Annotated in this window: 57 protein-coding genes (2 of these 57 cut by a window edge); 38 read left to right on the top strand and 19 right to left on the bottom strand. The window is 33.5% G+C overall.

What is annotated here, in order from left to right:
- From J2W95_RS12720 to priA, 10 genes are all read left to right on the top strand, one after another.
- Positions 1 to 860, top strand: the 3' portion of a protein-coding gene (locus J2W95_RS12720; RefSeq protein ID WP_310007562.1) for a glucoamylase family protein. The gene continues 511 nt to the left of window position 1, outside the view; the window shows 860 of its 1,371 coding nt (coding positions 512-1,371); the start codon falls outside the window, past its left edge; it ends in the stop codon at positions 858 to 860.
- A 67-nt stretch (positions 861 to 927) separates the two neighbouring features.
- Positions 928 to 3,222 carry a beta-glucosidase BglX gene (gene bglX, locus J2W95_RS12715; protein WP_310007560.1) on the top strand — a complete coding sequence of 765 codons (2,295 nt, stop codon included), beginning with the start codon at positions 928 to 930 and terminating at the stop codon, positions 3,220 to 3,222.
- Between the two features lie 117 nt (positions 3,223 to 3,339).
- On the top strand, positions 3,340 to 5,256 hold the full coding sequence (locus J2W95_RS12710) for a family 43 glycosylhydrolase (protein WP_310007558.1): 1,917 nt from the start codon (positions 3,340 to 3,342) through the stop codon (positions 5,254 to 5,256).
- A gap of 214 nt (positions 5,257 to 5,470) precedes the next feature.
- Positions 5,471 to 7,567 carry a glycoside hydrolase family 97 protein gene (locus J2W95_RS12705; RefSeq protein WP_310007556.1) on the top strand — a complete coding sequence of 699 codons (2,097 nt, stop codon included), beginning with the start codon at positions 5,471 to 5,473 and terminating at the stop codon, positions 7,565 to 7,567.
- Positions 7,568 to 7,710: 143 nt separating this feature from the next.
- Complete coding sequence (locus tag J2W95_RS12700; protein WP_310007554.1) at positions 7,711 to 9,087, top strand: M28 family peptidase; 1,377 nt, start codon at positions 7,711 to 7,713, stop codon at positions 9,085 to 9,087.
- Positions 9,088 to 9,312: 225 nt separating this feature from the next.
- Positions 9,313 to 10,170 carry a carboxylating nicotinate-nucleotide diphosphorylase gene (gene nadC / locus J2W95_RS12695; RefSeq protein WP_310007552.1) on the top strand — a complete coding sequence of 286 codons (858 nt, stop codon included), beginning with the start codon at positions 9,313 to 9,315 and terminating at the stop codon, positions 10,168 to 10,170.
- Positions 10,171 to 10,174: 4 nt separating this feature from the next.
- Positions 10,175 to 11,107, top strand: coding sequence for a YihY/virulence factor BrkB family protein (locus tag J2W95_RS12690; protein WP_310007551.1), 933 nt, complete (start codon positions 10,175 to 10,177; stop codon positions 11,105 to 11,107).
- A gap of 112 nt (positions 11,108 to 11,219) precedes the next feature.
- Positions 11,220 to 11,654: a DUF2147 domain-containing protein gene (locus tag J2W95_RS12685; RefSeq protein ID WP_310007549.1), complete on the top strand. Its 435-nt coding sequence runs from the start codon at positions 11,220 to 11,222 to the stop codon at positions 11,652 to 11,654.
- A 16-nt stretch (positions 11,655 to 11,670) separates the two neighbouring features.
- A complete protein-coding gene (bla-B1-FLAV, locus tag J2W95_RS12680) occupies positions 11,671 to 12,429 on the top strand; it encodes a subclass B1 metallo-beta-lactamase (RefSeq protein ID WP_310007547.1) in 759 nt (252 codons plus the stop codon).
- 24 nt (positions 12,430 to 12,453) lie between these two features.
- Positions 12,454 to 14,904, top strand: a complete 2,451-nt coding sequence (gene priA / locus J2W95_RS12675) for a replication restart helicase PriA (protein ID WP_310007545.1) — start codon at positions 12,454 to 12,456, stop codon at positions 14,902 to 14,904.
- 10 nt (positions 14,905 to 14,914) lie between these two features.
- On the opposite strand, the gene J2W95_RS12670 is transcribed toward priA, so the two are convergent.
- Complete coding sequence (locus tag J2W95_RS12670; protein WP_310007543.1) at positions 14,915 to 15,610, bottom strand: LytR/AlgR family response regulator transcription factor; 696 nt, start codon at positions 15,608 to 15,610, stop codon at positions 14,915 to 14,917.
- Positions 15,611 to 15,775: 165 nt separating this feature from the next.
- On the opposite strand from J2W95_RS12670, the gene rpsF reads away from it, so the two are divergent.
- The 19 genes from rpsF to J2W95_RS12575 all read left to right on the top strand — a co-directional run bounded on the left by rpsF (position 15,776) and on the right by J2W95_RS12575 (position 33,359).
- The gene (gene rpsF, locus J2W95_RS12665) at positions 15,776 to 16,117 is read left to right on the top strand and encodes a 30S ribosomal protein S6 (protein WP_077370382.1); all 342 of its coding nucleotides are present in this window, start codon (positions 15,776 to 15,778) and stop codon (positions 16,115 to 16,117) included.
- 5 nt (positions 16,118 to 16,122) lie between these two features.
- Positions 16,123 to 16,419 carry a 30S ribosomal protein S18 gene (rpsR, locus tag J2W95_RS12660; RefSeq protein ID WP_007138295.1) on the top strand — a complete coding sequence of 99 codons (297 nt, stop codon included), beginning with the start codon at positions 16,123 to 16,125 and terminating at the stop codon, positions 16,417 to 16,419.
- Between the two features lie 66 nt (positions 16,420 to 16,485).
- On the top strand, positions 16,486 to 16,929 hold the full coding sequence (gene rplI, locus J2W95_RS12655; protein WP_310007515.1) for a 50S ribosomal protein L9: 444 nt from the start codon (positions 16,486 to 16,488) through the stop codon (positions 16,927 to 16,929).
- A gap of 136 nt (positions 16,930 to 17,065) precedes the next feature.
- A complete protein-coding gene (locus J2W95_RS12650) occupies positions 17,066 to 17,539 on the top strand; it encodes a DUF6495 family protein (RefSeq protein ID WP_310007513.1) in 474 nt (157 codons plus the stop codon).
- Between the two features lie 74 nt (positions 17,540 to 17,613).
- Positions 17,614 to 19,617, top strand: coding sequence for an NAD-dependent DNA ligase LigA (gene ligA, locus J2W95_RS12645; protein WP_310007512.1), 2,004 nt, complete (start codon positions 17,614 to 17,616; stop codon positions 19,615 to 19,617).
- Complete coding sequence (locus J2W95_RS12640) at positions 19,607 to 20,305, top strand: hypothetical protein (RefSeq protein WP_310007510.1); 699 nt, start codon at positions 19,607 to 19,609, stop codon at positions 20,303 to 20,305. The genes ligA and J2W95_RS12640 overlap by 11 nt, the downstream gene beginning before the upstream one ends.
- A 129-nt stretch (positions 20,306 to 20,434) precedes the next feature.
- Positions 20,435 to 20,953, top strand: coding sequence for a DUF6913 domain-containing protein (locus J2W95_RS12635; protein ID WP_310007508.1), 519 nt, complete (start codon positions 20,435 to 20,437; stop codon positions 20,951 to 20,953).
- Positions 20,954 to 20,961: 8 nt separating this feature from the next.
- A complete protein-coding gene (gene dapA / locus J2W95_RS12630; RefSeq protein ID WP_310007506.1) occupies positions 20,962 to 21,849 on the top strand; it encodes a 4-hydroxy-tetrahydrodipicolinate synthase in 888 nt (295 codons plus the stop codon).
- A gap of 129 nt (positions 21,850 to 21,978) precedes the next feature.
- Positions 21,979 to 22,773 (top strand): outer membrane protein assembly factor BamD, encoded by a 795-nt coding sequence (locus tag J2W95_RS12625; protein WP_310007505.1) that lies wholly within the window; start codon positions 21,979 to 21,981, stop codon positions 22,771 to 22,773.
- A gap of 8 nt (positions 22,774 to 22,781) precedes the next feature.
- Positions 22,782 to 23,099 carry a DNA-directed RNA polymerase subunit omega gene (locus J2W95_RS12620; RefSeq protein WP_035634966.1) on the top strand — a complete coding sequence of 106 codons (318 nt, stop codon included), beginning with the start codon at positions 22,782 to 22,784 and terminating at the stop codon, positions 23,097 to 23,099.
- Positions 23,100 to 23,108: 9 nt separating this feature from the next.
- A complete protein-coding gene (gene coaBC / locus J2W95_RS12615) occupies positions 23,109 to 24,320 on the top strand; it encodes a bifunctional phosphopantothenoylcysteine decarboxylase/phosphopantothenate--cysteine ligase CoaBC (protein ID WP_310007501.1) in 1,212 nt (403 codons plus the stop codon).
- Entirely contained in the window at positions 24,313 to 25,194 is an 882-nt protein-coding gene (gene porD, locus J2W95_RS12610) for a type IX secretion system protein PorD (RefSeq protein ID WP_310007498.1), read from the top strand. Before coaBC ends, porD begins: the two co-directional genes overlap by 8 nt.
- A 51-nt stretch (positions 25,195 to 25,245) precedes the next feature.
- Entirely contained in the window at positions 25,246 to 26,898 is a 1,653-nt protein-coding gene (gene recN, locus J2W95_RS12605) for a DNA repair protein RecN (protein ID WP_310007496.1), read from the top strand.
- A 91-nt stretch (positions 26,899 to 26,989) separates the two neighbouring features.
- On the top strand, positions 26,990 to 28,180 hold the full coding sequence (gene fabV, locus J2W95_RS12600; protein ID WP_310007494.1) for an enoyl-ACP reductase FabV: 1,191 nt from the start codon (positions 26,990 to 26,992) through the stop codon (positions 28,178 to 28,180).
- 294 nt (positions 28,181 to 28,474) lie between these two features.
- Positions 28,475 to 29,281 carry an enoyl-ACP reductase FabI gene (locus J2W95_RS12595; RefSeq protein ID WP_310007492.1) on the top strand — a complete coding sequence of 269 codons (807 nt, stop codon included), beginning with the start codon at positions 28,475 to 28,477 and terminating at the stop codon, positions 29,279 to 29,281.
- Positions 29,282 to 29,408: 127 nt separating this feature from the next.
- The gene (locus J2W95_RS12590; protein WP_310007490.1) at positions 29,409 to 30,407 is read left to right on the top strand and encodes a glycosyltransferase family 2 protein; all 999 of its coding nucleotides are present in this window, start codon (positions 29,409 to 29,411) and stop codon (positions 30,405 to 30,407) included.
- A 1-nt stretch (position 30,408) separates the two neighbouring features.
- The gene (gene coaE, locus J2W95_RS12585; RefSeq protein WP_310007488.1) at positions 30,409 to 31,005 is read left to right on the top strand and encodes a dephospho-CoA kinase; all 597 of its coding nucleotides are present in this window, start codon (positions 30,409 to 30,411) and stop codon (positions 31,003 to 31,005) included.
- A 59-nt stretch (positions 31,006 to 31,064) separates the two neighbouring features.
- A complete protein-coding gene (locus tag J2W95_RS12580) occupies positions 31,065 to 32,648 on the top strand; it encodes a sensor histidine kinase (protein WP_310007486.1) in 1,584 nt (527 codons plus the stop codon).
- A 3-nt stretch (positions 32,649 to 32,651) separates the two neighbouring features.
- Positions 32,652 to 33,359 (top strand): response regulator transcription factor, encoded by a 708-nt coding sequence (locus J2W95_RS12575; protein ID WP_077373802.1) that lies wholly within the window; start codon positions 32,652 to 32,654, stop codon positions 33,357 to 33,359.
- Between the two features lie 55 nt (positions 33,360 to 33,414).
- Here J2W95_RS12575 and J2W95_RS12570 read toward each other — a convergent pair whose 3' ends face one another.
- The 7 genes from J2W95_RS12570 to J2W95_RS12540 all read right to left on the bottom strand — a co-directional run bounded on the left by J2W95_RS12570 (position 33,415) and on the right by J2W95_RS12540 (position 40,183).
- Positions 33,415 to 34,155 carry an acyl-[acyl-carrier-protein] thioesterase gene (locus J2W95_RS12570; protein WP_310007482.1) on the bottom strand — a complete coding sequence of 247 codons (741 nt, stop codon included), beginning with the start codon at positions 34,153 to 34,155 and terminating at the stop codon, positions 33,415 to 33,417.
- A gap of 35 nt (positions 34,156 to 34,190) precedes the next feature.
- On the bottom strand, positions 34,191 to 35,114 hold the full coding sequence (gene miaA, locus J2W95_RS12565; RefSeq protein ID WP_310007480.1) for a tRNA (adenosine(37)-N6)-dimethylallyltransferase MiaA: 924 nt from the start codon (positions 35,112 to 35,114) through the stop codon (positions 34,191 to 34,193).
- 186 nt (positions 35,115 to 35,300) lie between these two features.
- On the bottom strand, positions 35,301 to 36,158 hold the full coding sequence (locus J2W95_RS12560) for an ion transporter (protein WP_310007478.1): 858 nt from the start codon (positions 36,156 to 36,158) through the stop codon (positions 35,301 to 35,303).
- 9 nt (positions 36,159 to 36,167) lie between these two features.
- Positions 36,168 to 37,529 carry an exonuclease domain-containing protein gene (locus J2W95_RS12555; RefSeq protein ID WP_310007476.1) on the bottom strand — a complete coding sequence of 454 codons (1,362 nt, stop codon included), beginning with the start codon at positions 37,527 to 37,529 and terminating at the stop codon, positions 36,168 to 36,170.
- Between the two features lie 54 nt (positions 37,530 to 37,583).
- Positions 37,584 to 38,222, bottom strand: a complete 639-nt coding sequence (locus J2W95_RS12550) for a YggS family pyridoxal phosphate-dependent enzyme (protein ID WP_310007475.1) — start codon at positions 38,220 to 38,222, stop codon at positions 37,584 to 37,586.
- A gap of 18 nt (positions 38,223 to 38,240) precedes the next feature.
- Entirely contained in the window at positions 38,241 to 39,128 is an 888-nt protein-coding gene (locus J2W95_RS12545) for a 3-hydroxyacyl-CoA dehydrogenase family protein (protein WP_310007473.1), read from the bottom strand.
- An 89-nt stretch (positions 39,129 to 39,217) separates the two neighbouring features.
- A complete protein-coding gene (locus J2W95_RS12540; protein ID WP_310007471.1) occupies positions 39,218 to 40,183 on the bottom strand; it encodes a Gfo/Idh/MocA family protein in 966 nt (321 codons plus the stop codon).
- Positions 40,184 to 40,349: 166 nt separating this feature from the next.
- On the opposite strand from J2W95_RS12540, the gene J2W95_RS12535 reads away from it, so the two are divergent.
- On the top strand, positions 40,350 to 40,991 hold the full coding sequence (locus J2W95_RS12535; protein WP_310007469.1) for a protein-L-isoaspartate(D-aspartate) O-methyltransferase: 642 nt from the start codon (positions 40,350 to 40,352) through the stop codon (positions 40,989 to 40,991).
- Between the two features lie 91 nt (positions 40,992 to 41,082).
- Here the strand turns inward: J2W95_RS12535 and J2W95_RS12530 are convergent, their stop codons facing one another.
- Together J2W95_RS12530 and smpB are read right to left on the bottom strand one after the other, a co-directional pair.
- Positions 41,083 to 41,745 (bottom strand): DUF4136 domain-containing protein, encoded by a 663-nt coding sequence (locus J2W95_RS12530; RefSeq protein ID WP_310007467.1) that lies wholly within the window; start codon positions 41,743 to 41,745, stop codon positions 41,083 to 41,085.
- A 93-nt stretch (positions 41,746 to 41,838) separates the two neighbouring features.
- Positions 41,839 to 42,291: an SsrA-binding protein SmpB gene (smpB, locus tag J2W95_RS12525; protein ID WP_310007464.1), complete on the bottom strand. Its 453-nt coding sequence runs from the start codon at positions 42,289 to 42,291 to the stop codon at positions 41,839 to 41,841.
- A 70-nt stretch (positions 42,292 to 42,361) separates the two neighbouring features.
- Between smpB and J2W95_RS12520 the strand changes: the two genes are divergently transcribed.
- Complete coding sequence (locus J2W95_RS12520; protein ID WP_310007462.1) at positions 42,362 to 42,595, top strand: VF530 family protein; 234 nt, start codon at positions 42,362 to 42,364, stop codon at positions 42,593 to 42,595.
- Positions 42,596 to 42,719: 124 nt separating this feature from the next.
- On the opposite strand, the gene J2W95_RS12515 is transcribed toward J2W95_RS12520, so the two are convergent.
- Genes J2W95_RS12515 through J2W95_RS12500 form a run of 4 tightly spaced genes read right to left on the bottom strand, consistent with a single transcriptional unit; the run spans position 42,720 to position 45,286 of the window.
- Positions 42,720 to 43,358 (bottom strand): class I SAM-dependent methyltransferase, encoded by a 639-nt coding sequence (locus J2W95_RS12515; RefSeq protein ID WP_310007460.1) that lies wholly within the window; start codon positions 43,356 to 43,358, stop codon positions 42,720 to 42,722.
- 12 nt (positions 43,359 to 43,370) lie between these two features.
- A complete protein-coding gene (locus J2W95_RS12510; RefSeq protein ID WP_310007458.1) occupies positions 43,371 to 43,820 on the bottom strand; it encodes a GNAT family N-acetyltransferase in 450 nt (149 codons plus the stop codon).
- 42 nt (positions 43,821 to 43,862) lie between these two features.
- The gene (locus J2W95_RS12505; protein ID WP_310007457.1) at positions 43,863 to 44,414 is read right to left on the bottom strand and encodes a GNAT family N-acetyltransferase; all 552 of its coding nucleotides are present in this window, start codon (positions 44,412 to 44,414) and stop codon (positions 43,863 to 43,865) included.
- A gap of 20 nt (positions 44,415 to 44,434) precedes the next feature.
- The gene (locus tag J2W95_RS12500; RefSeq protein WP_310007455.1) at positions 44,435 to 45,286 is read right to left on the bottom strand and encodes an aldose 1-epimerase family protein; all 852 of its coding nucleotides are present in this window, start codon (positions 45,284 to 45,286) and stop codon (positions 44,435 to 44,437) included.
- 262 nt (positions 45,287 to 45,548) lie between these two features.
- Here J2W95_RS12500 and J2W95_RS12495 point away from each other — a divergent pair, with 262 nt between their 5' ends.
- Entirely contained in the window at positions 45,549 to 47,822 is a 2,274-nt protein-coding gene (locus tag J2W95_RS12495) for a M1 family metallopeptidase (protein ID WP_310007453.1), read from the top strand.
- 96 nt (positions 47,823 to 47,918) lie between these two features.
- Here J2W95_RS12495 and J2W95_RS12490 read toward each other — a convergent pair whose 3' ends face one another.
- A complete protein-coding gene (locus J2W95_RS12490) occupies positions 47,919 to 48,959 on the bottom strand; it encodes an agmatine deiminase family protein (protein WP_310007452.1) in 1,041 nt (346 codons plus the stop codon).
- Positions 48,960 to 49,151: 192 nt separating this feature from the next.
- Here J2W95_RS12490 and J2W95_RS12485 point away from each other — a divergent pair, with 192 nt between their 5' ends.
- The gene (locus J2W95_RS12485; RefSeq protein ID WP_310007450.1) at positions 49,152 to 50,678 is read left to right on the top strand and encodes a choice-of-anchor I family protein; all 1,527 of its coding nucleotides are present in this window, start codon (positions 49,152 to 49,154) and stop codon (positions 50,676 to 50,678) included.
- 95 nt (positions 50,679 to 50,773) lie between these two features.
- On the opposite strand, the gene J2W95_RS12480 is transcribed toward J2W95_RS12485, so the two are convergent.
- Complete coding sequence (locus tag J2W95_RS12480; protein WP_310007448.1) at positions 50,774 to 51,661, bottom strand: carbon-nitrogen hydrolase; 888 nt, start codon at positions 51,659 to 51,661, stop codon at positions 50,774 to 50,776.
- Between the two features lie 188 nt (positions 51,662 to 51,849).
- Positions 51,850 to 52,503, bottom strand: a complete 654-nt coding sequence (locus J2W95_RS12475) for an NADPH-dependent F420 reductase (protein WP_310007446.1) — start codon at positions 52,501 to 52,503, stop codon at positions 51,850 to 51,852.
- Positions 52,504 to 53,036: 533 nt separating this feature from the next.
- On the opposite strand from J2W95_RS12475, the gene J2W95_RS12470 reads away from it, so the two are divergent.
- From J2W95_RS12470 to J2W95_RS12460, 3 genes are read left to right on the top strand one after another with little or no spacing between them, the layout of a single operon-like run.
- Positions 53,037 to 53,321, top strand: a complete 285-nt coding sequence (locus J2W95_RS12470; protein ID WP_310007445.1) for a YtxH domain-containing protein — start codon at positions 53,037 to 53,039, stop codon at positions 53,319 to 53,321.
- Between the two features lie 17 nt (positions 53,322 to 53,338).
- Positions 53,339 to 53,692 carry a hypothetical protein gene (locus J2W95_RS12465; protein ID WP_310007443.1) on the top strand — a complete coding sequence of 118 codons (354 nt, stop codon included), beginning with the start codon at positions 53,339 to 53,341 and terminating at the stop codon, positions 53,690 to 53,692.
- On the top strand, positions 53,689 to 54,069 hold the full coding sequence (locus tag J2W95_RS12460; protein ID WP_310007441.1) for a hypothetical protein: 381 nt from the start codon (positions 53,689 to 53,691) through the stop codon (positions 54,067 to 54,069). Before J2W95_RS12465 ends, J2W95_RS12460 begins: the two co-directional genes overlap by 4 nt.
- A 69-nt stretch (positions 54,070 to 54,138) precedes the next feature.
- Here J2W95_RS12460 and J2W95_RS12455 read toward each other — a convergent pair whose 3' ends face one another.
- Positions 54,139 to 54,558 carry a hypothetical protein gene (locus J2W95_RS12455; RefSeq protein ID WP_310007439.1) on the bottom strand — a complete coding sequence of 140 codons (420 nt, stop codon included), beginning with the start codon at positions 54,556 to 54,558 and terminating at the stop codon, positions 54,139 to 54,141.
- 276 nt (positions 54,559 to 54,834) lie between these two features.
- Between J2W95_RS12455 and J2W95_RS12450 the strand changes: the two genes are divergently transcribed.
- Together J2W95_RS12450 and J2W95_RS12445 are read left to right on the top strand one after the other, a co-directional pair.
- Positions 54,835 to 55,875 carry a GMP reductase gene (locus tag J2W95_RS12450; protein ID WP_310007437.1) on the top strand — a complete coding sequence of 347 codons (1,041 nt, stop codon included), beginning with the start codon at positions 54,835 to 54,837 and terminating at the stop codon, positions 55,873 to 55,875.
- A gap of 260 nt (positions 55,876 to 56,135) precedes the next feature.
- Positions 56,136 to 57,005 carry a DUF808 domain-containing protein gene (locus J2W95_RS12445; RefSeq protein WP_310007435.1) on the top strand — a complete coding sequence of 290 codons (870 nt, stop codon included), beginning with the start codon at positions 56,136 to 56,138 and terminating at the stop codon, positions 57,003 to 57,005.
- Between the two features lie 63 nt (positions 57,006 to 57,068).
- Here J2W95_RS12445 and J2W95_RS12440 read toward each other — a convergent pair whose 3' ends face one another.
- On the bottom strand, positions 57,069 to 57,671 hold the end of the coding sequence (locus J2W95_RS12440) for an ABC transporter ATP-binding protein (RefSeq protein ID WP_310007433.1). The gene runs 1,158 nt beyond the window's last position; the window shows 603 of its 1,761 coding nt (coding positions 1,159-1,761); its start codon lies off the right edge, out of view; it ends in the stop codon at positions 57,069 to 57,071.

Genomic DNA, 57,671 nt, shown 5'->3' with positions numbered 1-57,671 from the left:
GAAATGTTCAGGAAAAAGAATTGTCTGCCAAAGCAGATAAACTTTGGAAAGGGGTAGAATGGAGCTGGTACACCAACGGTGAAAATGCGATGTATTGGCATTGGTCTCCAGACTACCAATGGGAGATGAAATTCAAATTGGAAGGTTACAATGAGTGTTTGATAGCATATATAATGGGAGCAGCATCTCCAACTCATGCTATTCCTGCTGCTGCTTATCATCAAGGATGGACTCGTAACGGAACTATTACAACTGATAAAAAGCAATATGGAATTCCATTAGTTTTCAAGTACAATACAGGTTCTGGAAATGCCGGACCTTTGTTTTGGGCGCAATATTCTTACTTAGGATTGGATCCTACCAAACTTACCGATAAGTACGCTAATTATTGGGAATTGACCCAGAATCAAACAAAAATCATATACAGCTATTGTGTTGATAATCCAAAAAAATGGAATGGATATTCTGAAAAATGCTGGGGGCTTACTGCCAGTTACACTCGAAATAAAGATGGATCTACAGGCTATTCTGCTCACGACACCGACAATGATTTAGGAGTTATAACACCAACTGCGGCTTTATCTTCTTTTCCATATACTCCAAAAGAAAGTATGAAGTTTTTACATTATTTATATGATGAAAAGAAAAGTACTTATGTAGGAATTGCGGGGCCTTATGACGCTTTTTCACCGCATTATAATTGGGTTACACCACGTTATTTGGCAATCGACCAAGGAACCATAGCACCAATGATTGAAAATTATCGAACCGGTTTGATATGGAAGTTGTTTATGAACGCACCAGAAGTAAAACAAGGTTTATTGAATTTAGGTTTTCATTCAGCCAAATACGGATTTTAAAGTTGTGTTGAATATGATAATCCAAAAATCTATGGTTTGGATGTTTAAACAAATAAAAAAATAAAATATGAATCCGAAATTAATAATAGTACTGCTTGTTTTTTCAGTCTTTGGCTATAGCCAAAAGAAGAATCCCAAAACAACAATTAAACCGAAAGCTGAATTTGTAGCCGAGTTATTGTCAAAAATGACTTTGGAGGAAAAATTGGGGCAATTGAATTTACCAACTTCTGGAGATATTACCACCGGTCAAGCCAATAGTTCCAATGTTGCTAAGAATATTGAAGAAGGCAAGGTAGGTGGTTTGTTTAATATTAAATCAGTTAAGAAAATTAAAGAGGTACAGCGAATTGCAGTTGAAAAAAGCCGATTGAAAATCCCTTTAATTTTTGGAATGGATGTGATTCACGGGTACGAAACTACATTTCCAATTCCTCTTGGGTTGTCGTGTACTTGGGACATGAAATTGATTGAAAGAAGCGCTCAAATAGCTGCCCAAGAAGCTAGTGCCGATGGAATCAATTGGACTTTTTCACCTATGGTTGATGTTTCCCGTGATCCGCGATGGGGAAGAGTTTCCGAAGGGTCTGGAGAAGATCCATATTTAGGAAGCCAAATTGCAATAGCCATGGTAAATGGTTACCAACAACACGATCTTTCGAAAAATAATTCCATCCTAGCCTGTGTTAAACATTTTGCATTATATGGGGCTCCCGAAGGTGGTCGTGATTACAACACTGTAGATATGAGTCACATCAGAATGTACAATGAGTATTTCCCACCTTACAAAGCGGCTGTTGATGCAGGTGCTGGTACGGTTATGGCTTCTTTCAATGAAGTGGATGGAGTTCCAGCCACCGGAAATAAATGGCTAATGACTGATGTTCTAAGAAAACAATGGGGATTCAAAGGTTTTGTGGTTACTGATTTTACTGGAATTCCAGAAATGATTGACCACGGAATGGGGGATTTGCAGGCAGTATCGGCTTTAGCTCTAAATGCAGGAATTGATATGGATATGGTGGGCGAAGGCCTTTTGACCACTTTAAAAAAATCATTAGAAGAAAAGAAAGTTACCATTGAGCAAATCGACAAAGCAGTAACACTTATTCTGAATGCAAAATATGATCTGGGATTATTTTCAGATCCTTATAAATATTGTGACGAAAATAGAGCCAAAACTGAAATTTTCACAACAGCCAGTCGAAATGAAGCTAGAAGTATTTCAGCTCAATCATTGGTTTTGCTAAAAAACGACAAACAGTTACTGCCTTTGAAAAAATCGGGGACAATTGCTCTTATAGGTCCATTGGCGGATGCCAAAAACAATATGTCGGGAACTTGGAGTGTGGCAACGAAAGGTGAAAATTGTATTTCATTGTTGGAAGGAATAAAAGCGGTAGCAGGTAATTCTACCAAAGTGCTTTACGCCAAAGGAAGCAATCTTGACTACGATGAAACTTTTGAGACCAATGCCACTATGTTTGGAAAAACCTTGAATAGAGATAATCGTTCCAAAGAAGAAATATTGGACGAAGCTCTGAAAATTGCCAATCAAGCCGATGTTATCGTGGCAGCACTAGGAGAATCTGCCGAAATGAGCGGAGAGAGTAGCAGTCGTGTAAATTTGGAAATTCCACAAGCGCAAAAAGATTTATTGAATGCATTATTAAAAACAGGGAAGCCGGTAGTTTTAGTTCTATTTGATGGTCGTCCATTGGTGATAACTGATGAAAACACAACAGTTCCTGCCATATTGAACGTTTGGTTTGCCGGTAGTGAAGCTGGTTATGCTATTGCCGATGTTTTGTTTGGAGATGTAAATCCTTCTGGGAAATTGACAGCCACTTTTCCAAGAAGCGTGGGGCAAGTACCAATTTATTATAACTCTAAAAATACAGGAAGGCCTCTCATTAACAAAGAAGGGAAATTTGAAAAGTTCAGATCCAATTATATAGACGAGAGAAACGAACCATTATTTCCTTTTGGCTACGGATTGAGTTACACCAAGTTTGATTACTCCAACCTGAAAATTTCATCGGATAAAATGAATTCCGGTGAAAAAGTAACTGTAAGTATTGATGTAGCAAATACTGGGAATTATGACGGAAAAGAAACTGTTCAGCTGTATATAAGAGATGTGGTTGGTTCTGTAACAAGACCCGTTAGAGAACTTAAAGGTTTTCAAAAAATAACCATCAAAAAAGGAGAAAAACAAACTTTGACATTCAATATCAGCGCAGAGGATTTGAAATTTTATAATTCTGATTTGAAATTTGTTGCTGAGCCTGGATTGTTTGAAGTTTTCGTTGGCGAAAACTCAAACACAAGCAATAAGGTTAGTTTTAATTTAGTAAATTAAGTTTGGTTAGTTTGGTTAGTTTGCCCTTCGTTTTTGGTTAGACGGGGGGCTTTTTTGTTTTTTTTCATTATCTGTAAAGGCAAATTTAAAATGTAGTAATTTTTAAAAGTATTGAAAATGAAAAATCTGTATTTAATAGTCGTATTGCTATTGATTTGCCGAATCGGTATGGCACAATCAAAAAACAATCTTCATGGAAAAACGGAATGGTTTGACCCGAATAAACCAGCTTCTACCTATTGTAATCCCATAAATATCGGTTACAATTATACCACAGAAAACCACAATAGAATTCCTATTTCCCGTCGATCCAGTGCCGATCCAGTAATTATTCCTTATAAAGGTGATTATTATCTGTTTGCCACCAATCAGGCCGGTTTCTTTTGGAGCAAAGATATGTCAGATTGGAATTTTGTTTATGGCAGTTTTCAGCGTCTTCCGGGAGACGACGACCAATGTGCTCCTTCGGCTTGGGTTGTAAATGATACTTTGTTTTATGTGGGGTCAACTTGGAAAAAAGACCACCCAATTTGGAAAACAGCCAATCCGAAATCCGGTCGTTGGGTTCGTCATATTGATGTTGCTATGTTGCCTACTTGGGATCCTGCCATTTTTCAGGATGACGACAAAAAAGTGTATATGTACTACGGTTCAAGCGGTAAATTGCCACTTTGTGGAGTTGAGGTCGATTATAAAACATGGCTGCCAAAAGGGAATCAGGAAGACTACAAAAAATTGTACGCATCGACCGAAGTTGAGGATATTCAGTATCCTTATGGCGAAATAAAACCAGTTGTTAATTTAGACCCAGCAGCTCATGGTTGGGAACGCTTTGGTCCCAATAATGATATGGAACCAGCGCCTTGGGGTAATTTTATCGAAGGAGCTTGGATGACCAAACACAACGGAAAATATTACATGCAATATGGAGCTCCGGCTACGGAATTCAAAGGTTATGCTAATGGCGTCCATGTAGGCAACAGTCCTCTTGGCCCATTCACTTATCAAAAACACAACCCGATGTCGTATAAGCCTGGAGGATTTGTAATTGGAGCTGGTCACGGAAACACATTTGTCGATAACTACGGTAATTACTGGAATACCGGAACCTGCAAGATTTCGATAAAAGACCGTTTTGAACGCCGCATTGATATGTTTCCGTCTGGATTCGACAAAGACGACATTATGTATTCAATCACGGCCTATGGAGATTATCCAACTTTACTACCAACTCAAAAAAGGGATCAAACACAAGGAGCTTTCTCAGGATGGATGTTGCTTTCGTACAAAAAAACAGCAACAGTATCTTCTTTTGAAGATTGTATGGAGGTAGAAACCCACAGAGTGGACACAGGCGGAAAGAAAGTGTTCGAAAAAATTTGTTACAATGCCCAGAATTTAACCGATGAAGACATTCAATCCTATTGGTCTGCCAAAACGGATAAACCTGGCGAATGGTTAAAGCTTGATTTGGGCAAAAAAATGAGAATTAATGCTTTACAGATTAATTATGCGGATCATAAAGCAACGCAACATAACAAGGCGATGGATATTTATTATCAATATCAAATATTTATGTCGGATGATAATCAAAATTGGACTTTGGTAGTTGATAAATCCAAAAGCGACAAAGATGCTCCTCATGATTATTTGGAATTGACAAAACCAATTGAAGCTCGTTATCTAAAAATGGTGAACATCCACAACGCATCAGGGTTATTTGCTGTTTCGGATTTTCGTGTTTTTGGAAATGGATTGGGGGAGAAACCAAAAGCGGTTACAGGATTTAAAGTAGATAGAAGTCTTTCGGATTCCCGTAATGCAATGATTCATTGGAATATGCAGCCTAGAGCAGTTGGCTACACTATTTACTACGGAATAGCCCCTGATAAATTGTATAATAATATAATGGTTTATGAGGGCAACTCGTATGATTTCAGAGGACTTGACAAAGGGACAGATTATCATTTTGCTATTGAAGCTTTTAATGAAAATGGGATTGGTTCCAAAACCACTCGCTCTGTTCCTAATTAAATTTGATTTTGAAATAAAAAAGAAGTGTCTCTTTGGAAAATTGTGACTAAAAATGATAAATCTTTAGGCATTTTGGAAAAAGGAATTTTTATAATCAATTTATTAGCAAAAACGAAAACGTTTTCGTCTTTACTACAAGGTTGTAGTTTGATTTTAGTTAGAATTTTATAATGTAAATAGGTATTTTTACTATCTATTATTAATACATAAACAAATGAAATATTTATTTTCAATGATTTTCGTTTTTGCCTTGAGTTTGCTTCATGCACAAAGCGTAAAATCCCCATCGAGCGCCCTTGAGGTCAATTTCAAATTAGTAAATAATGGGCAACCATCATATACTGTGAATTACAATGGTAAACCCGTAATTGTAGAAAGTACTTTAGGGATAAAACTCAAAGACAAACCTGCTCTTGATTCTAATTTTGAAATTCAATCTTCAAAAGCGAGTACTTTCAATGAATCTTGGAAACCTGTTTTAGGTCAAAAAGCATCAATTGTAAATCATTATAATGAACTTACCATTGCTTTGGTTCAAAAAGAAACCAATGTGAAAATGAATATAGTATTCAAAGCATATGATGAGGGAGTGGCTTTTAGATATGAGTTTCCTAAACAAGAGAAACTAAATTATTTTATTATTTCAGATGAGTTATCGCAATTTAATTTAACTGAAGATTACAAAACGTTTTGGATTCCTGGTGATTTTGATAGCAATGAATATGTGTATAATGAGACAAAACTTTCTGAAATTGACAATTCTAAATTGGACTTAAATAATGGAATTGGAGTTAAAACCATTCCAGGTAAATATGCAGTGCAGTCTCCATTGATGATGAAATCTTCAACAGGTTTGTATGTGAATATTTTTGAAGCAGCAGTTGTTAATTATCCTGTAATGCATTTGAATGTGAATGGTTCTAATTTTAAACTTACTTCACTGTTGGTTCCCAATGCAATCGGCGATAAAGCATACTTGCAAGCGTCTTGTGTGTCGCCATGGAGAACTATTATGATTAGCAAAGATGCTCGTGATATTGTGGGCTCACAAATGATTTTAAACTTAAATGAACCTTGCAAACTGGACGATGTTTCATATATAAAACCAATGCGATATGTTGGGATTTGGTGGGAAATGCACGTAGGAAAATCAACTTGGGATTATGCAGGTTCTCAAAATGCTACAAATTTTGCTGAAAAACCGGTTGCTTCAGGAAAACACGGCGCAACTACCGAAAACACAAAAAGGTATATCGATTTTGCTGCCAAAAATGGTTTTGACGGCGTTTTAGTAGAAGGTTGGAATGTAGGTTGGGAAGATTGGGCAGGTAACTGGAAAGAAGAAGTTTTTGACTTTACCACTCCATATCCTGATTTTAATTTGGCTGAAATTTCGGCTTACGCCAAAGAAAAAAACGTGAAAATGATTATGCATCACGAGACCTCCGGATCAGTTGCCAATTATGAACGTCATTTGGATCGCGCTTTCGATTTGATGAAAAAATATGATTATCCAGGAGTGAAAACAGGCTATGTGGGTAAAATAATTCCCCGCGGCGAGTTTCATGATGGACAAACGATGGTGAATCATTTCAATTTTGTTGCAAGACGTGCAGCGGATTATAAAATAATGCTAAATTCTCATGAATCTTCACGTCCTACTGGTTACAGTAGAACATATCCAAACTACATTGCTGCTGAAGCGGCTCGTGGTAATGAATTTAATGCGTGGAGTAGTGGTAATCCACCAAGTCATGAAACTATTTTGCCATTTACAAGATTACTTGGCGGACCAATGGATTACACGCCTGGGATTTTCGAAATCAAAATGAGTTTTTATGATAAAAATAAAACCGAACAGGTACATACTACATTGGCTAAACAATTGGCATTGTATGTAACGATGTATTCGCCTTTGCAAATGGCAGCCGATTTACTAGAAAGCTATGAAAAGCGTATGGATGCTTTTCAATTTATCAAAGATGTTGCTTTGGATTGGGATGATACGAAAATTCTGGAAGCAGAACCAGGAGATTACTTAACCATTGTAAGAAAAACCAAAGGAAAGGAAACTTGGTTCTTGGGAGCAATCACAGATGAAAATTCCAGAAAATCTGAAATTGCATTAGACTTTTTAACTAAAGGGCAAAAATACAAAGCCATTATTTATGAAGATGCCAAAGATGCTGATTGGAAAAATAATCCAATGGCTTACAAAATAAGAACTGTTGAGGTTACGAATAAATCTAAATTAAATTTGGTCTTGGCTCCAGGAGGAGGAACTGCCGTTAGTTTTGAACCAATTAAGTAAAAGAAACTGAACTATGATTTCATTAAATCCTGTGAACTTTTAAAGTGAGCAGGATTTTTTTTTTGATTTTAACATCAATTTTATTTTAGAATTTCGAAATTGCACAACAATTAACTAAAACTAATAAATTAAGAATAACCAAAATGAAAAAAAGCCTACTTCTTTCTTTACTTTTTGTAAATAGTGTTGCTTTGTTTGCTCAAAACAAAGACGAACAGTTTTTTAAAGAAATTTACAATTCAGCATTAACAAAATCACAATGCTATTCTTGGTTGGATCATTTGTCAAATAATGTAGGATCTCGCTTATCGGGTTCTGAGGGAGCCGAAAAAGGGGTTCAATACACCAAAAGTCAAATGGAAAAATTAGGTTTTGACAAAGTGTATTTGCAAGAAGTAATGGTGCCACATTGGGTTCGTGGAGAAAAAGAAACAGCCTATATTCAAGACAATAAAACTAAAATCAAAGTGCCAATTTGCGCTTTGGGAGGTTCAATTGCAACTCCAAAAAATGGTGTAACTGCTCAAGTGGTTGAAGTTCATAATTTTGATGAATTGAAAGCTTTGGGGGAAGATAAAATAAAAGGAAAAATTGTATTCTATAACAGACCTATGAATAATGGAGTTATTGATGCTTTTGATGCCTATTCTGGAGCTGGAGACCAAAGATATAATGGGGCAAAAGAAGCCTCTAAGTATGGGGCTGTAGGGACAATTGTTCGTTCTTTAAATTTGCGTTTAGATGATTTTCCACACGCAGGAGGGCAAAGTTATGGTGATATCCCGAAAGAAAAATACATTCCAACGGCTGCTATTAGTACCAATGGGGCTGAATTGTTAAGCAAGAGTTTAAAAAGCAACCCTAATTTAAAATTCTATTTTAAACAATCTTGTCAGCAATTTGAAGATGTACTTTCTTATAATGTAGTTGGAGAAATCAGAGGAACAGAACATCCAGAAAACATTATGGTTGTAGGTGGTCACCTTGATTCATGGGATTTGGCCGATGGTTCACATGATGATGGAGCAGGAGTAGTACAAAGTATGGAAGTGATGAATATTTTTAAAAATTTAAATTATAAACCTAAAAATACACTTCGAGTTGTTCTTTTTATGAATGAAGAAAATGGATTAAGAGGGGGAAGGAAGTACCAAGAATTGTCATTAGCTAACAAAGAAAACCACATTTTTGCTTTAGAAAGTGACGAAGGAGGTTTTACTCCAAGAGGTTTTTCATTAGAATGTGATGATGCTAATTTATCGAAGATTACAAAATGGAAACCATTATTCGAACCATATCTAATTCATAGTTTTGAAAAAGGACATGCAGGATCAGATATAGGCCCATTAACGGGAAAAACAATTGTGAAAGCAGGATTGAAGCCTGATTCTCAACGTTATTTTGATTACCATCACGCAGCAAACGATAAATTTGATGCAATCAATAAAAGAGAATTAGAACTTGGAGCAGGAACTATGGCTGCTTTGATCTATATGATTGATCAAAATGGGGTTGAATAATTAGCTGTCAAAACCAAAATAAAGGAAATCGAAAACCTGTAAGTAATATAGATACTTACAGGTTTTCTTTTGAAAAATAGTCTTATTTATAATTCTTTTGACGATTTAGTAATTGGAAGAATGAATAGTTATAAATAAATGTGAAATTCCAAATTTTTAAAACGGACTTACTTTTTAATGCACAAAATAAATCCTACTTTAGCACTCTATTAAAAGGATGAAAAAATGATTAGTGAAGCGCAGTTTCAAAACGAATTAAAGGTCTTAATTGCTAATGCCATTAGAGAGGATGTAGGATCTGGAGATTATAGCTCATTGGCCTGTATTCCTGCAGATGCTCAAGGAAAAGCTAAATTATTGGTAAAAGAAGATGGTGTAATTGCTGGAGTTGCATTTGCCAAAATGGTATTTGATTATGTTGATCCTAAAATGCAAATAGAAACTTTTATCGAAGATGGATCTCCAGTAAAAAAAGGGGATATTGTTTTTCATGTTTCGGGTAGTTCTCAATCAATTTTAAAATCCGAAAGAGTAGTTTTGAATACAATGCAGCGCATGAGTGCAATTGCAACCAAAACGAATAGTTTTGTACAATTATTAAAAGGTACGAATACAAAAATATTGGATACACGAAAAACGACGCCAGGATTTCGTGTGGCTGAAAAATGGGCAGTTAAAATTGGTGGTGGAGAAAATCACCGTTTTGCATTGTATGATATGGTAATGCTAAAAGATAATCATATTGATTTTGCGGGTGGTATTACATTGGCAATAGCCAAAACAAAAGCCTATTTACAGGAAAATAATTTAGATCTTAAAATAATTGTTGAAGCCAGAGACCTCGATGAAATTGAAGAAATTTTAAAAAGCGAAGGAGTACATAGAATTTTAATTGATAATTTTAATTATGAAGATACTCGCACTGCAGTGGCATTAATAGGTGACAAATGCCAAACAGAATCTTCGGGTAATATCAATGAAGATACCATGAGGTTTTATGCTGAATGCGGCGTCAATTATATTTCATCGGGAGCGTTAACTCATTCTGTTTATAATATGGATTTAAGTCTAAAAGCAATTTAGAATTATGAGCTTAATAATTGAAGCTAAACTCGAAAAAATCCCTGTAGTAAGAAACTTGATGCATGTCTTGAAAAGGATAAAAGTTCCTGGATTGAGAGGTTTTTCATTATATGATTTATTAGAATTGTATTTTGAAGGAATCATCGATGGAGCATTTTCCTATCATGCCAGTGCCGTTGCATTTAGTTTTTTTATGGCACTTTTTCCTTTTGCATTATTTATTCTAAACTTAATTCCCTACATACCAATAGAAGGATTTCAGGACGATTTTCTTCAATTTGTTAAGGAAGGTGTGCCGCCTAACACTTATGATGCAATTGCTAATATCATAAACGATATTCTTAATAATAGTCATTCTGGGTTAGTATCTTCTGGATTTTTACTCTCGATTTTCTTGATGGCAAATGGTATAAATGGGATTCTTGGCGGATTTGAATCTTCTCGGCATGTTTTGGAAAAAAGGGGGTTTTTGAATCAATATTTTGTTGCCTTAGGGATTTCATTACTGCTATCCATTATTCTACTTATGACTGTTGCAATTATTGTCGTTTTTGAGGTTGTGATTCAGAGTACGGCAATTCAGGATGTTTTAAATGACCAAATCCCGTTGATTATTGTTGGAAGATATCTTTTTGTTATTCTGATGATGTTAATCACTACTTCTATTTTATTGAGATTTGGCACAAAACAATCACATACACCACCATTTATAAGTGTTGGATCCGTTTTTACTACGGTGCTTATAATTATTTCATCCTATTTTTTTGGAATCTGGGTGATACGATTTTCAAAATACAACGAATTATATGGTTCAATAGGAACATTGTTAATTATGATGTTCTATATCTGGATTAACTGTATGATTTTGTTACTGGGTTTCGAATTGAATGCTACAATTCGTAAGTTAAAAAAGACAGAAAAGGAGATTAAAGTTTAAGAATATAATAAGATTGTTAAATGAAATTTTGTATACTTGTCAAAAGAAACCCATGGACTGTTTGTTGCAGTGATTTGGTATTATAAAACAGTGAGACAATAATTTAAGAAAAATGAAAAAAAGTATCGTATTTAGTTTAGTAGTGTTTTTTGCAATGATTTTTAATGTTCAAGGACAAACTGTTCTTGGAAAATGGAAAACAATTGATGATGAAACTGGAGAAACTAAATCAATTGTTGAAGTTTACGAAAAATCAGGAAAAGTATACGGCAAAGTTGTCGAAATACTTCGTGCAGATCACAAAAAAGATGTTTGTTCGAAATGTGAAGGTGCCGATAAAAACAAGCCAATTTTAGGAATGGTTATAATTAATGGACTTAAAAAAGACGGTTCAGAATACAACGGAGGAACAATTTTAGATCCTGAAAACGGTAAAAAATATAAATGTTATATTACATTAGAATCACCAGATAAATTAAAACTTCGCGGTTATATTGGGCTTTCAATTATGGGAAGAACCCAATACTGGTCAAGAGTGAAAAATTAATTTTTTAGTATATAAAATGCGAAGAGCAGTAGCGATAATTTTATTTTTCATAATACTGTCAAATAGTTTTGGACAATCTAAAAATTCGCCATTGCAAATAAGTCATCTTATGGGAGATTTTTATATTTATAAAACGTTTAATAAATATAAAGAAACTCTAATCTCTGCAAACGCAATGTATTTGGTTACAGATCAAGGAGTAGTTTTGTTTGATGCTCCTTGGGATAAATCTCAATTTCAGCCTTTACTGGATAGTATAAAATCAAAACACAAAAAGAATGTGGTGATGTATTTTGCAACGCATTCTCATGACGATCGTTCAGGAGGTTTGAAATTTTATAGACAAAAAGGAATTAAAACGTATACTACAAAATTAACGGATCAGATTCTAAAAAATAAAAATGAAAATAGAGCCGAATTTATAATTTCGAATGATACTGTTTTTAAAGTAGGGAAATATAAATTTGAAGTTTATTATCCTGGAAAAGGACATGCGTTAGATAATATTGTAGTTTGGTTTGATAATGAAAAAGTACTCTATGGAGGATGTTTTGTTAAAAGTGCTGACGCTAAAGATTTGGGTTATCTAGACGATGCTGATGTTGATGAGTGGGAGGAATCTATTGAAAAAGTTCAGACAAAATTTAAAAAGCCAAAATATATTATTCCAGGTCATGAAAATTGGACTGATACAGAATCTTTGAATCATACTTTGAAATTGGTTCAGGAATATAAAACTAAAAAAGCGTCTGATAATAAATTAAATAAAAAGTAATTTTACAGACCATAAATTCTTTACATGCATTTCGTCGAAGTTGTTTTACCGCTTTCTCTTGCCAAAACTTTTACATACAGAGTTTCGGAAGCTGAGTTTCTTTTTATAAAAAAAGGGATGAGGGTGACGGTGCCTTTTGGGAAAAGTAAAATTTACACGGCTTTGGTGATTGAAATTCACAATAACAAACCGATTTTGTACGAAGCTAAAGAAATTCATCAAATTTTAGACAATATTCCATTAGTAACCGAATTTCAAATCAATCATTGGATTTGGATTGCAGATTATTATATGTGTGCTATAGGTGATGTGTATCGCGGCGCTATGCCTAGCGCATTGTTATTGGAAAGTGAAACACTTATAACAAAAAAAAATGATGTATTTGTTGATGAAAGTTTGCTTTCGGATGATGAATATTTAGTTTATGAAGCGCTTCAGCAACAGAGTTCTTTGAAAGTGCAGGATATTATTTCAATTTTGAATAAGAAGAGCATTTTTCCTGTTATTCAAAAATTGATTGATAAAAATATTCTGGTACTACATGAAGAAGTTCAAGAAAGTTACAAGCCAAAGTTGGTACGATACGTTCGATTGCATTCAAAATACAATACTGATGATGGTTTAAAAGAATTACTTGAAATTCTAAAAAATGCCAACAAACAAAAAGAGATTGTTTTAAATTTTTTCCAATTAAGTGCAGTTGAGAAAAAACCGATTACAGTAAAAAAATTAGTTGAAACTGCCCAGTCTTCTCCTTCTATTGTTAAAGCATTAGTCGAAAAAGAAATTTTTGAAGAGTATCATTTGCAGGAAGATCGAATCAATTTTTCAGGAAGTGGAAGAGAGGGAGAATTGCAGTTGAGTGTTGCTCAACAAAAAGTTTTTGAATCAATAAAAGAAAGTTTTGAGCAAAAACCAGTATGTCTTTTACATGGTATAACTTCAAGTGGGAAGACCGAAATTTACATCAAACTTATTGAAGAATATTTGGCAACAGGGAAACAAGTTTTGTATTTGTTGCCCGAAATTGCTTTGACTGCTCAATTGGTTTCTAGACTGCGAGCTCATTTCGGAAACAAAGTAGCTGTTTTTCATTCGAAATATAATAATAATGAAAGAGTAGAAGTTTGGAATCAGGTTCTGTTAAATGCTGAGAAAGCCCAAATAGTGATTGGAGCCAGATCGGCTTTGTTTTTGCCTTTTCATGATTTGGGATTTGTGGTTATTGATGAAGAGCACGAACAAACTTTTAAGCAATCAGATCCTGCGCCTCGTTATCATGCCCGTGATGCTGCTATAGTTTTGGCAAATGCACATCAGGCCAAAGTGCTTTTGGGTTCTGCAACTCCAAGTATTGAAACATATTATAATGCAGTATCCGGAAAATTTGGTTTCGTCGAAATCTCAGAACGTTTTGGTAAAGTCAGTTTGCCTGAAGTTGAATTGGTTGATTTGAAAGACAAATACTTCCGAAAAAAAATGAATGGTCATTTTAGTGATGTTTTAATTGATGAAATCACGACTGCTTTGTCTTTGGATGAACAAGTGATTTTGTTTCAAAACAGAAGAGGATATTCGCCAATTATCGAATGTATTACTTGTGGGCATGTTCCACATTGTCAGGAGTGTGATGTAAGTTTGACGTATCATAAACATAAAAATCAATTACGTTGTCATTATTGTGGTTATGCTATTGCAAATCCTACTCATTGTCATGCTTGTCATAGTGTTGATTTAACAACTAAAGGTTTGGGTACTGAACAAATAGAGCAGGAGTTATTGACGATTTTTCCTAGTGCAAAAATTGGCAGAATGGATCAGGATACGACTCGAGGGAAATTTGGGTTTGATAAAATTATTGATAGTTTCAAGAATAGGGAATTTGATGTTTTGGTAGGAACTCAAATGCTTGCCAAAGGATTGGATTTTGATAATGTTAATTTGGTTGGTATTATGAATGCTGATACCATGTTGTATCATCCCGATTTTAGAGCTTTCGAAAGAAGTTTTCAAATGATGACTCAAGTCGCGGGACGTGCTGGCCGATCTGAAAAGAAAGGGAAAGTAATTATCCAGACTTATAATGTGAATCATAATACCATACAACAGGTTACTAATAACGATTATATTGGAATGTATAAGGAACAGTTGTATGACAGGCAAATCTATAAATATCCGCCCTATTTTAGGATTGTGAAATTGACTTTAAAACAACGTGATTTTGATAAGCTCAAGGAAGGGGCAATGTGGTTATATCAAGTGTTGAGTCAAAATTTGACTATGCCAGTTTTAGGTCCTGAAGAGCCAGCAATCAGTAGAATCCGAAATGAGTATATTAGAACAATAATTATTAAGATACCTCAAAATGCGTCAATTGTAAGCACAAAAAAAACTATTCAGAAGATACTGAATAGTTTTGAAGCTGTGTCGCAATACAGAGCTATAAAAGTTACTGTAAATGTTGATTTTTATTAAAGGGTAAATTTTATGAATAGGCTAGTGCTTTTACTAAGTCTTCTTTTTTGTTCCTACTTAAAGGGATTTTCGTTACTCCGATTTCTGCAAACTTACTGTTGAAACGATCAATCTTGTCAATATTTACGATGTAAGATTTGTGAACCCTTATAAATTTATCTTTAGATAAATCATTTTCAAAAGATTTCATCGTCGAAAGTACAAGATTACTGTCGTCTTCTGTAACTACTTTTACATAATCACCAAAAGCTTCAATCCATTTAATCTTAGAAGTAAAAACTTTTAATTTTTTCAGATTACTTTTTATAAATATATGTTCGCCTTCGTCTTCTTTATTTTCTTTCTTAAGAAGGAAATGATCGATAGCTCTACGAACAGATGCATTAAAACGCTCAATAGAAATTGGCTTTTGTAGATAATCTGTGGCATCATAATCAAAAGCTTTCATTGCGTATTCGGCTTTTGAAGTAATGAAGATAATCTGGGGCTTGGTTTTTAAACCGTCAAGGAAATCAAAACCACTAATAACAGGCATCTCAATATCAAGAAATATTAAGTCTACCGTATGAACAGTCATACAACTTTTGGCTTCTATTGCATTAGAAAAATCGCCAATTAAATTTAAGTTAGTGTGATTATTAACTAATTTTGCAATAATCATTCTTTGTATTGAACTATCATCTACGACTACACAGTTTAGTTTCATAATATCAAATTTTTGATTTGGTCAAGTAAAAATAGTTTTTTTTTTTTATAAATCTAAAAAAATCCAATCTTTTTTCGTCATACGTCGATTATAGTGTTTTTGTGTTTGCATGTTCAAAAAAAAAGATTACTTTTGCACCCAATTTAACAAATAAATAAATTTTTTATGAATCATTATGAAACTGTTTTCATTTTAAATCCCGTTTTATCTGAAGTTCAGGTAAAGGAAACAGTAAGCAAATTTGAAGATTTTCTTACTAGTAGAGGAGCAGAAATGGTATCTAAAGAAGACTGGGGTCTTAAAAAGATGGCTTACGAAATCCAAAACAAGAAAAGTGGTTTTTACCATTTGTTCGAATTTAAAGTGTCAGGAGAAGTTCTTATTGCTTTTGAAACTGAATTCAGACGAGACGAAAGAGTTATGCGTTTCTTAACTGTAAGTCTTGACAAACATGCTATTTCTTGGGCTGAAAGAAGAAGAGCAAAACTTAAATCTCAAAAAGCTTAATTATCATGGCAACATTACAACAATCTGCTTCAGGAAAAAAAGACGGGGATATCAGATATCTTACGCCTTTGAACATAGAAACTAACAAAACTAAAAAGTACTGTCGTTTCAAAAAATCAGGTATCAAATATATCGATTATAAAGATGCTGATTTCTTATTGAAATTCGTTAATGAGCAAGGAAAAATTCTTCCTCGTCGTTTAACAGGAACTTCATTAAAATACCAAAGAAAAGTTTCTGTAGCTGTGAAAAGAGCTCGTCACTTAGCTTTAATGCCATACGTGGCCGATTTATTGAAATAATTAAAAATTAACAGTTGTTGGTTTTCTGAGATATGAAACCTAACTTCTATAAAAAAGGACAACAACATGGAACTTATTTTAAGAAAAGATGTTCAAAATTTAGGATTTAAAGATGATGTAGTAACTGTGAAAAACGGATACGGTCGTAACTTTTTAATCCCACAAGGATTTGCTCATTTAGCTACTTCTTCTGCAAAGAAAGTATTAGCTGAAAACCTAAAACAAAGAGCTCACAAAGAAGCTAAAGTTGTAGCAGATGCTAAAGCATTGGCTGAAACTTTGAAAGCTATCGAAATTAAAATTTCTGCAAAAGCAGGTGGTGAAAAATTATTTGGTTCAATTACAAACATTGATATCGCTGAAGCTTTAGCTAAAGGTGGTCAAGAAATTGATAGAAAATTTATCACTTCTGGTATCGTTAAGCGTACTGGTAAATACAGTGCTTCTGTAAGATTACACAGAGATGTAATTGTAGAATTAGCTTATGAAATCGTTGCTGAAAAAGCATAATTTCTAAATCTATATATCAAAATCCCGATGCAAATCGGGATTTTTTTTGTTTAGTGTCATTGCGAGGAACGAAGCAATCACATCATTATTAACTTTTAATTATTAGGAACGAGATTGCTTCGTTCCTTGCAATGACATGAAATACACCAGACTAACAAAAGAACAATTTGAGGAGTTAACGCAAGAATTTACTAATTTTTTGGCCACCCAAACAATTGATAAAGCAGAATGGGATCAAATCAAAAGCGAAAAACCTGAAGTTGCCGAACAGGAATTGGATGTTTTCTCGGATTTAATTTGGGAAGGTGTGCTTTCGAAAGCAACCTATCTAGAGTTTTTCTCCAAAAAGCATATTTTTCTTTTTCAATGTTTTGATACTCATATAAAATCGATTGTCTTGAAATCATTAGTTCCAGAAACTGATTTTTTAAGTAAAGAAGGTTTGGAATGGCTTAGTGATAATATGTTTACCGATACGATTGAAATGAAAGTAGGAAAAAAAGAATTTACAGAAGAACGTAATCTTTCCATTTTTCAACTAATTCAACAAGGATCCTTCTTGAGCGATGGTCAATTATACAATCAAATTAATTCGATTATCGAGGCTTAAATTTGATTTTTAAACTTTAAATTGGTTATTTTAGTGGATTATTTGATACACTAAAATAGCCAATTTTTTGTTTTATGAATATACAGCAAACCATTCAAACACTTAGGGAAGAACTCAATCTTCACAATCATAATTATTATGTGTTGGATAAACCAACATTGTCTGATTATGAGTTTGATATGAAATTAAAGGAGCTTCAAGACTTAGAAAATAAACATCCCGAATTTTTTGATACCAATTCGCCAACGCAAAGAGTAGGAGGAACGGTGACTAAAAACTTTGAAACAATTCCCCATGAATACCGCATGTATTCTTTAGACAATTCTTATTCCAAAGAAGATTTAATCGATTGGGAAAATCGAATTCAGAAGGTTTTAGGTAATGTACCATTAGAATATACTTGCGAATTAAAGTATGATGGAGCTTCAATCAGTATCACTTATGAAAATGGAATATTGAAACGGGCGGTGACTCGTGGAGATGGTTTTCAGGGAGATGATGTGACCAATAATATAAAGACAATAAAGTCTATTCCTTTACAGTTGAAAGGGGATTATCCGGAACAGTTTGCTATTCGTGGTGAAATTATTTTGCCTTTTGCCGGATTCGAAAAAATGAACCAGGAATTAATCGAAATTGGAGAAACTCCTTATTCCAATCCAAGAAACACTGCTTCTGGGAGTTTAAAATTGCAAGATAGTTCCGAAGTTGCCAAACGACCTTTGGATTGTTTGCTTTATTTTTTGATTGGTCCTAATTTACCTTTTAATTCACAATTTGAAGGACTTGAAGTTGCAAGGGAATGGGGATTCAAAGCTCCGGTTGAAACTAAATTGGCAAAAAATCTAGAAGAAGTATTTCAGTTTATAGAGTATTGGGATGTTCATCGCCATGAGTTACCGTATGAAACAGATGGTGTTGTTGTGAAAGTTAATAATTTACACTATCAAGATGAATTAGGCTATACAGCAAAATCACCTCGTTGGGCAATTGCTTATAAATTTAAGTCGGAACAGGTTTTTACTAAATTGAACTCGATTTCGTATCAGGTTGGAAGAACTGGTTCTATTACGCCGGTTGCTAATCTTGAGCCGGTACAATTGGCAGGAACTATTGTCAAAAGGGCATCTTTGCATAATGCAGATCAAATTGAAAAGTTAGATATCCGAATTAATGATATCGTTTTTGTTGAAAAAGGAGGGGAGATCATTCCTAAAATTATAGCTGTTGATTTGAGCAAGCGTCTAGATAATTCTGAGCCTACAAAATACATAAATCATTGTCCTGAGTGCAATACTGAATTAATACGCGGGGAAGGAGAAGCAAATCATTATTGCCCGAATTTTTATGGATGTCCTCCACAAATTATAGGAAGAATTCAGCATTATATTTCGAGGAAAGCAATGGATATTGAGGGACTTGGTGGTGAAACGGTTGCATTACTTTTCAAAAATGATTTAGTTCATAACTATGCCGATTTGTATGAATTAAAAGTAGAAGATATTTTGCACTTAGAAAGAATGGCCCAAAAATCAGCTGAAAATCTGGTAAATGGTGTTGAGAAATCAAAACAAATCCCGTTTGAAAGTGTTTTGTTTGCACTCGGAATACGTTTTGTTGGAGAAACTGTAGCCAAGAAATTAGCGAAACATTACAAAAATATTGATGCTTTAAATCATGCATCTTTGATGGATTTAATTTTAGTTGATGAAATTGGCGAAAGAATTGCAAAAAGTGTAATTGAATTTTTTGAGAATGAAGAAAATAAGAGAATAATTGAACGATTAAAAAGTTACGGCGTACAATTTGAAATTGTCGAAAAAATAAATCCAAATGCAACTGAGAAATTTTTAGGGAAAACATTTGTCGTTTCTGGTGTTTTCTCTACATTTTCTAGGGATGAATTAAAAAAAGCGATCGAAGATAACGGCGGGAAAGTAGGGAGTTCTATATCGGCCAAAACTGATTTTGTTGTGGCTGGTGAGAATATGGGACCTGCTAAATTAGAAAAAGCAAGCAAACTCAACGTGACTATAATTTCTGAAGATCAATTTATAACAATGTTAAATGAAAGCTAGTACTCCGTCACTTATAATTTTTTTTATTACTTCTGTTTTGGCTATTATATTCAAATTAATGGAATTTGAAAATTTGGTACTTTGTACTAAGTCAATTATAATTCCCTCTTTGTTTATCTATTATTTGGTGTCAAATAATTATAAAGTGTCAGGTTTGAAAGCGATTATTTTCTTTTTGTTTTTTGTACGGGATATTTTTAATACCTTGAAGATTAGTGAATCTGCAATGGGGTCTTTTTTATGTGTATTGGCAGTTTATGTTTTGCTAATATTTATGGCAAAAAAAGATTTTAAACAGTTGAAATTTAGTTTTAGAGACAGTCTTTCTATTTTTATTTTAATTTTTGGAATTGCAGCTATCTGTTACTCTGTTTTGAATTTAAAACTGGAAAACTTAGAGTTGGATTTTTCATTGTATGTAGCTTTTGGAATAATTTTGAGTGTTTTGAGTGTTATTTCAATTCTAAACTATATTAAAAATGGCAGTTATGCTTTTTTTAATGCCATGTTGATGTGTATTTGTTTTATAATTACAGATATCTTTTTTGTGCTATATAAGTTTTATTTCTATAACTATGTTTTTACTTTAATTAGTATTATTACTCAATTTTCATCTTATTTCTTTATGGTTAATTATTTTTTGGAGAAAAATAAAGTGTCTGATGAATTAAAAGAAAGTAGCTTTTGATTTCCTTAAATCAAAATACAAAAAGTGTTAAGAATATAACAAAAAGTTTTAAAACTCCGTTTTAGTTTTTTAGATTTACCATCTCAAATGTAACTTAAATAATTAAATTTGTAATCTTTTAAAAGTGCTATGTTTTTAAATTATATAAAGAGCTTTATCTTAAAAAAAACTTTAAAAAAGAGCCTGCGTAATGTAAAGGATGAGTCGTTAAGCTCTCCTATTATTGGGGTTGGTTTGATTGTTGATGAAAGCAACTTTTTGAAAACAGCAGCTTTGAAACAGGAAATTATTTCCAATGGAATTTCTGAAAACAATATCAAAGTTATTGTTTTTAGAGATGTTTTGAAAAGCAAAGAAGTTTATTTAGAGCCTGCATTTGGATTAAAGGATTTGAATTTCACTGGAGGATTTAAGGAACAATCCATAAATGAGTTTATTTCAGAAGAATTTGATTTATTGATTAACTATTATGATGAGGAAAGGCCTTTTTTATTGCTTTTAACAAATAGTTCCAAAGCAAAATTTAAAGTTGGTTTTTCAACAGTTGATAAAAGATTAAATCACTTTTTGATAACCATTGAACCCGAGAATTACAAGGGGTTTACAAGTGAGTTATTTCGATACTTAAAAATATTAAACAAAATATAATTTAAATTATGCAATCATTAATAGGAACAGGTGTTGCCCTAATCACACCGTTTAAAGAGGATTTTACAATTGATATTGATGCTTTAAGAAGAGTCGTAAATTTTTCAATAGACGGAGGAATCGAATATCTTGTTGTTTTGGGTACAACTGCTGAAAATGCGACATTGTCAGAATTAGAAAAAGAGCTTGTAATTGCAACAGTAATTGAAGTTAATGCAGGTAGATTGCCATTAGTTCTTGGTGTTGGCGGGAATAATACTTTGAATGTTGTTGAAGAATTACGTACAAGAGATTTATCTGCGTTTGTTGCTATTCTGTCTGTTTCTCCATATTACAATAAACCAAGTCAGGAAGGAATATACCAGCATTTTAAGGCAGTTTCTGAAGCATCGCCTATTCCAGTGATTTTATATAATGTTCCAGGAAGAACATCCAGTAATATGTTGCCATCGACAGTTATTAGATTGGCAAATGATTTTGAAAACATTGTGGCGATAAAAGAAGCAGCTGGAGATTTGGTTCAAGCAATGGAGTTGTTGAAAAATAAGCCTAAAGATTTCCTAGTTATTTCGGGTGATGATATGATTGCTTTACCAGTTGTTTTAGCTGGAGGAGCAGGGGTGATTTCGGTAATTGGACAAGGTTTTCCAAAAGAGTTTTCTGAGATGATTCGCTTGGGATTAAATAGAAAGGTAGATGATGCCTTTAAATTACATTATTTATTGGCTGATTGTATTGATATGATTTTTGAGCAAGGTAATCCAGCGGGTATCAAAGAAGTGTTTAGTATTCTTGGTATTACTGAGAATGTTGTTCGTTTACCATTGGTTTCTGTAGATGAATCGTTAGCAACTCGATTGGATTCTTTTGTAAAGAAAATGGTTAAAAACACATAAAAAGCTATAAATATTTTTAAATAAAGAAATATTTTGTAATAGCTAAATTAATAACTAAATTTGCCAGCTAACTTTGGTGGCTTTTATTGCATGTAATATTTGTGATAAAAATTATAATCAGTGAATAAAATGAAGAAAATAATATCTGTATTGCTTGTTGCTCTCTTTTTGTACTCTTGTAGTGATTATCAGGCAGCATTAAAGAATGAAGATGTCGCAGTAAAGTTTGATATTGCAAGCAAATTGTATGATGCTGGAAAATATTCAAAAGCGATTCGTCTTTTTGAACAATTGGCACCAGCATATAGAGGAAAACCTCAAGGGGAAAAATTATTCTACATGTATGCTCAATCATGTTACAAAACCAAACAATATTATTTGGCAGGATATCAATTTGATAGTTTTGTTTCTGGTTACCCTAAAAGTGAAAAAGCAGAAGAATGTGCTTATTTAGGAGCTCAAAGTTATTCAATGTTGTCGCCGGTTTATAGTATTGATCAAACGGATACTTTTAAGGCAATAGAAAAAATACAAGGTTTTATTGACCGTTACCCAAATTCTCAATATATTGCTGAAGCGAATGCGACTTCTAGAAAGTTAAATGATAAGATTGAACGTAAAGTTTATGAAAATGCATTAGAATACAATAGAATTTCAAACTATAAATCTGCTATTATTGCTTTTGATAATTTTATTGCAGATTTCCCAGGAACTCCATATAAAGAAAAAGCTTTGTATTATAAATTGGATTCAGCTTATTTATTAGCTATAAATAGTATTCCTTCCAAAATGGAAGAACGATTAAATACAGCAAAAACGAGTTATAATAATTTGGTAAAGTTCAAACCAGATACTGAATACAAAAAGAAAGCTGACGAAATGTTAGCAGAAATTGATGTTGAATTGCAAAAATATAATAAATAAATAAAGTCATGGATTTAAAAAAGACAAATGCTCCAGTAAATACAATAACTTACAATAAAACAGTTATTGAAGAACCTACTGGAAATGTGTATGAGGCGATAACAATTATGGCTAAAAGAGCAAATCAAATTAATTCTGAAATTAAAAAAGAATTAACTGAGAAATTAGAGGAATTTGCTACTTATAATGATAGTTTAGAAGAAGTTTTTGAAAATAAAGAGCAGATCGAAGTTTCAAAATTTTACGAAAAACTTCCGAAACCACACGCTTTAGCGGTTCAAGAATGGTTGGACGGTAAAATTTACCACAGAGAAGCAAATAAATAATCTATACTAATGTCAGTTTTAAGCGGAAAAAAGATTTTGCTAGGAATTTCTGGCGGAATTGCTGCATATAAAACGGCCTCATTAGTTAGACTCTTCATAAAAGCAGGTGCACATGTCCAAGTGATAATGACACCTGCTTCTAAGGATTTTATAACGCCACTTACTTTATCTACACTATCTAAAAATCCCGTTTTTTCAGAATTTTATAATAAAGATGAAAAAAATGAGGAATGGAATAGTCATGTAGAATTAGGCCTTTGGGCTGATTTAATGGTTATAGCGCCTGCTACTGCCAATACTTTATCGAAAATGGCAAATGGGTTATGTGATAATCTTTTAATTGCTTGTTATCTATCGGCAAAATGTCCTGTTTATTTTGCGCCAGCAATGGATTTAGATATGTATATTCATCCTTCTACAGTTGAAAGTTTTAGTGCATTAAAGGTATTTGGTAATATAATGATTCCTGCTGAAAATGGAGAATTAGCAAGTGGTTTATCTGGTGAAGGACGAATGGCTGAACCAGAAAATATTATTACTTTCCTAGAAGCAGATCTCGAAAGCAAATTACCATTAAAAGGAAAAAAAATACTGATTACTGCAGGTCCTACTTATGAAGCAATAGATCCAGTTCGTTTTATTGGTAATCATTCTTCTGGTAAAATGGGATTTGATATTGCCCAAAGTGCAGCCAATCTTGGTGCATCGGTTATATTGATTTCAGGGCCTACTTATTTTAAAATAAATCACCCTTTGGTTCAAGTGATTCCAGTGGTTTCAGCTCAAGAAATGTATGATGCGTGCCATCTGTATTATCAAGAGGTGGATGTGGCTATTGCAGCTGCTGCTGTAGCTGATTATAGACCAAAGAATATCGCTCCGCAAAAGATAAAAAAAGCGACCGATGATTTTACTATTGAACTAGAGAAAACCAAAGATATTTTGGCTTCACTCGGAGAAATTAAGAAAAATCAGTTTTTAATTGGTTTTGCTTTAGAAACTGAAAATGAAATTGAAAATGCTAAAGCGAAAATTCAGAAAAAAAACTTAGATTTGATAGTTCTTAATTCGCTGCAAGATGAAGGAGCTGGATTTGGAAAAAACACCAATAAAGTTACCTTTATAGATAGTGCATTTAGAATCGAGCCAATGGATTTGAAATCTAAAGAGGCTGTGGCCAATGATATTTTAAACAAAGTAATAGCACATTTTTATGGTTAGATTTGTTTTGTTTTTATTTTTTAGTTGCGGCTTCATTCAAGCCCAGCAGCTAAATTGTACTGTGACTTTAAATACACAAAAAATAAGCAATGCCAATCAACAGGTTTTCAAAACCCTGGAAACTGCCATAAATGAATTTGTCAATAAAACAGATTGGACGGGGCAAGCACTTACTCAAAAAGAAAAAGTGGATTGTTCGATGTATATTACGATTTCTAGTTATACTTCTGATCAATTTGTAGCCAATATTCAGGTTCAATCTTCTAGAAATATTTTTAATTCAACTTATTCCTCTCCAGTTTTGAATGTAAATGATAAAGATTTTACTTTTAATTATACGGAATTCGAGAATTTGACATACATCCCAACAAGTTATGATTCAAATTTAGTTTCGGTACTTTCATTTTATAGCTATATAATCTTAGGAATGGATGCCGATACTTTTATTCCATTGTTTGGAGATCGCTATTATAAAGAGGCGTTGAATATTTCTAATTTAGCACAGCAAGGAGGTTACAAAGGATGGAATCAGTCTGATGGTACATTGAGTAGATTTGTTTTGATTAATGATTTAATGTCGCCAACTTACAATGAAATAAGACAATCAAGCTTTCAATATTATTTGGGTTTAGATACAATGCATCAAGATCTTAAGAAAGCAAAAGAAATTGTTAAAGGTTCTTTAATGAATTTATCCAAATTGAATAATACTAAACCAAATTCTTATTTATTGCGTGTTTTTATGGATTCCAAATCAGATGAAATTGTATCAATTTTTTCTGGAGGGCCAAGTGTTGCAATAAATGACATGGTAGATAGTTTAAACAAAACATCTTCATCAAACTCCGGTAAATGGCAATTATTAAAATATTAGTCTTTTTATAATTTCTACTATTTAATCCAATCTACTCATAAAATTTCAAAAATGATAACCTCACTCGCCATAAAAAACTATGCCTTAATTGAAAAATTATCAATCGATTTTTCAAAAGGTTTTTCGATTATTACAGGAGAAACTGGAGCAGGGAAGTCAATAATATTAGGGGCTTTAGGTTTGGCTTTGGGAAAAAGGGCAGACTTGACTTCACTTAAGAATAAAGAAGAAAAATGTGTAATTGAGGCCCATTTTGATATATCCAAATACAATTTGCTGCCTTTTTTTATTGCCAATGATCTGGACTACGAACCGGAAACAATCATTCGAAGAGAAATTTTGCCTTCAGGTAAATCCAGAGCTTTTATAAATGACAGTCCTGTTAATTTACAAGAGCTGCAAGAGTTAAGTTTATATTTAATAGATATTCATTCGCAACAACAAACTCAAGAATTGTCTGATGAGGATGTGCAATTCAAAATTATTGATGCTATTGCAGGTAATTTAGATACAATTGTAGCTTATCAATCGGTTTTGAAAAACTATAAATCGAATAAGTCCAAATTAAATGCTTTAACCAAAAGAAAATCTGAAGCTTCTAAAGAGCAAGAATACAATACTTTTCTTTTGGAAGAATTAGTGTCAGCTAAACTAAAATCTGGTGAGCAAGAATTTCTTGAGGAAAATTATGAGCAACTGAATAATGTAGAAATTATTAAAGAAGCACTTGATAAATCGTTGGCTATCGCCAATGAAGAACAAATTGGAGTTTTTCATAATTTGAACGAAATAAAAAATGCCATTCAGAAAATTGCTCTTTTCTCTGCTGATTATAATTTGTTGTTTGAAAGAATAACAAGTTTAAAAATAGAGTTTGAAGATATTTCAACGGAACTCAACCGTTGTTCTGAAAAATTAATCAATGATCCTGAGCAATTAAATTTGATCAATCAAAAATTGCAATTGATTTATAATTTACAAAAGAAACACCAAGTAAGTACTGTAGATGAGTTATTGGTTATTCAAACCAAATTAGAAAACTCAGTATTGGAATTGGGAAATATTGATGAAGAGATTGCAAAACTAACCGAATTAGTTGATGACAATATTAAAGAGCTAGACCAAATTTGTGACGCTATACATAAGAATAGGTTGGAGGCGATTCCACTTTTGTCACAAAAATTAATATCCATTTTAGAGACTTTGGGAATGCCTAATGTGCGTTTTAATATGGAATTGAAAAGTACTCCAACGTATTTCGAAAATGGAAAAGACGAATTACAATTTTTAATTTCAGCCAATAAAGGAACTGATTTTGGGTTATTGAAAAAAGTGGCTTCAGGTGGAGAGATGTCCCGTATTATGCTTGCTGTGAAAGCAATCTTAGCACAGTATTCCAAATTGCCAACATTGATTTTTGATGAAATTGACACTGGTGTTTCCGGGGAAATTGCCAATAGAATGGGAGGAATTATGAAAGAAATGAGTACTCAGATGCAAATATTTGCAATAACCCATTTACCTCAAATTGCAGCTAAGGGTAATGAGCATTTTAAAGTATTTAAATCTACTGTTGGAGACGATACCCAATCAGAATTGAAATTACTTTCGAGTGAAGAACGAGTTGTAGAAATTGCACAAATGCTCTCAGGAACTGTTATTTCAGATTCGGCCTTAAATCACGCAAAAGCCTTGTTGAACTAAATAATTGGACTATATTTGCCCATTCAATTTTAAAAGCTTTAAAAGATTCAATTAATTGAAATTATATATTATAAATTAACGTACTGATAATATGATTATAGAACCAAGAATGAGAGGATTTATTTGTTTGACAGCCCAACCAAAAGGGAGCGAACAAAGTGTTAAAAATCAAATTGAATATGTAAAATCAAAAGGAACTATAGCCGGAGCTAAGAAAGTATTGGTTATCGGAGCTTCAACTGGTTTTGGTTTGGCTTCAAGAATTACAAGTGCTTTTGGTTCTGATGCAGCTACAATTGGTGTGTTTTTTGAAAAAGAGCCTGCAGAAGGAAAAACTGCTTCTCCAGGTTGGTATAATTCAGCTGCTTTTGAAAAAGAAGCTCAAAAAGCTGGTTTGTACGCAAAAAGTATTAACGGTGATGCGTTTTCAAATGAAGTAAAAAGACAAACATTAGATCTTATTAAAGCTGATTTAGGTCAAGTTGACTTAATTATATACAGTCTTGCTTCACCGGTAAGATTAAATCCAAACACTGGTGTTTTACACCGTTCTGTTTTGAAACCTATCGGAGGTACTTTTACCAATAAAACAGTTGATTTTCATACTGGAAAAGTTTCTGAAATTTCAATCGAACCTTGTAATGACGAAGATATTACCAATACAGTTGCCGTAATGGGTGGTGAGGATTGGGCAATGTGGATTGATGCTTTGAAAGCTGAAAATTTATTGGCTCCAGGTGCTACAACTGTTGCTTATTCATACATCGGGCCATCATTAACTGAGGCTGTTTATAGAAAAGGAACAATTGGTCGTGCCAAAGATCACTTAGAAGCTACAGCATTCACTATTTCAGATAGTTTAGCAGATATCAACGGTAAAGCTTATGTTTCTGTAAATAAAGCTTTGGTAACTCAAGCTAGTTCTGCAATTCCTGTTATTCCATTGTACATTTCTTTATTGTATAAAATAATGAAAGAGAAAGGAATTCACGAAGGATGTATCGAACAAATTCAACGTTTGTACCAACAAAGACTATATACTGGAGAAGCGATGATAACTGATGACAAAGGAAGAATCCGTATTGACGATTGGGAAATGCGTGAGGATGTTCAGGCTCAAGTTGCTAAATTATGGTTAGAAGCTACAACTGAGAATCTTGCTGAATTAGGAGATTTAGAAGGATATAGAAGTGATTTCTACAATCTGTTTGGTTTCGGATTTGATGGTGTTGATTATAAAGCAGACACAAACGAAATGGTTGCTATTCCAAGTATTGGGTAATTAGCAAACAATATTTATAATTTTCGAAAACACCTTATTACTTGATAGTTTAAATCAAGAGAATAAGGTGTTTTTTTATAGCCTAGTTTCGATTAATTAAATTTGGAGCAGAAAGATTTTGCATTTTTTGGAAATATCGTCCCGCTTTCCGTTGCAATCTTTTGTGCCGAACCCCGGCACAAAAGGATTTTCACTTCAATCGGGGCTAAGGTCAGAAATTTTGCTTTTTTGGAAAGATTTAAAAAAGGAAAAAATACAATCTCAGAGTTATAGTATAATTTTAAATGTCATTTTATGTATAATTTATTAAAAGGAAAAAGAGGAATTATTTTTGGTGCTTTAGATGAAAATTCAATAGCTTGGAAAACAGCCGAACGTATTCATGAGGAAGGAGGAATTTTTGTTTTGACAAATGCTCCTGCAGCAATGCGATTGGGAAATATTGATGCATTAGCAGAAAAAATTGGATGCCAAATTATTCCTGCAGATGCAACTTCGGTTACAGATTTAGAAGTACTGGTTGGTAAAGCGGTTGAGATTTTAGGAGGTAAAATTGATTTTGTTTTACATTCTATCGGAATGTCAGTCAATGTTAGAAAAGGAAATCATTATACGAATCAAAATTATGAATATACCGAAAAAGGCTGGAATGTTTCAGCAGTTTCTTTTCATAAATTGATGCAGGTATTATACAAAAAAGATGCAATGAATGAGTGGGGAAGCATCATCGCTTTATCATATATGGCTGCACAGCGTGTTTTCCCTGATTATAATGACATGGCCGACAATAAGGCTTTTCTAGAATCTGTAGCACGCAGTTTTGGGTATTTCTTTGGAAGAGATAAAAAAGTAAGAGTGAATACCATTTCGCAATCTCCAACTGCCACTAGAGCAGGTCAGGGAGTTAAAGGATTTGGAGGTTTTATTGCTTTCGCAGATAAAATGTCGCCTTTAGGGAATGCAACAGCAGCAGAATGTGCGGATTATATAGTTGTTATGTTTTCGGATTTGACCAGAAAAGTGACTTTGCAAAACTTATTACATGATGGAGGATTCTCCAATATGGGAGTTAGCCAAGAAGTAATGGAAATGTTTGAATAGGGAATTAAAGACGTTTGTTATACCAAAAACCATCAATTATTTATTTGATGGTTTTTTTATTGATAAAGAGTACCTTTGCCGGAAATTTAAATTAAACGAATAAAAAAATAATAACCCAATTACTATTATGTTGTTTTCATTGATCATTCCCGTTTATAATCGCCCTGATGAAGTAGATGAATTATTAGAAAGTTTAGCAAAATCAACCTATGAGGAAATTTTTGAAATTGTGTTGATAGAGGATGGTTCTACAATTCGATGTCAAGATGTTGCTAGAAAATATGGTGATAGACTAGATATTTCGTACTACTACAAAGAAAATTCAGGCCCAGGTGATTCCAGAAACTACGGAATGAATAAAGCTAGAGGGGATTATTACATTATTTTCGACTCAGATTGCATTATACCAAGTAATTATTTGACTGAAGTTGATAAAGCCTTGAAGGAGAATTATGTGGATTGTTTTGGAGGCCCAGATAAAGCTTTGGATAGTTTTTCGGATATTCAGAAAGCTATTAATTTTGCAATGACCTCTTTCCTTACTACAGGTGGAATTAGAGGAGGATCAGAAAAAATCGGAAAATTTCAACCGAGAAGTTTTAACATGGGGATTTCTCGTAAGGCATTTGAAGTTTCTAAAGGCTTTGGTAATATTCATCCAGGAGAAGATCCAGATTTGTCTATCCGCTTGTGGAACTTAGGTTTTGAAACCCGACTTTTCTCTAATGCATTTGTTTATCATAAAAGAAGAATTGATTGGGGGAAATTTTCTATACAAGTAAATAAGTTTGGTAAAGCTAGGCCAATTCTAAATAGTTGGTATCCAGAATATAATAAATTAACTTTTTTCTTCCCAACGTTTTTTATAATAGGATTTTTTGTATCTTTAGTATTGTTGATTTTTAATCAAGATATTCTGCTTAAATTTTATTTTGGCTATTTTTTGGCATTATTTTTGCTGTCTTCTATTCAGAATAAAAGTGTTAAAATTGGCTATTTATCAATTATTGCAGTTTGGAAACAGTTTTATGGATATGGAATTGGATTTTTAAAATCTTATGTTAAAGTAATAATTTTAAAACAAGATCCAAAGGAAACTTTTCCAGAACTGTTTTTTAAAATATAATATGACTAAAATTATAGGTTTAACTGGTGGAATTGGGAGCGGAAAAACTACCGTTGCTAATGAATTTTCATCTCTGGGCATTCCTGTTTATATTACAGATCTGGAAGCAAAAAAAATGATGCAGTCTGATTTTGTTTTGAATCGTATAAAAGAAGAATTCGGAAATATAGTTTTTGATAAAGATGTGTTGCTACGGGAAAAATTATCTGAAATTGTTTTTAATGATAGTGAAAAATTAGCCAAGCTTAACGGAATTGTACATCCTGCAGTGAAACAACATTTCAAGAAATGGCTTTTGGATCATCAAAATAATCCGTTTGTTATTTACGAAAGCGCAATTTTATTTGAAAGTGGCAGTTATAAAGAGTGTGATTATGTTGTAAATGTTGTAGCTCCATTAGAACTAAGGATTCAAAGAGTTATAGAAAGAGATAAAACAACACGAGAAAAAGTTTTGGAAAGAATAAAAAATCAGTGGAATGATGAGGAAAAGTCATCAAAAAGTGATTTTATTGTTGAAAATACTAGTATGGAGGCGATAAAGCTTGAAATTGTTAAAATTCTTAATTTTTTAAGAATTAAACAAACGAAGTCTTAAATGTTAATCTTTGGTTAATGCTTTATTTACTATATTGTTAAAATACTAATTTTGCTTGAATGAACAAATTATTTTTTAGATTACTTGTGTTGTTAATGAGCTTATCCTTGATCGGGATAATTCTTGTGCAGGTATATTGGTTTAACAGTTCATTCAAGAATAATGATGAACAATTTAAATTTCATGTTAAACAAGTAATAGGCAATGTTGCTGAAAAATTGCAGAATCGTGAAGCTTATAGTTTTTATGATAAATACAATCATTATAAAGATAGTACTGGTAAAGTTCCTAGAAGAGATGATTTATTAGAATTTTACTATGTTCAAAAAAATCCAAAGACTAATCAAACGATTATTTATTCGAATAGTATAATATCCGAAGATTTTAAAATTTCATCTGGACTTTTTGATAAAAAATTTGATACAGAAAGTTTTAAGAACTTCAATTCTAGAAGGGTTACGGAAGTTTATAATAAGAATAATCTCGATAATTCTGGTATACAGGAAAGTTTGATTCCTGATGTTAAAATTGAAAAATCGGGTAATTTAGACATTTTGGATAATGCTCAGTTTGAAATTTTCTTTAAGGACATAGCTTCTGCAATGCCACTTCAAGAAAGAATATCAAAAGAGGTTTTAAGGGAGATTATCAAGAAGGAATTAGAAGAATACGGTGTGAAAACCAAGTTTGAGTTCGGGATTTTAAGTAATGGGATTCAAACCAAAGTAAAATCGGATAATTTTAAGTATGATATAGATGCGACTTATTCGATACCGATTTTTACAGATAATGAAGGAAACGAAAAGTATAAATTGTTAGTTACTTTTCCGCATAAAAAGAAATTTTTATTGTCTGAATTGGTGAGTATTACGATTTTGTCTATCATTTTTACGCTTATTATTATTATTGCTTATACTAGTGCTTTAAATCAGTTAATTCGTCAAAGACAAATTTCGGAGATTAAGACAGATTTCATCAATAATATGACGCATGAGTTCAAGACACCAATTGCCACAATAAACCTTGCTTTGGATGCTATTCGAAATCCAAAGATTATTGAAGACAAAGAGAAAGTGTTTAAGTACCTCGAAATGATTCGGGACGAAAACAAAAGAATGCATGCCCAGGTTGAAAATGTATTAAGGATTTCTAAATTAGAAAAGAAAGAATTAAATATCATAAAGGAATCAAGCGATATTGAGGAAGTTATAAATGATGCTATCGAACATGTTAATTTGATTTTAGAAGATAGAGAGGGGAGTGTTGATATTCATTTTGGGGCAGTAAGAAAAACAGTTTTACTGAATGATGTTCACTTTACGAATGTAATAGTCAATATTTTGGAAAATGCGATAAAGTATACGCCTGGCATTCCTAAAATAGATATTTACACCGAAAATATCAAGGATATGGTTCTTGTTAAAATAAAAGATAATGGCGTGGGTATGAGTAAAATTGCTCAAAAAAGAATTTTTGAAAAATTTTATAGAGAACATACCGGTGACATACATAATGTGAAAGGACATGGTTTAGGTCTTGCTTATGTAAAAAGAATCGTTGACGACCATAATGGTCAAATATATGTAGAAAGTGAAAAGGGAAAAGGAAGTACCTTCATTATAAAATTACCTTTAATAAATTAGAGTATGGAAAACACAAATAAAAAAATACTATTAGTAGAAGATGACCTTAATTTTGGTGCAGTTCTAAAAGACTATTTAATGCTAAATGATTTTGATGTTGTTTTGGCTAAAAATGGTATGGAAGGTTTTGAAAAATTCAAAAAGGATTCCTATGATTTATGCATCCTTGATGTGATGATGCCATACAAAGATGGGTATACTTTAGCAAAGGAAATAAGAGAAAAAAATAACGATGTGCCTATCATTTTTCTTACCGCAAAGTCAATGAAAGAGGATGTATTGAAAGGATATAAAGCAGGTGCAGATGATTATTTGAACAAACCTTTTGATTCTGAGGTTTTATTGATGAAAATCAAAGCCATCATTCAAAGAAAAGCATCTGATGTGAAAACAGAAGCGGTTCAATTTGAATTTAATGTTGGTAAGTTTCATTTGAATTCAAAACTTCGTTTCTTAACTTTTAATAACGAAGAACCTATTAAGTTGTCTCCAAAAGAGAATGAACTTCTTAAAATGTTGATTTTACACGAAAATGATTTGATGCCAAGAGAATTGGCTTTAACAAAAATATGGAGAGATGATAACTATTTTACTTCTAGAAGTATGGATGTTTACATCGCCAAACTAAGAAAGTATTTAAAACAAGACGAGGATGTTGAAATTTTAAACATTCACGGAGAAGGATTCCGATTAGTAGTGAAAGGTAAATAATTAGGTCTTGTTAAGTCATAAAAAAAGCTTCGATTAATTTCGAAGCTTTTTTGTTTTATATCCAATTGAGTTGCAAAGCAAAGCATGTTTTATCCTCTTTGGTGATGCTAAAAACTGCATCGGTATCATTTATGCATTCGTGAATGATGACTTTATCTTTTAAAGAGAGTTCTTTTAAAAAGTTCATCTCAAAGCTTTTTATTTGTTGAGACAGTATTTTGTTCTCATCAACTAAATCCAAACACCATTCCAAGTATTTTACATTATTGGCGTGATTGACAATATCTAAATCCGACATGAAAACAGTTCTTTCAAAAATTATTTCTTTTTCTTGCGGTAAATTTATTTTTGAGAAGCCCATTTCTGTGGCTCTGTTTTCAGGATACAACTCAAAATGTTCATAGGGAAGTGCCAAAGGTTCCGGTCTGCGGGCTTTGGTATTAAAAACGGCCCAAAAAGTTTCTGATCCCACTGTTTTTTTACCATTGACATGCATTTCGAGAGCACGTACAGAACGGGAGTTTTCAAGGGAATTGATCCAAGTTTTTACAGTTACAACATCTCTCCATTTTGGTAATTCGGTGATTTCTACCCTCATTCTGCTTAAAACCCAAGCTTGGTTAAATTCCTGCATATCGGTAAAGCTGATTCCTCCCACTTCGGAGTGAGCGGCAGCTGTTAATTGCAATAAATTGCATAAATCAGTGTATTTTAAATAGCCATTTGGAGTACATTGGGTAAAATTTATTTCCCAGTCTTTACTCAATATGGAAGTGAAATTTGGATCTATTGGCATTTGAATTTAAGATTTAAGATTGCAGAATTTAGATTTTAGATTGATTTTTGATTGTCTATATATTCAATTATTTCCTTTCGCTCTGTTAAATAATCAAACCATTTGGTGTTTTCTTTTCGTTTGAACCAAGTGAGCTGGCGTTTTGAAAATCGTCGGGTATTTTTCTTGATTTCTTCGATGGCAAAATGCAACATAAATTCTCCATCAAAATAACTGAATAATTCTCGATACCCAACCGTTTGCAAAGCATTTAATTCTTTATGTCCATATAAAGCTTGAGCTTCGGCTAAAAGGCCTTGATTGAGCATAATATCTACTCGTTGGTTTATTCTTTCGTAAATCACGTTTCTGTCTGCTTCAAGACCAATGATGATCGGTGTGAAGTTTCGATTGTTTTTCTTTTGATTTAAAAACGACGAATATGGTTTTCCGGTTCCAAGACAAACTTCTACAAATCGCATCATACGTTGCGGATTTTGTAAAGTTTGAGGGTTTTCGGAAGTTATTTTTTGAAAATATATTGGATCGAGTTTCTCTAACAGTTGTTGTAAATATTCAATACCTAGATTTTCATAATTTAAATTTACGTTTTCACGAATGGAAGAATCTATGGCCGGAAATTCATCAAATCCTTTTAAAATGGCATCGACATATAATCCAGAACCGCCAACAAGCACTATGTAATCATTGTTTTGGAATAATTCTTCTATTTTTATAAGTGCTTCTTTTTCAAAATCGCCTACGGTATAATTATCAAATATGGATTTGTTTTGGATGAAATGGTGTGTCGCTGATGCCAATTCTTCTGGACTGGGGACTGCAGTTCCAATGGACATTTCCTTGAAAAACTGCCGGCTGTCGCAGGAAATGATTTCACAATTATAGTGATTGGCAAGGTCAATGCTTAAGGCTGTTTTTCCTATGGCTGTTGGTCCGACTATGGTAATTAAATATTTCATTTAGTTTTATTGCAATGTTTTCATTTGCTCTTTTTTAACGTAATCTTGTCATTAGCCCAGATGGTAATGAAAACCCCGGAGTTATTCTAGTTTGTTTTTCTTGGTATAAAAGAGCGACTGAAAGAAGCTCCTTTTATGCCTTAGAAAAACTACTGGAATAATGAGGAGTTGTAGTGTGCAGCTGGATTAGCTACTGCCAATAAAGTCATTTAATTTATTGCCGCAGTGATGACAAAATAAAGCTTCTTTGTTTTGAATGACCGTATTGCATTTGGCACAAGAAGTTTTGAATGTGTCTGAGTTTGTATTTGAATTTATGTTTCTTTTTGCAAATTCAGCTGTTATAATTCCAGTGGGAACTGCAATGATTCCGTAACCTAAAATCATTACTAATGAAGCGAAAATCTGCCCTAGGGGAGTTTGTGGAGAAATGTCGCCGTAACCAACTGTTGTTAAGGTTACGATAGTCCAATAAATGCTTGTTGGGATACTTGTGAAACCACTTTCTTTGCCTTCGATAATGTACATTATTGATCCAATAATGATCGTGCAGATTAAAACAAAATAAATAAAGACAATGATTTTTCCTTTACTGGCGTTGATAGCCTCCTTTAAATGTATGGATTGACTAGTGAAATGAGGGTGATTTATGATTTTGAATAGTCGTAATAATCGTAGAGCCCGCACAACGGTTAAAATACTTGTTCCTGGAAAAAATAGGGACAAATACATAGGTAATGTTGCGATTAAATCTATTATACCATAGAAACTAAAAATGTATTTGACAGGTTTGTCTATGGAAATTACCCGCAATATATACTCGATGGTGAAGAAAATAGTAATTACCCATTCTAAAAAAACGAGTTGGCTGTGGTATTTTGCATCAAAACCTTCAACAGTTTCCATTATAATCAAAAAGAGACTCAATAGGATGACGCCCAAAAGTATCAAATCAAATATTCGGCCGGCTTTTGTAGTTGTGCCGTGGACTATGATTCGAGTTTGTTGCCTGAAAATATCATATTTTGATTTAAATTTCCCCAATTATGATTATTAAAAATTAATAATTTTTAGAACCCTATTTTTTCTCAAATAGGCTTGAATATAACCTCTGGTGTTTCTATTATTAGGTATTGGCACTAGGATGTTTTTTAAGATTTCGGGGTTTATGATTTGATAATTTAAATCATAAAATGCATAACCTCTGCATATTCCTTTTTCGATTAATATGGCGCTGTGTTCTCCTGTTTTCCTTCCTTTATCAATGATAATCATGTTTTTGTTATCGAAAAGGTTTTTGTCGATAAAAACCTGAACTTTAGAATTGTATTCTTCTGAAGTTATTTGCCCGATACAAGCGCCATCGCATTGATTGTTCTCATGTTGGGCGCAAGGAGTTTTTGAAGTAGAAAGCCCAGTTAGTTTTGGGCACAACTGATAGCTTGAAGTAATGCGACTAAGAGCACTTTTCCCTTCCTGTTGGTTGGCAAATGCGGTTATTTCTTTTTTACGGCCATCGGCTTTTTGAAGTTTTAAATTCAAATATCCATTCGGGTCTTTATCGGCATAAATAGCCCACGATAAAGTGTTTTTGCGCGCCATTCTGTTATAAATAGGACTATTTTTCTTTATTTCTTCCGATTCTTTTAATAGCGCAATCAATTCGCTTCCAGTTTCTTCAAAAGTTACGGTAAATACTTCGGCTTGGATTTTTTTGGAACTTGTGGTTATACCAGTAAAATGCTGATTGACTCTTTTTTTGATGTTTTTGCTTTGGCCAATAAATATGATGTTACCATCTTCGCGATGAATGTAATAAATTCCCGTTTTTGAAGGTAGGCTTTCGATAATATCCAATAATTTTGGAGAAACACCTTTGATTACTTCAAATTTGATGAGTTCTTTTGTAATGGTTTTTTCAAGATCTTTGTCCAAGAGCATCTTGAAAAGTTTGACTGTCGCCATGGCATCACCGCTTGCTCTGTGTCTGTCAGCCATTGGGATTCCTAATGCACGAACTAATTTTCCTAAACTATGGGAGGGTTGTTCTGGCATCAATCGTTGGGATAATTCTACGGTACATAGGGTTTTTATGTTGAAATCATACCCAAGGCGACGAAATTCGGTACGGAGAATTCTATAGTCAAATGAGGCATTGTGTGCCACAAGGACACAGTCATTTGTCATTTCGATAATGCGTTTAGCTACTTCAAAAAACTTTGGAGCACCGCGAAGCATTTCATTGTTTATACCTGTAAGTTTGACTACAAATGGCTGAATGGGGATTTCAGGGTTGATTAAACTGATGAATTGATCCACGATTTCATGACCATCAAATTTATAGATAGCAATCTCCGTTATTCCTTCTTCGTTGAATTGTCCTCCTGTGGTTTCTATGTCGAGTATTGCGTACAAAATTCAGTATTCAGTTTTTAGTATTCAGTTTATCATCTGAGATCAAAAAAATATTTATCTACCTCCAAAGATACTACTTCCAATCCGAACCATTGTACTGCCACACTCAATTGCTAATTGATAATCGCCTGACATTCCCATGGAAATAGATTTCAGATTTTTATAATCATCAAAAATAGATTTCAAATGTGAAAATTCCTTTTTGATTTGGCTTTGATTATCCGTAAAAGTCGCCATTCCCATCAAACCGATAATTCGGATGTTTTTCATCTCTTTAAAAACAGTTGAAGATAGTAGTGCTGACAGTTCTTCTTCGTCAAGTCCGAATTTTGATTCTTCTTCGGCTATGTATATTTGTAGTAAGCAATCGATAACTCGATTGTTTTTTAGGGCTTGTTTATTGATTTCTTCTAATAATTTCAAACTATCCACTCCATGAATTAAGCTTACGAACGGAGCCATATATTTAACTTTATTAGTTTGTACATGTCCAATCATGTGCCATTCGATGTCTTTTGGCATTTGTTCCCATTTTTCGACCATTTCCTGAATTTTGTTTTCACCAAAGATGCGTTGACCGGCATCATAAGCTTCCATCAAATCAGAAACGGGTTTGGTTTTGGAAACAGCTACCAAAGTAACATGCTCTGGAAGAGTGGATTTTATATCTAGGAGGTTTTGTTGAATGGACATGGCACTGATTATTAAAGATTAAACAAACTGTTTCGAAATCTTTTCAGTCTTTTTACTTTCGCTATAGTCATAGAAACCTTCACCTGATTTCACTCCTAATTTTCCTGCTCTCACCATATTTACCAATAACGGGCAAGGAGCATATTTTGGGTTTTTGAAACCATCGTACATTACATTTAAAATGGCAAGACAAACGTCAAGACCAATAAAATCTGCTAGTTGCAAAGGACCCATTGGGTGGCCCATTCCCAGTTTCATTACAGTGTCAATTTCATAAACCCCCGCAACTTTGTTGTATAAAGTTTCGATTGCTTCATTAATCATTGGCATGAGAATTCTATTGGCAACAAAACCCGGGTAATCGTTTACTTCTACCGGAACTTTACCTAATTTTTCAGATAACTTCATGATGATGTTGGTCACTTCATCACTTGTATTATAACCACGAATGATTTCTACCAGTTTCATAATTGGCACCGGATTCATAAAGTGCATTCCTATTACGCGTTCCGGATGTGCCACAACAGCTCCAATTTGAGTAATGGAAATTGACGAAGTATTGGTTGCTAAAATTGTATTGTGCGAACAAGCTTCGTTTAATTGTTTGAAAATATTCAGTTTTAATTCTACATTTTCGGTTGCTGCTTCAACTACCAAATCAACTCCAACAACACCATCTTTAATGTCGGTGTAGGTAATAATATTGGTAATTGTTTTGGCTTTGTCTTCTTCGGTTATGGTTCCTTTTAAAACCATTCGGTCCAAGTTGGCTGCTATTGTTGCCATTCCTTTGTCTAATGATTTTTCGGAAACGTCAATTAATTTTACGGTAAAACCACTTTGGGCAAAAGTATGAGCAATTCCGTTACCCATTGTTCCTGCTCCAATCACAGCTATAATTTTCATTTTTTTGTATTTTAAAGTTAAAAAAGTTTAAAATTTAAAGACCGATGATTGACTTTAAACTTTAAACTTTAAATGTGTATTTTTAGTTATTATTTTTTAAAACAATCAATAATTTGATAAGCTACTCTCAAAGCCTCAGTAGCTTGTTCCAATGTAACCACTGGTGTAGTGTTGTTATTGATAGCATTAGCAAATGATTCTAATTCGTCAAGTATGGCGTTATTTTGTTCTACATCGGGATTAGAGAAATAAATTTGTTTTTTTACTCCCTCTGCATTTTGTAAAATCATATCAAAATCACCTGGAACTTCTGGTGCATCTTTCATTTTTACCACTTCACATCTTTTTTCCAGAAAATCTACTGAGATATAAGCGTCTTTTTGAAAAAAACGTGATTTACGCATGTTTTTCATTGAAATGCGGCTTGCAGTTAAATTCGCAACGCAACCATTTTCGAATTCAATTCTGGCATTGGCAATATCTGGAGTATCACTTATTACAGAAACTCCGCTTGCATTGATATTTTTCACTTTTGATTGAACTACACTCATGATAGCATCGATATCGTGTATCATTAAATCCAAAACAACAGGAACATCGGTTCCTCGAGGATTGAATTCGGCTAATCTATGGGTTTCAATAAACATGGGATTTTCAATCATGTTTTTGGTAGCAATAAATGCAGGATTGAATCTTTCAACATGTCCAACTTGTCCTTTTACATTGTATTCTTTGGCAAGTGCTATGATTTCTTCAGCTTCTTCAACCGTATTGGAAATGGGTTTTTCTATAAAAACGTGTTTACCCGATTTGATGGCTACTTTGGCACATTTATAGTGGGAAAGAGTAGGGGTGACAATATCAATAACATCAACTGCATGAATCAATGTTGCTATAGTGCTGAAATTTTTATATCCAAATTCTTTACTTATTTTTTCAGCGTTTTCTTGATTGGGGTCATAAAAACCGACTAATTCATACTTATCAGATTGTTGTAATAAACGCAAATGTATTTTACCAAGATGCCCAGCACCCAATACTCCAATTTTCAGCATAATAATGTTGTTTCCACAAAAATAGTAATAAATTAAGAAATTCCAATTTATAAAAATGCTAAATTCAGCTGATATGTATTATTATTTTGAATGTGAATTAGGTTTTATTTTGGATTGGAAATTGATTTAGTTTTCTATTTTTGTTCCATAATAAAAACCTTAAATTTTGAAAGATACAGCCAAGCATCAAGGACTTCGAAATCAATTAGTAACCGTTTTGCAACAAAAGGGGATTACTGATAAGAATGTCTTGGAGGCTATTAAAAAAATCCCTCGTCATTTATTTTTAAATTCAAGTTTTGAAGACTACGCTTATCAAGATAAGGCTTTTCCTATCGCTGCAGGTCAGACTATTTCCCAGCCTTATACCGTTGCTTTTCAATCACAGCTGTTGGAAATTAAAAAAGGGCATAAAGTTTTGGAAATAGGGACAGGTTCTGGTTATCAAACGGCAGTTTTGTGCTTGGTGGGTGCTCAAGTATATAGTATAGAAAGACAAAATGAGTTATTCAAACAAACCTCTGCATTATTGCCTAAACTAGGAATTCGTCCCAAACATCTTTCCTTTGGAGATGGTTATAAAGGATTACCCAATCATGCTCCGTTTGATAGTATTATTGTAACAGCAGGTGCTCCAATAATTCCTCAGCCTTTGATGGCACAGCTAAAAATAGGTGGAAGGCTTGTTATTCCGTTGGGAGAAGATGTTCAAATTATGACACTATTAATTCGCATCAATGAAACGCAATTTGAAAAACATGAATTTGGTGAATTTCGTTTTGTTCCTTTATTAGAAGATAAAAATTAAAAGAAAACCTAATGATATAAAAAAAAAGCAACACTAAATTTTCAGTGTTGCTTTTTTGTTTTAATCTTTTGAATGAAAAGGAACGATGTTTTTATTTTTTTGCCATATAACCATCAGCTCTCATTTGTTGTACGCAAGCTTCCATGATTTCATCAACAGTAGTGTCCACGTGTGATACATCCAAAGATTTTGTGGTTGCACTCCAAACAAGTTTATTGTTTTTCAAGTCAAAAATATTCGTTTCAATATAGTAATAGGTGTTTTCCTGATAGTATCCAGGAGTGTAGTAAGCAGGAGCGTAAGCACCGTACCAACCGCCAAATCCTGCGCCGTAACCCATTCCGTAACCGCCTACATAGCCATATCCCATACCAGGATATCCCATTCCGCCATAGTAGTTTGCCGTTCCAGGAACGTATTGAGTTTCTTTATCTGCTCTAATGAAACGCAATGTGATTACTCCATCAAAACCTTCTGATTGTACAATACTTATTTTTTGTTCCTGAGTAAGGTTTAAATTTTGTTGGTTTAAATAATTGTAGGAAGGATTTAGAATTTGTGGGTTTATGGAAGCAATCCTGTTTTCAGTTGTTCTTCTGGTACTTTCATCTTTTACTAAGGCAACCACCAAAACTTTTTTGAAGTTTTCTTTTGCAAGTGTAGAGTTAGGGTCTTTCCAACTGGATACAATTGATGTGTTACTACCGCAACTTGCTAAGCATACAGAGATTAAAATGACAAATAATTTTTTCATAGTTTGTTTGTTTTTCGTTATAATGTAAGTAAAAGTAATTATAATTTGAAAATAAAAACTATGAAAAGAGGTTAAATTTTAACCTGATTTGCTTTAATATGCTTTTTTTATTCTGTCTAAGTCTCTTTTAGTGTCTTGTTCTTTTAGCGATTCTCTTTTATCGTATGTTTTTTTACCTTTACAAAGACCAATCTGTAATTTAGCCAATCCCTTTTCGTTGGTAAATAACTTTAACGGAACTATAGTAAGACCTTTTGCCTGAACACTTCTAAGTAAACCTTTCAATTCTCTTTTGTTCAAAAGCAATTTACGTTCACTTCTTGCTTTATGATTAAATTGATTCCCAAAAGTATATTCTTCAATATAAGTATTGATTGCAAAAAGTTCATTGCCGCTAAATTCGCAGAAACTTTCGGTGATATTTGCTTTCCCTAATCGAATGGATTTGATCTCTGTTCCAGCCAAAACAATTCCAGCAGTAAAGGTTTCAAGGATTTCATAATCGAAACGGGCTCTTTTATTGAGTATGTTGACGGTTTTTTGCATAGTTGCGCAAATTTAGGAACTAATTAATGAAAGACCAATTGTTTTTAGGAAAATGCTATAAATTTGTATCATGGAAAAACAACAATCAAAAGATCCGCTTCACGGGGTCACACTCCAAAAAATAGTAGAAACATTAGTCGAATATTATGGATTTGACACCTTGGGAGAGCTGATTAAAATTAAATCGTTCAATGAAAACCCAAGTATAAAATCAAGTCTCACCTTTTTACGAAAAACCGATTGGGCCCGAAAACAAGTTGAAGAGTTGTACATAAAAACTATTAAAAAAGTACAATCCAAATAATTAGAAGCTATTTCCAGCTGTACACTATATCTGTTGTCCCGAACCCCAGGACAATAGGATGACGTTTCCATCTGGGCTAAGGCATTGGTTTTTATAAGAATGATTAGTGTATTACGAGGAACGATTATTTTTTACCTATTATTTGAAATCCATTAGCAATATTACCATTCATTGTTTTTACAATTAGAGGGTTTTCTATTAAAATTTCAAAATCTTTCGTCAATGTTTTAATCCACTCTTTTGTATGATGACGAAAAGTGGCTCCTTCTGGAAGTTTGAAAACGCCAAAATTGTTTTCGTCTCCATTTAAACACTCATATCGTTCAACTTCAACTGATTTTTCTTGTATGTAGTAATCGCTTATGTAGATTATTCCCCCTTTTTTAAGTTTAGACAAAAGTAAATTTAGTAAACTCCTTTGTCCTTCATTGGAAGGAATGCAAGTTAAAACAGCAAAAAGAATAATGCAATCAACAGAATTCTCTTCAAGTTTTAGATCAGTTGGATTTTCAATATGGTAAAGGGATAAATTATTTTCTGATATTCCTCTCGCAATTAATTCTTTGGAAGTGTCGAATCCAGAAACATTTTCAAAACCTAAATGGGTCAATTCTTTTACGATCCTTCCATATCCACATCCAAAGTCAACAATTATACTTTGTTTATTTAAAAATTGATTTATTAATTCAATATCTATCGGATGTGTAAAAGTTTTAATTTCTGCTACTTCGTCCCAATATTCTTTTTGGTTATCTAAATCCATTGTGGCAGTTTTTTAAAGGTTCATTTCCATAATTGGCATAAACCTATCTTTTATTGAAGTTTCGAACTCTCCGATTTTTTTGAAACCAATTTTTATATAAAAATTCTCAGCATTTGGTTCAGCATCTAAAGTTATCTTTTCAAAATTTTTATTTTTCATTCGATTTAAAAAATCGATCATCAAATATTTACCAAATCCTTTTCCAATATATTCGGGTAAAATAAATAAGTTGTCAAGTATTATATTCTTTTCTTCTTTAATGATAAAAGAATAATAACCAACTATTTCATTGTTGTTTACCAATTTAAAAACGAAATTATTTTCAATATAATCTTTTGAAATGGTTAGATTATCACTCCACTTTAAAATTTGTTCTTCAGAATATCCCCAATATGCTTTTGACTTTTTTGTTATTTCGGTCAAAACTTCATTGTCATTTGTACTTGCTTCTTTGATTTCCATTTTTTTTAATTAAAGCAATTATACATTAGCAGACATTCAAAATTATTTATTCAAAAGGGAATAGATCATTGAATCAAGAAAACGGCCTTCGTAGTATTCATTTTCCAATAAATGAGCCTCTTTTATAAAACCATTTTTTAACAAAACATTTTCCGAACCTTTGTTTTGAGGATCCAAAATAGCCTCTATGGAATGCAGTTTCATGTCTTTAAATCCATATTCGACCACTTTTTGTAATGCTTCCGATACGATTCCTTTTCCGTTGAATTTTGGGAATATCATATAGCCAACTTCGGCTCTGTAATGTTCCGGTTTCATTCGGTAATAACCAATAATTCCAATTAGTTTTTCAGGTTCGTCAAGAAAATAAATGCCCCAGTTGATACCTATGCCATTTTCTATTTTATCATCAAACATGGAGATAAGTTCCAAAGCATCTTCTTTGCTCTTGAGATAAGGTCTTGGAATGTATTTCATGACTTCATCATTAGAACGCAAGGATAAAATAGCCTCCGCATCATTTGCAGCGAGTTGACGTAATTGTAAACGTTGGGTTTTTAATATTGGAAATGGTAAAAAATTAATTTCTAGCATAAAGTTCAATTGTTTTAGTTTTAGAGAATTTCAATACTGAAAGCAGAATGAAAAGTTGCGTTTGCTTCCAATATTTGAATGCCTTCTTTTTCAAAAAGATTACCAAATTTATTCACAGTGTCAGAATAGCCAAACCAAGGTTCAATGCATATAAAAGGCGCATTTGATGGAGTCCAAATTCCTAAATCGGGAAAATCGGAATAGCTAACTTTTAAAAACGGTTTGGATTTCTCCAAAATGGTTATAGATTTGGACGCTATGTTTTTGAAAACCAAAGCATCATTTGCAAAAAGTCCATAATTTAAATGCAATTCACTTTTGTCCAAATGTAATTCATCGGTAGTATCCGAAATTAAACCATCTTTCAATAAATAATAGTTTAAGGTTTCCTTTTTCTCAAAAGCCAAACTGTAATTTTCAAAATTTCCTGGCAAATCAAATGCTGGATGTGCTCCAATAGAAAACGGCATTTTTGTATTTCCATTATTGAAGACTTTATACTCAATTTTTAAGGATTTGTTTTCCAAAGTATATATTAAGTGTAAATCAAAATCGAATGGATATTTTTCCTTGGTTTCTGAAGATGAAACTAATGAAAAAGTCGCGCTATCTTCTTGTTTATCAATTAATTCAAACTCCATTTCACGAGCAAAACCATGTCGCGATAATTGATATTGAACATTATTCTGTTGGTAGGAATTGTCTTTTAGAGTACCTACAATTGGAAATAAAACAGGAGAATGCTTTCCCCAAAAGGCTGGATTTCCACCCCAAATATATTCTTTATTGAAATTGTCTTTTAAGGAACACAATTCGGCTCCAATATGTTTTATTTCTGCGGTTAAAATCGAGTTGGATATAGTTGTGGTCACAATAATAGTTGTTTTTTGTTGTTAAAATTAGTGTTGTAAAGATATTTTTTAATTCTTGTTTTAAGAAAGAAAACAGAAATTATATTTAGGTTTTAAAATCAATCAAATTCTTAATTTTAAGCTGAAAATTGATTTTTTTTCCATTAATTTGTTTTGTAAATGCTACTTTTATGAAGTAAATATAAAGAAGCTGCTTTCAATGATAGTTTACAGATGCGTTAATTATTTATTACCCAGAATAAAAATCAATAAAAATTTAAATATGAGAAATAATTGTTTTAGAGTCCTTTTTCAGCTGACTTTATTAATTGTGTTTAGTACTTCATGGAGTCAAGATACTTCTGGATCTAGTACGTCCAATAACACTCCAACTTCAAAGTATAATTATCATGATGCATTTGGCCCATTTTTTTATACAAACAATGGTTCTTCGACACGTTCAGTAAGCGGAGCACCTGGTCATGAATATTGGCAAAATAGAGCAGATTATAAATTGACTGCCAAACTGAACGAAAAAACGAATGAGATCATTGGAACGGGAATAGTTACCTACACTAATAATAGTAATGATGTAATGTCCTTTGTATGGATGCATTTGGATCAAAATTTATTCAAATCAGATTCCAGAGGAAATGCACTTATTCCATTAACGGGTAGTCGTAATGGCGCTCGAGGTGAAATTTTTGACGGAGGTCATAAAATAAAATCGGTTAAAATTGTTACTGTTTCCAAGGGTAAATCGGTGGAAAAAGAAGCAAAATATAGCATCACAGACAGTAGAATGCAAGTTTTTCTTCCAGATGATTTGAAAGGAAAAGGTGGAGTTGTGAAAATAAAAATTGATTTCTCATTCATTTCACCAAAAGAAGGTTCGGATAGAATGGGAGTTTTGGAAACCAAAAACGGTAAAATTTTCACTATTGCACAATGGTATCCTCGTATGTGTGTATATGATGATTTGAGAGGTTGGAATACCAATCCATATTTGGGAGCTTCTGAGTTTTATTTAGAATATGGGGATTTTGATGTAAATATTACTGTACCTTCCAATCATGTTGTAGTTTCTTCGGGTGCATTATTGAATCCAACTGCTGTTTATTCTGCTGAAGAGCAAAAAAGAGTTGCTCAAGCCAAACAAAGTGAAAAAACAGTGATGATTCGTACCGCCGAAGAAGTAGCAGCTAATGCATCAAAAGCAGGAACTACTTCTGAAAAAACATGGCATTTTAAAATCAAAAATGCTCGTGATTTTTCTTGGGCATCTTCACCAGCTTTTATATTGGATGGAGCTAGAATAAATTTACCAAGTGGTGCAAAATCACTTGCTTTATCTGCTTACCCAGTTGAAAGTGCTGGAAACGAAGCCTGGGGACGTTCTACCGAATATACTAAAACTTCAATAGAAAATTATTCTAAAAGATGGTTCGAGTATCCTTACCCAGTAGCAACAAACGTAGCCGGAAATGAAGGCGGAATGGAATATCCAGGAATTGTTTTTTGTAGTTGGGAATCTAAAGGGGAGGATTTATGGGGAGTTACAGATCATGAATTTGGTCATGGTTGGTTCCCGATGATTGTAGGTTCGAATGAGCGTTTATTTGCTTGGATGGACGAAGGATTCAACACCTTTATTAATTCAATTAGTTCAGTTGATTTTAATAATGGCGAATATAAAACTAAGCCAACTGATTTCCATAAAAACGCGGAATACTTTACCGATCCAAAGAACGAACCAATAATGAGTTCTCCAGATAATATGAAGGAAAGAAATATTGGTCTTTTGTGTTACTTCAAACCAAGTGCCGGATTGATTACTTTAAGAGAACAAATTTTGGGTCCAGAACGTTTTGATTTGGCTTTTAGAACTTACACTGAACGTTGGGCTTTCAAGCATCCAGCTCCAGACGATTTTTTCAGAACGATGGAAAATGTGGCGGGTGAAGACTTAAGCTGGTTTTGGAAAGGATGGTTTGTCAATAATTGGCGTTTGGATCAAGGTGTTAATTCGGTTAAATATGTGAAAAATGACGCTACTAAAGGAGCAATAATCACGATTGAAAATTTTGAAAAAATGGCTATGCCAGTTGTTTTGGATATAAAAACTAAAAGCGGAAAAGTAACACGTGTTAAATTACCTGTGGAAATTTGGCAACGTAATGTAGATTGGTCTTTTAAGGTGAATACTACAGAAGAAATCGAGAGTGTGGTTATTGATCCTGATCATGCTTTTCCGGATGTGAACGAAAGTAATAACACTTGGAAATCTGGTAGTGGAGCGGTTGAGAAAGATATTATTTTGGATGGCTATTTAGGTAAATTCTCTTCTAAGGCTTCAAAATATAAAATTGAATTTACAGAGAAAAACAGCGTGCTTTATGCTGAAATTACCGATTACCCAAAATTTTCACTGGAATCAATTGGCAAAGATAAATTTGAATCCAAAGAAGCAGGTGTTGTATTTGAGTTTAACGCAGCAAAGAATGGATTTGACATGATTATAAGTGAAAATCAAAAATTACCTTTCACAAGGGATTAAAAGAGTTTCTTCCATCAATAAAAAAGACTTGTAGATTATTTTCTACAAGTCTTTTTTTATTTCTACAACTCAAATGAGTTTATTTTTTGCGATAATTTACTCGGGAATTTGTTGACTCAAGCAATGCAACGTTCCAAATCCCCAAATGAAATCAATTGCACTAATTCCGATAATTTCTCGATCAGGGAAACATTCTGCTAAAATGTTTAATGCTGTTCTGTCATTAACATCATTAAAAGTTGGTACCAAAACACAGTTGTTTAAAATCAGGAAATTGGCATAACTGGCAGGCAAACGCAATCCTTCAAAATCAATTCTTTTTGGCATTGGTAACGCAACTACGATTGGAGCTTTTCCATTTTCGAGTTTGGCATTTTGCAGTATTTTCAGATTCTCCTGCAATGGTTTGTAGTTGTTGTCGTTTGGATCCAATTCCACTATGGTTACAATCGTGTCTTCGTTTACAAATCGGCATAAATCATCGATATGGCCGTGTGTATCATCGCCTTCAATTCCGTCACCTAGCCAAATCACATTGGTAATCCCTAAATATTCTTTGAAAACAGCTTCGTAATCCTCTTTAGTGAATCCTTGATTTCGAACCTGAATATCGGGATGCATTAAACATTCTTCAGAAGTTAACAATGTTCCTTTTCCGTTTACGTCGATAGCGCCTCCTTCAACAATTACGGGTTTTCCTTTATACATTACTTGTGTTACTGGAATATTTAGAAATTCACCCACTTTGGCAGGAACGTGTTTATCCAAATTGATGTTTTTATATTTGGCCCAGCCATTAAAATTAAAATTTAAGGCTTCTCTTTTTGTACCATTTTTTACAATAATAGGACCAGAATCACGCATCCAGCTACGATTGGTCTTATGGATTATGAAAGAAACGTTACTCGTTTTCACGTGAGCAGTTTCGAGCATTTCGGCTACTTTATCTTTTTGGTTTTCATCAGCAACAACCAAAAAAACTTGCTCATATGTAGCAACTTTTTTAATGAATTCAACAAAAGCCCATTGTACTGCTTCGTATTTTCCTGGCCAATCTTTTCCATTATGTGGAAAACACAATAAAATTCCTTGTTGTTTTTCCCATTCTGCAGGGAAACTTCTTGTAAGTGTAGTCATAGTAAATGCTAATTGTAATGTGTGCAAAGATAAGCAAACAGTAGAATTAATAAATATTCTGATGGTTACATTTTATTCTTTTGGATGTAAATCAAATTCATGTGAATAGTTATGTTAAACATTTCATAATAATATGATAATGAGTGTTATGAATATGAAAAGTAATTTTGATAAAAACTAAAAATTTATAAAATGATACAAAAAAGTTTAGCTGTACTTGCAGCGTTATTTTTAATCGTGGGTTGTGATGACATAATTGATTCAGGCGGAGGTTCTGAAGAAACAGTAAATGAAGATCCATCAACTTTCAAAGAAATTGGTACTTTGACCATTGGAGGAACAGGAGCAGCCGAGATTAGCGCCTACGACGAGATTAGCAAAAAACTGTTTACCGTAAATAACAGCAGTGCCAATAAAATTGATGTAATTGATCTTTCGGATCCATCCAAACCGACTTTAATTACCAGCATTGATTTGGCTGAATATAATGGAGCGGCCAATAGTGTAGCTACTTCTAATGGAGAATTAGCGGTAGCCTTAGAATCTAAAACAAGCAAACAGGATTTAGGTAAAGTTGTTATTTTTGATACTTCTAATTATGCTCTTGTGAAAGAAGTTACGGTAGGAGCATTGCCAGATATGATTACTTATTCTCATAATGGAAGATTTATACTGACGGCCAACGAGGGTGAACCAAATGATACGTATTCGCAAGACCCGGATGGATCAGTTTCTATTATTGATGTAGCTTCCAATTATGCAGTTACGACTTTGACTTTTGGAAGTTTTAGTGGTCAATTGGCAGATTTGAAATCCAAAGGTTTTAGAATAGCTAGTCCAACAAATAATTTTGCTGCCGATATCGAACCGGAATACTTAACTATTTCCTCCGATTCCCGAACTGCTTGGGTTACCCTGCAGGAGAACAACGGTATTGCCAAAATTGATTTGGCAACCAAAAAAATCACACAAATTTTTCCTTTAGGTTACAAGGATTACAATTTGGCTGAAAATGCATTGGACATAAATGATAAAGACGGTGCTGTCACTTTTAATACTTGGAAATTAAAAGGGATGTTCCAACCAGATGCCATTAGCAGTTTTGAAGTGAATAATGTACAGTATGTAGTTACTGCAAATGAAGGGGATGCTCGTGAATACTCCGCTTTTGTAGATGTTCGAAGAATCAATCATTCGTCTGTTATATTGGATCCAACTATTTTTCCAAATGCTGCGACACTAAAAGCCGATGCAAGTATGGGAAGATTGAATATCAATACTAAGATGGGAGATATCGACGGAGATGGAGATTTTGATGAATTAGTTGGATTTGGAGCTCGTTCTTTTTCAATTTGGAATGGAGTTACAGGCCAATTGGTTTTTGATAGTAAAAACGATTTGGATAAAAAAGCACAAGAATTTGGTGTCTATGATGATGGAAGAAGTGACGATAAATCTGTGGAACCTGAAGCCGTTTATGTAACAAAAATGGGGAACAAGCAAATTCTTTTTGTGGGATTGGAACGAGCTGATGCTTTTATGGTATATGATGTGAGTAATCCAATAGCACCAAAATATTTGCAAACGCTAAAAACAGGCGATGCTCCAGAAGGTTTATTGTTTATTCCGGCTTCCAAAAGTCCAAACAAAAGAAGCTTGGTTGTAGTAAGTAGCGAAGGAGATGGTTCGATTAAAATTTACCAACCGGAGTTGAATTAGGGGGAAGTTGCTGAGTTACTAAGATACTGAGATTCTAAGATTATTTTGAAACTTAGAATCTCAGACACTTAGTGTCTTAGCGTCTTTTTTTAAAACTAATCAATTGCTCTTTTTGTGATATCTCCGAAAGCATCGATTCTTCTGTCTCTAAAGAAAGGCCAGTTCTGACGTACATTTTCCTGTAAATCCAAGTCCACCTCGGCAATCAGAATTTCCTCTTTATCGTGTGTGGCCTGCGCCAAAATTTCACCTTGTGGTCCCGCAATAAATGATGATCCCCAAAACTGAATTCCTGCAGTTCCTTCAATATATTGTTCCAAACCAATTCTGTTGGCAGCTGCTACATACACACCATTGGCAACGGCATGACCTTTCATTACGTTCATCCAGGCTCCGTGTTGGTTTTCACCGTATTGTTCTTTTTCAAGTGGATGCCATCCAATAGCTGTTGGGTAAAATAACACATCGGCACCTTGTAAGGCTGTCAATCGAGCCGCTTCTGGGTACCATTGATCCCAACAAATTAAAGTTCCTATTTTTCCTTTTTCGGTAGGGAAGGCCTTGAAACCTAAATCACCTGGCGTAAAATAGAATTTTTCATAGAAATGTGGATCGTCCGGAATGTGCATTTTGCGGTACAATCCTGCTTCTGATCCATCAGTATTAATAATATAGGCGCTGTTATGGTAAATTCCTGCCATTCTTTTTTCGAAGAAAGGAACAATAATTACCACTCCCAATTCTTTTGCCAAAGCACTAAAAGCAATAAATGAAGTGCTGTACAATGGTTCTGCCAAAGCAAAATTGTCGACATCTTCACTTTGACAAAAATAATGACTGCTGTATAACTCAGGTAACGAAATCACCTCAGCCCCTTGATTGGCGGCATCACGTACCCAACTCAAACATTTTTTAAGGTTGTTTTCGGCAACATCGTTTAGATTCAATTGAATCACCGCTATTTTGTATTTCTTCTTTGACATGGTAAAAAAATTAGACTGCAAAAATAGTTATTTTTTAAAAGAGTATCAGTACTGACTTTTGGATTTTTTTTAAAGTTAAAAAGACGGTTGTTTTGTGTGATTGCAAAAGAAAAATGCCTCCAAAAAGTTTGTGGCTTCTGGAGGCATTTCAAATTAAGTTTTAATTTCTAATGATTAAAGGCTATTTATTAATTAACAACTTTAATGCTGAAAGTACCCATCGTTGCTCCCCAAATTCTTAGCCAAAGCGGCATAAGACCTTCTGTGCCACGTGAGCCTGTTATGTCGCCTAGATCCATTATAGCTTGCTCTTTCCATCCAATTTCTTTCAATAAGCTTTTTACGTTGTTTTTAGCTTCTTCGTCATTACCGCATATAAAATTGGTATGGTCTCCATCTTGTAGCATTGTCGGAACTATCATCAGGGTGCTCCACATGGTATTTAGGGTTTTTACCACTTTGGTATTTGGAAAGGTTTTTTGGATTTCTTCTCCCAATGAATTGGTGTTGCAAAGTTCAGGAATCAATGATAAAGGAGTTCCTTTTTTAGTATCAACAGGTATAGAAACGTCAATGAGAATTTTATTGGTGATTCCGCTACCAGCTTGCTTTAATGCCTCAATTGCAAATTCACCTTTGACACAATTAAAGATGATTTCTCCAAAAGTTGCCGCTTCTTCAAAAGTACCATTACTTGCATTTTTATCAAATTTATTCACAAATTCGATGGCTTTTTCATTGGTTTTACTACGGGAACCTATCATGACTTGATGACCTAATTCAATCAATTTGGTTGCTATTGTTGTACCAACAGCTCCAGTTCCTAAAATTGCTATTTTCATTATACTCTATTTTGGGTTATGAATTATAAAGTTATAAAAATAAAGGAAATATGCAACTGAAATGTGAATTTTGACTTTCGTTAAAACTTAAAGTTTTGTTGTGTTTATTTGAATATGCAAAGAGTAAAACAGCGAATAGTGGGAACCATGCCAGCAAAAAAAAAACTAATCTTTCTGCTCTAAAATTTAGAATCGAATGCGGATTGTAATCTAATAATTTCATGCCAATCTGTAAATGATGCAACATTTTTCAAAAGTATTGTAAAACAATCTCCAAATAAGAACCTCAACTTTACATAATTGAAACCAACCCCATAATTGAACTAAAATTAACAACAAACAACTTAAATATAAAACACCATGAACAATATTTTCAGAGGGCTATTAGCAGGCTATGGAGCAAAAAAACTGGGTGGTGGATGCTTCGGTACAATTTTAGTTTTTATAATTATTTGGGTGCTTTTGGGCCAATGCAGTTAAAAAATTAAATTCCATTCAATAAAAAAATATAAATAAACTAAAACAAAACAGTTATGAGCACAAGTAAAATAATATTAGGAACAACAGCAGGTCTTGCCATTAGCGGAATTTTAGGAATTCTATTTGCTCCCGAAAAAGGTTCGGTAACCCGCAAGCAAATCTTAGATAAAGGATGTGATTATGCAGATGATTTAAAATCCAAATTTAGCGACTTAGCTGCTTCTATTACAGATAAAATCCAAAGCACAAAAGAATTTGCACAGGATTTAACACAGGAAGCAAAAACAAAATTTGATGATGCAAAAAATGATGTAAATAGCAGTTCTTCAAATTATTAATACTAAACAAATATATTATGACTGAGGATACAACACCTATTGCAACGCTTTTTGAGCGGGCAGAAGATTACAGTAAAACAACATTAAAGTTGTTTAAGCTAAATGCCATAGACAAATCGGCCGATGTAGCTTCATCTCTTGTTGCACGACTTGCAGTGATTATGACCGTTGTATTCTCAGTCTTAATTATTAGTATTGGTGTGGCATTATGGCTAGGAAAACTGTTTATTGATAGCTCTTACGGCTTTTTTGTAGTTGGTGGCTTTTATGTCTTTATGGCAATTATTCTTCACCTATTTCGTAAGCAATGGCTAAAATATCCTGTTAGCAATTCTATTATTAAACAAATGCTAAAAGAGAAAACGTTATGAGAAAGAATAACGAAACGGATTCATTAAATGAATTGATAATTCTTCAGGAACAGAAACATGATTATGAATTGAATGCCCTAAAAGAGCAATTTCATGTTGCCTACGAAAGTTTGAAGCCTATCAATCTAATTAAAAGCGTATTTCATGAAGTAACCGCTTCACCCGAAATAAAAAATGATTTGGTCAGCAATGCATTTGGCTTAGGAGCTGGATTTCTTTCCAAAAAACTTTTTGGAGACAATCCACATAGTCCTGTGAAAAGAATTATTGGAACAGCTGTTCAATTTGCAATAGCAAATTTGGTTTCAAAACATTCAGATACTATTAAGACAATTGGTAGTAACCTTGTTAGGCATTTTTTCGACAAAAACAAATGATCTGGTAGTCTATCTTATTTTTAAATTATAAATTAAAGACTGATTTACCAGCTATTTCCAATATACTTTTTATTGAACTATTTTTTCAAAAGTCAGATAATCAATATTCGTTTCGCCCTTGCTATCATCTTTTAGTGTTAAAGTAGCATCTGTGTTACTCATTACTTTCCAGTCCGCATTCAAATTTTCAAAGATGTCATTGGGACCAATTGAAATTTTAAAAATCGTACTGTAAAGATCATTATCACTGGTACTTTTGGATACAAACCATTGGCCGTTATAGGTATTGGTTTCTTTGGTTGCAGTCAATAGATAATTTCCACCAAAAACAAAGCTATAGCCCAGATAATTTGCTGTTTTATCCGCTCCAGAATCGTAAAAATAACTAACTCTCCAAGTTCCGTCTTTTACAGTATCTGTCACATCATCAACACCAGTTTTATGATCGTCAGAATTACAGCAAACAAAACTTGCAACTACTATTGTCATCAATAAAACAAATCTGAGTATATTTTTAATATTCATAATTACCAATATGTCTTTGAGTTAACTTTATTTTCCCTGTCTTTTGTAAAAATAAGAATTAAAAATTGACTTTAAATTATTTTTTTTAGAAGTTGTATTTTCTTAAATCTTGCAATAAAGAACAAAAGCTTTTCTTATTTTGGGTAATCCAAATAATTGTATGTAATACATTTTAACTCTTATTTGTATTTCTTTTTTTTATTAAATCGATACATTTGTGTGTAACATATTAATAGTATCATGAGAATAGAAACGGAACTTAAATTAGGATTTAAAGACGTAATGATAAGACCCAAGCGCTCTACCTTAAAGAGTAGATCACAGGTTTCATTGGAGAGAGAATATAAGTTTTTACACAGTTCCGTCACATGGTCTGGAGTTCCTGTTATGGGAGCCAATATGGATACAGTAGGTACTTTTGAAATGGCATTGGCATTGGCCAAGGAAAACCTTTTTACGGCCATTCATAAGCATTATACTTTGGAGGAATGGGGCGAATTTATGAAAAATGCACCCGAAAATATTACTGATTATATTGCGGTGAGTTCTGGAACCGGTAAAAATGATTTCAACAAAATAGGAGAAATATTTGAGCAAAGTCCACAATTAAAATTCATTTGCATTGATGTTGCCAATGGATATTCCGAGCATTTTGTGAGTTTTGTCAAAAAAGCGCGCAACCAATATCCCGATAAAGTGATAATTGCCGGAAATGTGGTTACTGGCGAAATGGTCGAAGAATTATTATTGGCTGGAGCTGATATCATAAAAGTGGGAATAGGCCCTGGCTCGGTTTGCACCACAAGAGTAAAAACGGGAGTAGGTTATCCCCAACTTTCTGCTATTATCGAATGTGCCGATGCCGCGCATGGTTTGGGAGGTCATATCATAAGCGACGGCGGATGCGTCACTCCGGGTGATGTTGCCAAAGCCTTTGGTGCCGGTGCTGATTTCGTAATGCTTGGCGGTATGCTTGCAGGACACAACGAAAGCGGTGGCGAAATGGTGGAAATTGGCGGTGAAAAATATAAAAAGTTCTATGGAATGAGTTCGGAAACTGCCATGAATAAACATGTTGGAGGTGTCGCCGAATATAGAGCCAGTGAAGGAAAAACGGTTCAAGTTCCTTTCAAAGGAAATGTCATTGATACCTTAAAAGATATCCTTGGCGGTATCAGAAGCACCTGCACATATGTGGGAGCTTCCAAATTGAAAGAATTGACCAAAAGAACCACCTTTATTCGGGTTCTGGAACAAGAAAATGTTATTTTCAACAAGTAATCATAAAGAAAACACTAGTCAAATTGCTGGTGTTTTTTTTTAGGAGCACAACAATAGTTTTTCATAACAGATTTACTCCCGCTGTCCGCAGTATCTTTCATCTCGTTTGAGGAAGAGATAAAAGGATACATGCTCCCATCGGGGCTAAACCAGAAATTTAGTATTTCAAAACATTGATTTCACAAATAAATTCAGCCAAAATGTATTAGTTTCGCATAAACAAACAATACCAAAATCATACACTTTTAAAAACAAATTAAATGGCATCAGGTTTTTTCGCACTATTGGATGATATCGCAGCACTTATGGATGATGTTGCAGTAATGAGTAAAATTGCAGCAAAGAAAACTGCCGGTATTTTGGGCGATGATTTGGCTGTCAATGCCGAAAAAGCCTCCGGATTTATTTCCTCAAGGGAACTTCCAGTATTGTGGGCAATTGCAAAAGGCTCTTTTATCAATAAAATAATCATTTTACCAATTGCCTTTCTGCTAAGCGCTTTTTTTCCTTTGGCAATTATAATAATCTTGGTGCTTGGAGGTCTTTTTTTAGCGTATGAAGGCGCCGAAAAAATATATGAATATTTCTTTCCCCATAAACATTCAGCAGTAGAAACCAAAATCCAAGAGTTCACGGAAATCGAAATTTTGGCATTTGAAAAAGAAAAAATAAAATCAGCAATAGTAACTGATTTCATTTTATCGGTAGAGATCGTAATTATTGCGCTGGGAACCGTTATTGAAGAAACGCTAACATCTCAAATTGTTGTTGTCTCCTTAATCGCAATATTGGCTACCGTGGGTGTTTATGGCATTGTTGCATTAATTGTAAGAATGGATGAACTCGGTTTCAAACTCATCGGAATGAGTAACAAAGAAAAAAGTCCTGCAAAAATCATTGGTAATTTATTGGTACAAGCCTTGCCAAAAGTTATTAAAAGCTTAGCCGTAATTGGCACGATAGCCTTGATTTTAGTGGCAGGAGGAATATTTGTGCATAATATTGAATTCTTGCATCATGTATTGCCTCAATTACCTTCTTTCTTGAAAGAATTTATCATTGGACTTGCAATTGGGTTGCTTGTTTTGGGGATAGTAAATCTATTTAAAATGATGTTTGGAAAAAAGTAAGGAAATGTTTTTACACATAAAGCCAAACCCAATAACTATAATGATTGGGTTTGGCTTTTATTTTTATACTTCCACTATTTTTCTCTCCCCAATTTGTTGTCTCCACATCGCATAATACAAGCCTTTTTCATTCAATAAATCTTGATGCTTTCCTTGTTCGATTATTGCACCTTGCTCCAATACATAGATTCTATCAGCATGCATAATAGTGGATAAACGATGCGCAATCAATACCGTAATCTGATCTTGCTTAGAAGAGATGCTTCGAATGGTTTGCGTAATCTCTTCTTCGGTGATGGAGTCTAGAGCCGAAGTCGCTTCATCGAACAACAATAATCTAGGGTTTCTTAATAATGCCCTTGCAATTGATAAACGCTGTTTTTCCCCACCAGATACTTTAATACCGCCTTCACCGATAGTCGTGTTCAAGCCTTTTTCGGCGCGTGACAATAAATTTTGACAGGCCGATTTTTGCAAGACATCATTTATTTCTTCATCGGTTGCATTGGGTTTTACAAACAGTAAATTGTCTTTTATCGTTCCAGAGAACAATTGTGCATCTTGGGTTACAAATCCCAATTGCTGACGCAACTCGGTTAAGTCAATATCTTTAGAATTTTTTTCATTGTAAAAAATATTACCCTCATCTGGAGTGTACAGACCAAC

Source organism: Flavobacterium granuli, assembly GCF_031456055.1.
Lineage (GTDB): Bacteria > Bacteroidota > Bacteroidia > Flavobacteriales > Flavobacteriaceae > Flavobacterium > Flavobacterium granuli_A.
This window is presented reverse-complemented; position numbering and strand designations above follow the sequence as displayed.

What these genes read in the sequence shown, in the direction of transcription:
- bglX (WP_310007560.1), top strand. Translation starts at nt 928, where the DNA reads ATGAATCCGAAATTAATAATAGTACTGCTTGTTTTTTCAGTCTTTGGC.
- J2W95_RS12710 (WP_310007558.1), top strand. Translation starts at nt 3,340, where the DNA reads ATGAAAAATCTGTATTTAATAGTCGTATTGCTATTGATTTGCCGAATC.
- J2W95_RS12705 (WP_310007556.1), top strand. Translation starts at nt 5,471, where the DNA reads ATGAAATATTTATTTTCAATGATTTTCGTTTTTGCCTTGAGTTTGCTT.
- J2W95_RS12700 (WP_310007554.1), top strand. Translation starts at nt 7,711, where the DNA reads ATGAAAAAAAGCCTACTTCTTTCTTTACTTTTTGTAAATAGTGTTGCT.
- nadC (WP_310007552.1), top strand. Translation starts at nt 9,313, where the DNA reads ATGATTAGTGAAGCGCAGTTTCAAAACGAATTAAAGGTCTTAATTGCT.
- J2W95_RS12690 (WP_310007551.1), top strand. Translation starts at nt 10,175, where the DNA reads ATGAGCTTAATAATTGAAGCTAAACTCGAAAAAATCCCTGTAGTAAGA.
- J2W95_RS12685 (WP_310007549.1), top strand. Translation starts at nt 11,220, where the DNA reads ATGAAAAAAAGTATCGTATTTAGTTTAGTAGTGTTTTTTGCAATGATT.
- bla-B1-FLAV (WP_310007547.1), top strand. Translation starts at nt 11,671, where the DNA reads ATGCGAAGAGCAGTAGCGATAATTTTATTTTTCATAATACTGTCAAAT.
- priA (WP_310007545.1), top strand. Translation starts at nt 12,454, where the DNA reads ATGCATTTCGTCGAAGTTGTTTTACCGCTTTCTCTTGCCAAAACTTTT.
- J2W95_RS12670 (WP_310007543.1), bottom strand. Translation starts at nt 15,610, where the DNA reads ATGAAACTAAACTGTGTAGTCGTAGATGATAGTTCAATACAAAGAATG.
- rpsF (WP_077370382.1), top strand. Translation starts at nt 15,776, where the DNA reads ATGAATCATTATGAAACTGTTTTCATTTTAAATCCCGTTTTATCTGAA.
- rpsR (WP_007138295.1), top strand. Translation starts at nt 16,123, where the DNA reads ATGGCAACATTACAACAATCTGCTTCAGGAAAAAAAGACGGGGATATC.
- rplI (WP_310007515.1), top strand. Translation starts at nt 16,486, where the DNA reads ATGGAACTTATTTTAAGAAAAGATGTTCAAAATTTAGGATTTAAAGAT.
- J2W95_RS12650 (WP_310007513.1), top strand. Translation starts at nt 17,066, where the DNA reads ATGAAATACACCAGACTAACAAAAGAACAATTTGAGGAGTTAACGCAA.
- ligA (WP_310007512.1), top strand. Translation starts at nt 17,614, where the DNA reads ATGAATATACAGCAAACCATTCAAACACTTAGGGAAGAACTCAATCTT.
- J2W95_RS12640 (WP_310007510.1), top strand. Translation starts at nt 19,607, where the DNA reads ATGAAAGCTAGTACTCCGTCACTTATAATTTTTTTTATTACTTCTGTT.
- J2W95_RS12635 (WP_310007508.1), top strand. Translation starts at nt 20,435, where the DNA reads ATGTTTTTAAATTATATAAAGAGCTTTATCTTAAAAAAAACTTTAAAA.
- dapA (WP_310007506.1), top strand. Translation starts at nt 20,962, where the DNA reads ATGCAATCATTAATAGGAACAGGTGTTGCCCTAATCACACCGTTTAAA.
- J2W95_RS12625 (WP_310007505.1), top strand. Translation starts at nt 21,979, where the DNA reads ATGAAGAAAATAATATCTGTATTGCTTGTTGCTCTCTTTTTGTACTCT.
- J2W95_RS12620 (WP_035634966.1), top strand. Translation starts at nt 22,782, where the DNA reads ATGGATTTAAAAAAGACAAATGCTCCAGTAAATACAATAACTTACAAT.
- coaBC (WP_310007501.1), top strand. Translation starts at nt 23,109, where the DNA reads ATGTCAGTTTTAAGCGGAAAAAAGATTTTGCTAGGAATTTCTGGCGGA.
- porD (WP_310007498.1), top strand. Translation starts at nt 24,313, where the DNA reads ATGGTTAGATTTGTTTTGTTTTTATTTTTTAGTTGCGGCTTCATTCAA.
- recN (WP_310007496.1), top strand. Translation starts at nt 25,246, where the DNA reads ATGATAACCTCACTCGCCATAAAAAACTATGCCTTAATTGAAAAATTA.
- fabV (WP_310007494.1), top strand. Translation starts at nt 26,990, where the DNA reads ATGATTATAGAACCAAGAATGAGAGGATTTATTTGTTTGACAGCCCAA.
- J2W95_RS12595 (WP_310007492.1), top strand. Translation starts at nt 28,475, where the DNA reads ATGTATAATTTATTAAAAGGAAAAAGAGGAATTATTTTTGGTGCTTTA.
- J2W95_RS12590 (WP_310007490.1), top strand. Translation starts at nt 29,409, where the DNA reads ATGTTGTTTTCATTGATCATTCCCGTTTATAATCGCCCTGATGAAGTA.
- coaE (WP_310007488.1), top strand. Translation starts at nt 30,409, where the DNA reads ATGACTAAAATTATAGGTTTAACTGGTGGAATTGGGAGCGGAAAAACT.
- J2W95_RS12580 (WP_310007486.1), top strand. Translation starts at nt 31,065, where the DNA reads ATGAACAAATTATTTTTTAGATTACTTGTGTTGTTAATGAGCTTATCC.
- J2W95_RS12575 (WP_077373802.1), top strand. Translation starts at nt 32,652, where the DNA reads ATGGAAAACACAAATAAAAAAATACTATTAGTAGAAGATGACCTTAAT.
- J2W95_RS12570 (WP_310007482.1), bottom strand. Translation starts at nt 34,155, where the DNA reads ATGCCAATAGATCCAAATTTCACTTCCATATTGAGTAAAGACTGGGAA.
- miaA (WP_310007480.1), bottom strand. Translation starts at nt 35,114, where the DNA reads ATGAAATATTTAATTACCATAGTCGGACCAACAGCCATAGGAAAAACA.
- J2W95_RS12550 (WP_310007475.1), bottom strand. Translation starts at nt 38,222, where the DNA reads ATGTCCATTCAACAAAACCTCCTAGATATAAAATCCACTCTTCCAGAG.
- J2W95_RS12545 (WP_310007473.1), bottom strand. Translation starts at nt 39,128, where the DNA reads ATGAAAATTATAGCTGTGATTGGAGCAGGAACAATGGGTAACGGAATT.
- J2W95_RS12540 (WP_310007471.1), bottom strand. Translation starts at nt 40,183, where the DNA reads ATGCTGAAAATTGGAGTATTGGGTGCTGGGCATCTTGGTAAAATACAT.
- J2W95_RS12530 (WP_310007467.1), bottom strand. Translation starts at nt 41,745, where the DNA reads ATGAAAAAATTATTTGTCATTTTAATCTCTGTATGCTTAGCAAGTTGC.
- smpB (WP_310007464.1), bottom strand. Translation starts at nt 42,291, where the DNA reads ATGCAAAAAACCGTCAACATACTCAATAAAAGAGCCCGTTTCGATTAT.
- J2W95_RS12520 (WP_310007462.1), top strand. Translation starts at nt 42,362, where the DNA reads ATGGAAAAACAACAATCAAAAGATCCGCTTCACGGGGTCACACTCCAA.
- J2W95_RS12515 (WP_310007460.1), bottom strand. Translation starts at nt 43,358, where the DNA reads ATGGATTTAGATAACCAAAAAGAATATTGGGACGAAGTAGCAGAAATT.
- J2W95_RS12510 (WP_310007458.1), bottom strand. Translation starts at nt 43,820, where the DNA reads ATGGAAATCAAAGAAGCAAGTACAAATGACAATGAAGTTTTGACCGAA.
- J2W95_RS12505 (WP_310007457.1), bottom strand. Translation starts at nt 44,414, where the DNA reads ATGCTAGAAATTAATTTTTTACCATTTCCAATATTAAAAACCCAACGT.
- J2W95_RS12495 (WP_310007453.1), top strand. Translation starts at nt 45,549, where the DNA reads ATGAGAAATAATTGTTTTAGAGTCCTTTTTCAGCTGACTTTATTAATT.
- J2W95_RS12490 (WP_310007452.1), bottom strand. Translation starts at nt 48,959, where the DNA reads ATGACTACACTTACAAGAAGTTTCCCTGCAGAATGGGAAAAACAACAA.
- J2W95_RS12485 (WP_310007450.1), top strand. Translation starts at nt 49,152, where the DNA reads ATGATACAAAAAAGTTTAGCTGTACTTGCAGCGTTATTTTTAATCGTG.
- J2W95_RS12480 (WP_310007448.1), bottom strand. Translation starts at nt 51,661, where the DNA reads ATGTCAAAGAAGAAATACAAAATAGCGGTGATTCAATTGAATCTAAAC.
- J2W95_RS12475 (WP_310007446.1), bottom strand. Translation starts at nt 52,503, where the DNA reads ATGAAAATAGCAATTTTAGGAACTGGAGCTGTTGGTACAACAATAGCA.
- J2W95_RS12470 (WP_310007445.1), top strand. Translation starts at nt 53,037, where the DNA reads ATGAGCACAAGTAAAATAATATTAGGAACAACAGCAGGTCTTGCCATT.
- J2W95_RS12465 (WP_310007443.1), top strand. Translation starts at nt 53,339, where the DNA reads ATGACTGAGGATACAACACCTATTGCAACGCTTTTTGAGCGGGCAGAA.
- J2W95_RS12460 (WP_310007441.1), top strand. Translation starts at nt 53,689, where the DNA reads ATGAGAAAGAATAACGAAACGGATTCATTAAATGAATTGATAATTCTT.
- J2W95_RS12455 (WP_310007439.1), bottom strand. Translation starts at nt 54,558, where the DNA reads ATGACAATAGTAGTTGCAAGTTTTGTTTGCTGTAATTCTGACGATCAT.
- J2W95_RS12450 (WP_310007437.1), top strand. Translation starts at nt 54,835, where the DNA reads ATGAGAATAGAAACGGAACTTAAATTAGGATTTAAAGACGTAATGATA.
- J2W95_RS12445 (WP_310007435.1), top strand. Translation starts at nt 56,136, where the DNA reads ATGGCATCAGGTTTTTTCGCACTATTGGATGATATCGCAGCACTTATG.